At 66.2% G+C, this 56,095-nt stretch carries 52 protein-coding genes and 1 pseudogene (1 of these 53 cut by a window edge); 26 read left to right on the forward strand and 27 right to left on the reverse strand.

Annotation, left to right across the window (positions count from 1 at the left end; all coding sequences use genetic code 11):
- Positions 1–126: 126 nt before the first annotated feature.
- Positions 127–504 carry a hypothetical protein gene (locus OMP44_RS22560; protein WP_017640656.1) on the reverse strand — a complete coding sequence of 126 codons (378 nt, stop codon included), beginning with the start codon at positions 502–504 and terminating at the stop codon, positions 127–129.
- Between the two features lie 270 nt (positions 505–774).
- Between OMP44_RS22560 and OMP44_RS22565 the strand changes: the two genes are divergently transcribed.
- The 8 genes from OMP44_RS22565 (at position 775) to copD (ending at position 9,037) form a co-directional block, all read left to right on the forward strand.
- Complete coding sequence (locus OMP44_RS22565; RefSeq protein WP_273861861.1) at positions 775–1,572, forward strand: outer membrane protein OmpK; 798 nt, start codon at positions 775–777, stop codon at positions 1,570–1,572.
- Positions 1,573–1,641: 69 nt separating this feature from the next.
- Positions 1,642–3,018, forward strand: coding sequence for a uracil-xanthine permease family protein (locus OMP44_RS22570; RefSeq protein WP_280311395.1), 1,377 nt, complete (start codon positions 1,642–1,644; stop codon positions 3,016–3,018).
- A gap of 70 nt (positions 3,019–3,088) precedes the next feature.
- The gene (locus tag OMP44_RS22575; protein WP_187980146.1) at positions 3,089–3,745 is read left to right on the forward strand and encodes a TetR/AcrR family transcriptional regulator; all 657 of its coding nucleotides are present in this window, start codon (positions 3,089–3,091) and stop codon (positions 3,743–3,745) included.
- Entirely contained in the window at positions 3,742–4,326 is a 585-nt protein-coding gene (locus tag OMP44_RS22580) for an IMPACT family protein (RefSeq protein WP_273861859.1), read from the forward strand. The genes OMP44_RS22575 and OMP44_RS22580 overlap by 4 nt, the downstream gene beginning before the upstream one ends.
- A gap of 195 nt (positions 4,327–4,521) precedes the next feature.
- Positions 4,522–5,733: an ammonium transporter gene (locus OMP44_RS22585; protein WP_280311437.1), complete on the forward strand. Its 1,212-nt coding sequence runs from the start codon at positions 4,522–4,524 to the stop codon at positions 5,731–5,733.
- A gap of 209 nt (positions 5,734–5,942) precedes the next feature.
- The gene (locus OMP44_RS22590; protein WP_280311396.1) at positions 5,943–7,733 is read left to right on the forward strand and encodes a SulP family inorganic anion transporter; all 1,791 of its coding nucleotides are present in this window, start codon (positions 5,943–5,945) and stop codon (positions 7,731–7,733) included.
- Positions 7,734–7,766: 33 nt separating this feature from the next.
- Positions 7,767–8,138 (forward strand): copper homeostasis periplasmic binding protein CopC, encoded by a 372-nt coding sequence (gene copC / locus OMP44_RS22595; protein ID WP_133862510.1) that lies wholly within the window; start codon positions 7,767–7,769, stop codon positions 8,136–8,138.
- A 2-nt stretch (positions 8,139–8,140) separates the two neighbouring features.
- Positions 8,141–9,037 carry a copper homeostasis membrane protein CopD gene (copD, locus tag OMP44_RS22600; RefSeq protein ID WP_280311397.1) on the forward strand — a complete coding sequence of 299 codons (897 nt, stop codon included), beginning with the start codon at positions 8,141–8,143 and terminating at the stop codon, positions 9,035–9,037.
- A gap of 33 nt (positions 9,038–9,070) precedes the next feature.
- Here copD and OMP44_RS22605 read toward each other — a convergent pair whose 3' ends face one another.
- The 4 genes from OMP44_RS22605 to OMP44_RS22620 form a co-directional block, all read right to left on the reverse strand.
- The gene (locus OMP44_RS22605; protein ID WP_187980150.1) at positions 9,071–9,676 is read right to left on the reverse strand and encodes an outer membrane protein; all 606 of its coding nucleotides are present in this window, start codon (positions 9,674–9,676) and stop codon (positions 9,071–9,073) included.
- A gap of 169 nt (positions 9,677–9,845) precedes the next feature.
- Positions 9,846–10,856, reverse strand: a complete 1,011-nt coding sequence (locus tag OMP44_RS22610) for a class 1 fructose-bisphosphatase (protein ID WP_058792208.1) — start codon at positions 10,854–10,856, stop codon at positions 9,846–9,848.
- 164 nt (positions 10,857–11,020) lie between these two features.
- Complete coding sequence (gene glgX, locus OMP44_RS22615) at positions 11,021–13,117, reverse strand: glycogen debranching protein GlgX (protein ID WP_280311398.1); 2,097 nt, start codon at positions 13,115–13,117, stop codon at positions 11,021–11,023.
- A gap of 262 nt (positions 13,118–13,379) precedes the next feature.
- Entirely contained in the window at positions 13,380–15,821 is a 2,442-nt protein-coding gene (locus tag OMP44_RS22620; RefSeq protein WP_133862515.1) for a glycogen/starch/alpha-glucan phosphorylase, read from the reverse strand.
- A gap of 316 nt (positions 15,822–16,137) precedes the next feature.
- Here OMP44_RS22620 and OMP44_RS22625 point away from each other — a divergent pair.
- A pseudogene (locus OMP44_RS22625) lies at positions 16,138–16,885 on the forward strand (SDR family oxidoreductase).
- 3 nt (positions 16,886–16,888) lie between these two features.
- On the opposite strand, the gene OMP44_RS22630 reads toward OMP44_RS22625, so the two are convergent.
- The 4 genes from OMP44_RS22630 to ptsP all read right to left on the reverse strand — a co-directional run bounded on the left by OMP44_RS22630 (position 16,889) and on the right by ptsP (position 23,919).
- On the reverse strand, positions 16,889–18,244 hold the full coding sequence (locus tag OMP44_RS22630) for a chloride channel protein (protein ID WP_280311399.1): 1,356 nt from the start codon (positions 18,242–18,244) through the stop codon (positions 16,889–16,891).
- A gap of 73 nt (positions 18,245–18,317) precedes the next feature.
- A complete protein-coding gene (locus tag OMP44_RS22635; protein ID WP_187980153.1) occupies positions 18,318–20,075 on the reverse strand; it encodes a PTS fructose-like transporter subunit IIB in 1,758 nt (585 codons plus the stop codon).
- On the reverse strand, positions 20,072–21,040 hold the full coding sequence (pfkB, locus tag OMP44_RS22640) for a 1-phosphofructokinase (RefSeq protein WP_280311400.1): 969 nt from the start codon (positions 21,038–21,040) through the stop codon (positions 20,072–20,074). The genes OMP44_RS22635 and pfkB overlap by 4 nt, the downstream gene beginning before the upstream one ends.
- Positions 21,037–23,919, reverse strand: a complete 2,883-nt coding sequence (gene ptsP / locus OMP44_RS22645; protein WP_280311401.1) for a phosphoenolpyruvate--protein phosphotransferase — start codon at positions 23,917–23,919, stop codon at positions 21,037–21,039. Before ptsP ends, pfkB begins: the two co-directional genes overlap by 4 nt.
- A gap of 281 nt (positions 23,920–24,200) precedes the next feature.
- Between ptsP and cra the strand changes: the two genes are divergently transcribed.
- Together cra and OMP44_RS22655 are read left to right on the forward strand one after the other, a co-directional pair.
- Complete coding sequence (gene cra / locus OMP44_RS22650; protein WP_280311402.1) at positions 24,201–25,193, forward strand: catabolite repressor/activator; 993 nt, start codon at positions 24,201–24,203, stop codon at positions 25,191–25,193.
- Positions 25,190–25,987: a TatD family hydrolase gene (locus OMP44_RS22655; protein WP_280311403.1), complete on the forward strand. Its 798-nt coding sequence runs from the start codon at positions 25,190–25,192 to the stop codon at positions 25,985–25,987. Before cra ends, OMP44_RS22655 begins: the two co-directional genes overlap by 4 nt.
- Here the strand turns inward: OMP44_RS22655 and ampD are convergent.
- Both ampD and OMP44_RS22665 read right to left on the reverse strand, forming a co-directional pair.
- Positions 25,984–26,544, reverse strand: a complete 561-nt coding sequence (ampD, locus tag OMP44_RS22660; protein ID WP_280311404.1) for a 1,6-anhydro-N-acetylmuramyl-L-alanine amidase AmpD — start codon at positions 26,542–26,544, stop codon at positions 25,984–25,986. The two genes, OMP44_RS22655 and ampD, sit on opposite strands and share 4 nt — an antisense overlap.
- Positions 26,544–27,020: an FAD/FMN-containing dehydrogenase gene (locus tag OMP44_RS22665; protein WP_133862524.1), complete on the reverse strand. Its 477-nt coding sequence runs from the start codon at positions 27,018–27,020 to the stop codon at positions 26,544–26,546. Before OMP44_RS22665 ends, ampD begins: the two co-directional genes overlap by 1 nt.
- Positions 27,021–27,103: 83 nt before the next feature.
- On the opposite strand from OMP44_RS22665, the gene OMP44_RS22670 reads away from it, so the two are divergent.
- Complete coding sequence (locus OMP44_RS22670; RefSeq protein ID WP_187980158.1) at positions 27,104–27,583, forward strand: MOSC domain-containing protein; 480 nt, start codon at positions 27,104–27,106, stop codon at positions 27,581–27,583.
- A 257-nt stretch (positions 27,584–27,840) separates the two neighbouring features.
- The gene (locus OMP44_RS22675; RefSeq protein ID WP_187980159.1) at positions 27,841–29,133 is read left to right on the forward strand and encodes an NAD(P)/FAD-dependent oxidoreductase; all 1,293 of its coding nucleotides are present in this window, start codon (positions 27,841–27,843) and stop codon (positions 29,131–29,133) included.
- 67 nt (positions 29,134–29,200) lie between these two features.
- Here the strand turns inward: OMP44_RS22675 and OMP44_RS22680 are convergent, their stop codons facing one another.
- Entirely contained in the window at positions 29,201–31,387 is a 2,187-nt protein-coding gene (locus tag OMP44_RS22680; protein ID WP_187980160.1) for a DUF1631 domain-containing protein, read from the reverse strand.
- Between the two features lie 285 nt (positions 31,388–31,672).
- On the opposite strand from OMP44_RS22680, the gene nadC reads away from it, so the two are divergent.
- Both nadC and OMP44_RS22690 read left to right on the forward strand, forming a co-directional pair.
- The gene (nadC, locus tag OMP44_RS22685; protein WP_273861850.1) at positions 31,673–32,521 is read left to right on the forward strand and encodes a carboxylating nicotinate-nucleotide diphosphorylase; all 849 of its coding nucleotides are present in this window, start codon (positions 31,673–31,675) and stop codon (positions 32,519–32,521) included.
- A gap of 118 nt (positions 32,522–32,639) precedes the next feature.
- Entirely contained in the window at positions 32,640–32,861 is a 222-nt protein-coding gene (locus OMP44_RS22690) for a hypothetical protein (RefSeq protein WP_133862529.1), read from the forward strand.
- On the opposite strand, the gene OMP44_RS22695 is transcribed toward OMP44_RS22690, so the two are convergent.
- Together OMP44_RS22695 and purU are read right to left on the reverse strand one after the other, a co-directional pair.
- Positions 32,849–33,100, reverse strand: coding sequence for a hypothetical protein (locus tag OMP44_RS22695; protein WP_187981396.1), 252 nt, complete (start codon positions 33,098–33,100; stop codon positions 32,849–32,851). The two genes, OMP44_RS22690 and OMP44_RS22695, sit on opposite strands and share 13 nt — an antisense overlap.
- Positions 33,072–33,923, reverse strand: a complete 852-nt coding sequence (gene purU, locus OMP44_RS22700) for a formyltetrahydrofolate deformylase (protein WP_133862531.1) — start codon at positions 33,921–33,923, stop codon at positions 33,072–33,074. Before purU ends, OMP44_RS22695 begins: the two co-directional genes overlap by 29 nt.
- A 300-nt stretch (positions 33,924–34,223) precedes the next feature.
- On the opposite strand from purU, the gene mvaT reads away from it, so the two are divergent.
- Positions 34,224–34,607, forward strand: coding sequence for a histone-like nucleoid-structuring protein MvaT (gene mvaT / locus OMP44_RS22705; protein WP_273861849.1), 384 nt, complete (start codon positions 34,224–34,226; stop codon positions 34,605–34,607).
- A 243-nt stretch (positions 34,608–34,850) separates the two neighbouring features.
- Here the strand turns inward: mvaT and sbcB are convergent, their stop codons facing one another.
- Positions 34,851–36,296 (reverse strand): exodeoxyribonuclease I, encoded by a 1,446-nt coding sequence (gene sbcB, locus OMP44_RS22710; protein WP_280311405.1) that lies wholly within the window; start codon positions 36,294–36,296, stop codon positions 34,851–34,853.
- A 108-nt stretch (positions 36,297–36,404) separates the two neighbouring features.
- On the opposite strand from sbcB, the gene OMP44_RS22715 reads away from it, so the two are divergent.
- Genes OMP44_RS22715 through OMP44_RS22725 form a run of 3 tightly spaced genes read left to right on the forward strand, consistent with a single transcriptional unit; the run spans position 36,405 to position 39,390 of the window.
- Entirely contained in the window at positions 36,405–37,607 is a 1,203-nt protein-coding gene (locus OMP44_RS22715) for a DUF4350 domain-containing protein (RefSeq protein WP_280311406.1), read from the forward strand.
- The gene (locus OMP44_RS22720) at positions 37,604–38,599 is read left to right on the forward strand and encodes an AAA family ATPase (protein ID WP_133862534.1); all 996 of its coding nucleotides are present in this window, start codon (positions 37,604–37,606) and stop codon (positions 38,597–38,599) included. Before OMP44_RS22715 ends, OMP44_RS22720 begins: the two co-directional genes overlap by 4 nt.
- The gene (locus OMP44_RS22725) at positions 38,596–39,390 is read left to right on the forward strand and encodes a hypothetical protein (protein WP_280311407.1); all 795 of its coding nucleotides are present in this window, start codon (positions 38,596–38,598) and stop codon (positions 39,388–39,390) included. The genes OMP44_RS22720 and OMP44_RS22725 overlap by 4 nt, the downstream gene beginning before the upstream one ends.
- Here the strand turns inward: OMP44_RS22725 and OMP44_RS22730 are convergent.
- A complete protein-coding gene (locus tag OMP44_RS22730) occupies positions 39,375–39,737 on the reverse strand; it encodes a PilZ domain-containing protein (RefSeq protein WP_007162035.1) in 363 nt (120 codons plus the stop codon). The two genes, OMP44_RS22725 and OMP44_RS22730, sit on opposite strands and share 16 nt — an antisense overlap.
- 57 nt (positions 39,738–39,794) lie before the next feature.
- On the reverse strand, positions 39,795–40,181 hold the full coding sequence (locus tag OMP44_RS22735; protein ID WP_133862536.1) for a tetratricopeptide repeat protein: 387 nt from the start codon (positions 40,179–40,181) through the stop codon (positions 39,795–39,797).
- A gap of 196 nt (positions 40,182–40,377) precedes the next feature.
- Here OMP44_RS22735 and pyk point away from each other — a divergent pair, with 196 nt between their 5' ends.
- Positions 40,378–41,829, forward strand: coding sequence for a pyruvate kinase (pyk, locus tag OMP44_RS22740; RefSeq protein ID WP_133862537.1), 1,452 nt, complete (start codon positions 40,378–40,380; stop codon positions 41,827–41,829).
- Between the two features lie 98 nt (positions 41,830–41,927).
- Here the strand turns inward: pyk and OMP44_RS22745 are convergent, their stop codons facing one another.
- Positions 41,928–42,098: a hypothetical protein gene (locus tag OMP44_RS22745; RefSeq protein WP_166655937.1), complete on the reverse strand. Its 171-nt coding sequence runs from the start codon at positions 42,096–42,098 to the stop codon at positions 41,928–41,930.
- A gap of 124 nt (positions 42,099–42,222) precedes the next feature.
- Between OMP44_RS22745 and OMP44_RS22750 the strand changes: the two genes are divergently transcribed.
- Positions 42,223–44,838: a DEAD/DEAH box helicase gene (locus OMP44_RS22750; RefSeq protein WP_280311408.1), complete on the forward strand. Its 2,616-nt coding sequence runs from the start codon at positions 42,223–42,225 to the stop codon at positions 44,836–44,838.
- A gap of 79 nt (positions 44,839–44,917) precedes the next feature.
- On the opposite strand, the gene OMP44_RS22755 is transcribed toward OMP44_RS22750, so the two are convergent.
- Positions 44,918–45,391, reverse strand: a complete 474-nt coding sequence (locus OMP44_RS22755) for a phosphate-starvation-inducible protein PsiE (protein WP_280311409.1) — start codon at positions 45,389–45,391, stop codon at positions 44,918–44,920.
- Positions 45,392–45,598: 207 nt separating this feature from the next.
- On the opposite strand from OMP44_RS22755, the gene OMP44_RS22760 reads away from it, so the two are divergent.
- Positions 45,599–46,405: a SirB1 family protein gene (locus OMP44_RS22760; RefSeq protein ID WP_133862540.1), complete on the forward strand. Its 807-nt coding sequence runs from the start codon at positions 45,599–45,601 to the stop codon at positions 46,403–46,405.
- Here OMP44_RS22760 and OMP44_RS22765 read toward each other — a convergent pair.
- The 3 genes from OMP44_RS22765 to OMP44_RS22775 all read right to left on the reverse strand — a co-directional run bounded on the left by OMP44_RS22765 (position 46,402) and on the right by OMP44_RS22775 (position 48,029).
- A complete protein-coding gene (locus OMP44_RS22765; RefSeq protein ID WP_133862541.1) occupies positions 46,402–47,091 on the reverse strand; it encodes an LrgB family protein in 690 nt (229 codons plus the stop codon). The two genes, OMP44_RS22760 and OMP44_RS22765, sit on opposite strands and share 4 nt — an antisense overlap.
- Entirely contained in the window at positions 47,084–47,467 is a 384-nt protein-coding gene (locus tag OMP44_RS22770; RefSeq protein ID WP_166655938.1) for a CidA/LrgA family protein, read from the reverse strand. Before OMP44_RS22770 ends, OMP44_RS22765 begins: the two co-directional genes overlap by 8 nt.
- Positions 47,468–47,579: 112 nt before the next feature.
- Complete coding sequence (locus OMP44_RS22775) at positions 47,580–48,029, reverse strand: flavodoxin (protein ID WP_273861842.1); 450 nt, start codon at positions 48,027–48,029, stop codon at positions 47,580–47,582.
- A gap of 221 nt (positions 48,030–48,250) precedes the next feature.
- Here OMP44_RS22775 and OMP44_RS22780 point away from each other — a divergent pair, with 221 nt between their 5' ends.
- The 4 genes from OMP44_RS22780 to OMP44_RS22795 all read left to right on the forward strand — a co-directional run bounded on the left by OMP44_RS22780 (position 48,251) and on the right by OMP44_RS22795 (position 50,250).
- Positions 48,251–48,811 carry a putative antibiotic biosynthesis monooxygenase gene (locus tag OMP44_RS22780; protein ID WP_187980171.1) on the forward strand — a complete coding sequence of 187 codons (561 nt, stop codon included), beginning with the start codon at positions 48,251–48,253 and terminating at the stop codon, positions 48,809–48,811.
- A gap of 96 nt (positions 48,812–48,907) precedes the next feature.
- Complete coding sequence (gene folM / locus OMP44_RS22785; RefSeq protein ID WP_280311410.1) at positions 48,908–49,606, forward strand: dihydromonapterin reductase; 699 nt, start codon at positions 48,908–48,910, stop codon at positions 49,604–49,606.
- Between the two features lie 15 nt (positions 49,607–49,621).
- Entirely contained in the window at positions 49,622–49,915 is a 294-nt protein-coding gene (locus OMP44_RS22790; RefSeq protein ID WP_280311411.1) for a DUF1244 domain-containing protein, read from the forward strand.
- Positions 49,912–50,250 carry a HopJ type III effector protein gene (locus OMP44_RS22795; protein ID WP_273861839.1) on the forward strand — a complete coding sequence of 113 codons (339 nt, stop codon included), beginning with the start codon at positions 49,912–49,914 and terminating at the stop codon, positions 50,248–50,250. Before OMP44_RS22790 ends, OMP44_RS22795 begins: the two co-directional genes overlap by 4 nt.
- A gap of 57 nt (positions 50,251–50,307) precedes the next feature.
- On the opposite strand, the gene lpxC is transcribed toward OMP44_RS22795, so the two are convergent.
- The 5 genes from lpxC to murC all read right to left on the reverse strand — a co-directional run.
- Positions 50,308–51,222 carry a UDP-3-O-acyl-N-acetylglucosamine deacetylase gene (lpxC, locus tag OMP44_RS22800; RefSeq protein WP_017640702.1) on the reverse strand — a complete coding sequence of 305 codons (915 nt, stop codon included), beginning with the start codon at positions 51,220–51,222 and terminating at the stop codon, positions 50,308–50,310.
- A 109-nt stretch (positions 51,223–51,331) separates the two neighbouring features.
- Complete coding sequence (gene ftsZ / locus OMP44_RS22805) at positions 51,332–52,513, reverse strand: cell division protein FtsZ (RefSeq protein WP_133862548.1); 1,182 nt, start codon at positions 52,511–52,513, stop codon at positions 51,332–51,334.
- A 53-nt stretch (positions 52,514–52,566) separates the two neighbouring features.
- A complete protein-coding gene (gene ftsA, locus OMP44_RS22810) occupies positions 52,567–53,811 on the reverse strand; it encodes a cell division protein FtsA (RefSeq protein WP_017640704.1) in 1,245 nt (414 codons plus the stop codon).
- A gap of 16 nt (positions 53,812–53,827) precedes the next feature.
- Positions 53,828–54,682 (reverse strand): cell division protein FtsQ/DivIB, encoded by an 855-nt coding sequence (locus OMP44_RS22815; RefSeq protein WP_133862549.1) that lies wholly within the window; start codon positions 54,680–54,682, stop codon positions 53,828–53,830.
- Between the two features lie 65 nt (positions 54,683–54,747).
- Positions 54,748–56,095, reverse strand: partial view of a UDP-N-acetylmuramate--L-alanine ligase gene (murC, locus tag OMP44_RS22820; RefSeq protein ID WP_252977276.1) — the 3' portion only. It continues 68 nt past the right edge of the window; 1,348 of the gene's 1,416 nt are visible here — the last part of the coding sequence; its start codon lies off the right edge, out of view; its stop codon occupies positions 54,748–54,750.

Here is a 56,095-nt window from a genome sequence, read left to right on the forward strand (position 1 = left end):
TCCGTGGACCCCTCGCCCGGCTCAGACCTAAGTGCTTGATTTTCAAGCCGCTTCAGCGTCTGCGCCGGAAGTGGGGCGCATTATAGGGGAGTTTCAGGACAGGTCAACAGGTTATTTCAAGAAACTTCAATAAAGCGGGATGGGCGCCAGGCGATAACCCGCTTCGGTCGCGATGATCCGGTACTGCTTGATCTCGCCAGGAGTCAGCAGAATGGACTGGGAGATGCTGCTCGCCATGGGTGCTGCGCAACCACCCGGACCGGAAGAGGTAAGACTCACGGCGATTTCGCCAGGCGGCAGATTGAAGGAAGCACTCTGGCCCGCCATGAGGGTACCGGCCAGTCGCCCCTGGATCACCAGACCTATATCGCATCCTGATCCGGAATAGGCATCGCCCCGGGTGATCATGAGGATGCCCGGCTGCCCCGTCCCGCCCTGGGGGACCTGAGCCGAGGCGAAAGAGCTGCAGAGCAAGGCCGTCAGCACACCGATAAGCAACTTCATGACTATCTCCTGCGGGGTCGACAAGCACCTTAGCACTGCGCAGGCCCCCGTGTGCTGTTTCGCAGCAGAGCCGCGTCAGGCGTCGCTTCAGGGCACGAAAACTGAGCAAGTGGTCAGGTTTGGTGCCCCGCCAAATAGCTGAAATTTCCCGGAAGCCTTATACAAGGCGTTGAAAAATAACTATTTTTCTCCGCCCGTTTGGGTTTGGCGTCGATCTTGCTGAGCACGGCGGACGCAACACACAACGAAAAAGCACTTCCAGGAGCCTACATGCGCAAGACCCTAACCACCGCGCTGCTGACCACCAGCCTGCTCGCAGCCGGTGTCGCCAACGCCGCAGACAGTCCACTGCTGTGGCATGGTGAAAGCCTCACCTATCTATATGGCAAGGATTTCCGGGTCGATCCCCGTATCCAGCAGACCGTCACCTTCGAGCATGCCAGCAGCTGGACGTGGGGCGATCTCTTCCTCTTCGTCGACAGCATCTGGTTCAACGGCGCGACCAATGCCAGCGACGGCCATCAGGGCTTCTACGGCGAACTCAGTCCAAGACTGTCCTTTGGCAAGCTGTCCGGCCGGGATCTTTCCTTTGGCCCGATCACCGATGTGCTGCTCGCCACCACACTGGAATACGACCAGAACGATGGCGAGGGCGCCGGCCGTGATCAGCGCAACTACTTGGTCGGTCCGGGTTTCGACCTCAAGGTGCCGGGCTTCGACTACTTCCAGCTGAACCTTTACTACCGCAAGCCGGATGGCGGCAATGCGCCCTCGGGTGCCTGGCAGCTCACGCCGGTATGGGCCTATACCCTGCCCCTGGGCAATTCGGATCTGCTCATCGATGGCTACCTGGACTGGGTGATGAACAACAAGGGTAGCTACCACGCCAACCTGCACTTCAATCCACAGGTCAAGTACGACCTGGGCAAGGCCATGGGTTATGAGGCCAAGCACCTTTATGTGGGTACCGAGTACGACTACTGGTCGGACAAGTACGGCATCAAGGACAGCGAGGGATTCCGTACCGACCAGAGCGTTTTCAGCTTCCTGGTGAAGTATCAGTTCTAGTCCGGCCAGACCCACTTTCGGTGCTGTAGCCGCCTTCCCGGCCCGCCGCACCACTGCGAGGTAATCACCATGCCCAGTCCCGTACACGATGATCTGCTCTATGGCCTGGACGAACGTCCCGCCCCGCTCGCTGCCTTTTGCGCTGCCCTGCAGCATGTCCTGGCGAGCTTCGTGGGGATCGTTACTCCACCGCTGATCATTGCCGGGGCCCTGGGTCTGCACGAGCACCTGCCCTATCTGATCAGCATGGGGCTGATGGTGTCGGGCGTCGGCACCTTTCTGCAGGCCCGCGGTGCCGGTGGACTGGGGGCGGGCATGATCTGCCTGCAGGGCACCAGTTTCTCCTTTCTGTCCGCGGTGCTGGCAGCCGGGATGCTGGTCAAGCAACGCGGCGGGACGCCGGAGGACATCCTGGCGATGATCTTTGGCGTCTGCTTCTTTGGCGCCTTCGTCCAGATCGGCCTGAGTCGCTGCCTGGGCCTGTTGCGCCGAGTGATCACACCGCTGGTGACCGGCATCGTCATCACCCTGATCGGCATCAGCCTGATCAGGGTGGGCATCACCGATCTCGGCGGGGGCGCAAAGGCCGCCAACTTCGGCGCACCGATCAACCTGGCTCTCGGCGGCATGGTCCTGGTGGTCATCATTGGCCTGAATCTGTCACGGCGACCCTGGGTGCGGCTGTCGGCGGTGATGATCGGATTGCTGGTGGGCTCTCTGGTCGCCTGGAGCTGTGGCCTGCTGAAACCCCAGGCGCTGCCGGATCTGCCCCTGATCAGCGTCCCCCTCCCCTTTCGTTTCGGCTTCGCCTTCGACTGGTCGGCCTTTTTGCCGGTCGCGCTGATCTATCTGATCAGCACCCTGGAGACCACGGGCGACCTGACCGCCAATTGCCTGATCTCGCGGCAACCCATCGAAGGCCCCGGCTATCTGCGACGGTTGCGGGGCGGGGTCCTGGGTGACGGCGTCGCCTGCCTGCTCGCGGCCACCTTCAATACCTTTCCCAGCACCACCTTCGCGCAGAACAACGGGGTGATCCAGCTGACCGGCGTGGCCAGCCGCCATGTCGGCTACTGGATAGGCGCCATCCTGCTGGTGCTGGGCCTGTTTCCCATCCTGGGCGCCGTTCTGCAGCAGATTCCCAAGCCGGTGCTGGGCGGTGCGACCCTGGTGCTGTTCGGCAGTGTCGCCGCGGCTGGAATACGGCTGCTGGCGCAGTGCACGCTGGATCGCCGCAGCCTGCTGATCATCGCCACTTCCCTTGGCGTGGGTCTCGGCGTCGCCAGCCAGCCGACACTGCTGGATCAGTTGCCGCCACTGGTGAAGAGTCTGTTCGATACCGCGATCACCAGCGGCGGCATCACCGCCATCCTGCTCAACCTGCTGCTGCCCGAAGAGCGCAGCGCAGCGCTGACGGAATGCCGCTCGCCGGCGCCACACCCATAAAAGAGCCCTTGTGTCCGGGACCGGGGGTACGCTATTGATGCCTGCCGCGCCTTTGGATCCTATCGTTGTCATGACCCTTCTCGTACCCGCCCATCACGCCGGCCAGGACAAGCCGGCCGGACGCATCCGGCAGAAGAATGAGGAGTCGATCCTGAGCGCGGCGGAGGAAGAATTCGCCCGCCATGGCTTCAAGGGCACCAGCATGAACACCATCGCCCAGCGCGTCGGGTTGCCCAAGGCCAATCTCCACTACTACTTCAACAACAAGCTCGGCCTCTATATGGCGGTGCTGGGCAACATCCTCGAACTCTGGGACAGCACCTTCAACCACCTGACCGTGGAAGACGACCCCGCCGAGGCCCTCAGCCGCTACATCCGCGCCAAGCTGGAATTCTCGCGGCGCCAGCCGCTGGCCTCGCGGATCTTCGCCATGGAGATCATCGGTGGTGGTCACTGCCTGTATGAATACTTCGATCAGGACTACCAGACCTGGTTTCGCAGCCGGGCGGCGGTGTTCGAGGCCTGGATCGCGGCCGGCAAGATGGATCCGGTGGATCCGGTCCACCTGATCTTTCTGCTGTGGAGCAGTACCCAGCACTATGCCGACTTCGCCAGCCAGATCTGCCAGGTGACGGGACGCAGCCGCCTGACGCGGCAGGATTTCGACGAAGCGGCGCGGACCCTGACCCATGTCATCCTCAAGGGACTGGGCCTCCAGGCGCCATGACCTTCACCCTGATCCGGGATGCCGCCTTTGAAGAAGAGGTGCGCAAAAGTCGTTTTCTGGCCCTCGCCGCGCCCGTTTCCACGGTGGAAGCGGCCATGACCTTTATCGAGCGCGTGAGCGTACCGACCGCGACCCACAACTGCTGGGCGTGGAAGCTTGGCAACCAATACCGCTTCAATGACGACGGCGAGCCCGGCGGCACCGCGGGCCGGCCCATCCTCGCTGCCATCGAGGGGCAGGATTGCGACCAGGTGGTGGTGGTGGTCATCCGCTGGTACGGCGGCATCAAGCTGGGTACCGGCGGACTGGTGCGTGCCTATGGCGGTTGCGCTGCGCGCTGCCTGCAGCAGGCGGACAGGCAGCCGCTGGTGGTGCGGCAGGACTACGGCTTCGCCTGTACCTATGCGGAGTGGCCGCTGATCAAGGCGCGCCTGGCCGCCCTGGCGGTGGTGCTGCTCGAAGAGGACTACCAGGCGCTGGAGATCGCCCTGCGGATCGCCGTAGAACCGCAGCGTCGCGACGAGGTGGCGACCTTGCTGACCAATCTGAGCAGTGGTCGGATCGTTCTACGCTCGCTTTAGCGGCACGACCTTTGCTGTCTAGTGGTGCATGCCTTTCCGACTTGCACCGCCCTGGCGCATTCCTGTGCTCTACCCGGGTTGTGTCTTGTCTGGCGGCAAGACTGAACCTGCCAAGAGCTGCAGCCCGCCCCAAAAGCGCGCATCAAGCAGCCGTCAGGCATGTTTTTGGTGCAACCCTTTCAGATGACTGCCCTGATGAACGAATTGCCTTCTACCGTGGCGACCCTGGTCCACAGTGCCAATACCCTCTTTCTCCTGCTCGGCGCCGTGATGGTGCTGGCCATGCACGCCGGCTTCGCCTTTCTCGAAGCCGGCACCGTGCGGCACAAGAACCAGGTGAATGCCCTGTCCAAGATCCTCGCCGACTTCGCCATTTCCACCCTGGTGTACTTCTTCGTCGGCTACTGGATCGCCTATGGCGTGACCTTTTTCGCGCCGGCCCAGGTGCTGACCGCCGACAGCGGCTACGGACTGGTGAAGTTCTTTTTCCTGGCGACCTTCGCCGCGGCCATTCCGGCGATCATCTCCGGCGGTATCGCCGAGCGGGCGCGCTTCGTGCCGCAGCTGTGCGCTACGGCGCTAATCGTGGCCTTCGTCTATCCCTGTTTCGAAGGCCTGATGTGGAACAACAACCTGGGGCTGCAGGACAGCTTCGAAGCGCTGTTCGGGGCGCGCTTTCACGACTTCGCCGGCTCGGTGGTGGTGCACGCGGTGGGTGGCTGGCTGGCCCTGGCGGCGGTGATGCTGCTGGGGCCGCGTCAGGGTCGCTATCGCGAAGGCCGGTTGGTGGCCTTTCCGCCGTCGAACATTCCCTTCCTGGCGCTGGGCTCCTGGATCCTGATCGTCGGCTGGTTCGGCTTCAACGTCATGAGCGCCCAGAGCCTGGCGGGTGTCAGCGGACTGGTGGCGCTGAATTCGCTGATGGCCATGGTCGGCGGGACAGCGGCTGCCCTGCTGCTCGGGCGCAACGATCCCGGCTTCCTGCACAACGGTCCCCTGGCGGGACTGGTCGCCGTCTGCGCCGGCTCCGACCTGATGCATCCCATCGCCGCGCTGACTACAGGCCTGGTGGCGGGCGCCCTGTTCGTCTGGGCCTTTACCGCGGTGCAGACGCGCTGGAAGCTGGACGATGTGCTGGGCGTCTGGCCATTGCACGGCCTCTGCGGCGCCTGGGGTGGCATCGCCTGCGGTCTGTTCGGCCAGACGGCGCTGGGTGGCCTGGGCGGGGTAAGCCTGCTGGCGCAGCTGGCCGGCACGGCCCTGGGTATCGCGATCGCCCTGCTCGGTGGACTGGCCGTCTACGGGCTGCTCAAGGCCGTGCTGGGCTTGCGGCTGAGTCAGGAAGAGGAATACCAGGGCGCCGATCTGTCGATCCATCGCATCGCCGCCAACAGCCACGATGGCTAGTGGCCCAGGTTACCCACAGCCAGCGTGTACAGTAATGTGGATAACCCGTGCATGAAGTCACGAGAACGCCACGGAGACCGGTCTGGCGGCGACTGGTGAAGAAATGAACACGTGCGGTGTCGTGGCGGCAACCGTGGATGGCGGGCAGCCGGTAGCCGGCCAGTAACAGTAATCGGTAGAGTGGGCGATCCTTTTTCCAGGAGTGCCCCATGCCCGCCCTCTCGACCCTGCTGCCCTGGCTCCGCGAGGTGGACCGCACCACCCTGAAGGCGGACCTGGGTGCGGGTCTGCTGGGCGCGGTCCTGGCGCTGCCCCAGGGCGTGGCCTTCGCCACCCTGGCCGGACTGCCTCCGCAATATGGCGTCTATGGCGCCGTGGTGCCCTGCATCGTCGCCGCCCTGGCGGGTTCCAGTCGCCATGTGGTGACCGGTCCGACCAATGCCAACTCCCTGGCCCTGCTGGCAGCGCTGTCGCCGCTGGCGCTGGCGGGCTCCGGCCCCTACATCGACCTGGCCCTGGCGGTGACCCTGCTGGTCGGTCTGTTGCAACTGACGGTGGGCGCCCTGCGCCTGGGCGCCGTGGCCAACTTCATCTCGCCTTCGGTGCTGCTCGGCTTCATGAGTGGTGCGGCCGTGCTGATCGGGCTTTATTCGCTCAAGGACCTGTTCGGGTTGTCGCCGCCACTGGGCACCTCGGCCTTCGGCGTCCTCGGCTATGTGCTCGCCCATCCGCTGGCGATCCACTGGCCGTCGCTGGTCATCGGTGTGGTGACCCTGCTCGCCACCCTGCTGCTGCGCCGGCTGCGCCCGCGCTGGCCGACCATGCTGCTGGGCCTGCTGGCCGGTTGCCTGAGCGCCTGGATCCTGGAGCGCAGCGTGCCGGGCGCGGCCCAGGGGATCGCCACGGTCGGACGGATCCCCTCGGCGCTGCCGCCCTTCCATCTGCCCGACGTCACCCTGCAGGACCTGGGCAATCTCTCCGGGATCGCCGTGGCCCTGACGCTGGTGGCCCTGGGGCAGTCGCTGTCGATCGCCAAGGCGGTGGCCCAGCGCTCCGGGCAGCGGCTGGACGTCAATCGCGAATTCCGCGGCCAGGGCCTGGCCAATCTGGTCGGCGGCTGCTTCTCGGCCTATGTCTCCTGCGGCTCGCTGAATCGCTCCATGCCCAATTTCGAAGCCGGGGCCCGTACGCCGCTGGCGGCAGTGTTCGCCGCCCTGCTGGTGGTGGCGCTGGTAGCCTTCGGGGGTGCCCTGATCGCCGCCATTCCACTGGCGGCCATCGCCGCCACCCTGCTGCTGGTGGCGCGCGGCCTGCTGGACCTGGGGCGCTGGCGCGAGGTGCTGAGGGTCAGCCGCACCGAGGCCCTGGTGGCCGGGGTGACCTTCCTGGCGACCCTGACCATTCCCCTGGACCGCGCCGTGCTGCTAGGCACGCTGGTGTCCCTGGTGGCCTATCTCTATCGCACCTCGCACCCCGCCATCCGCCCGCTGGTGCCGGATCCCCGTACCCCCGAGCGTCGCTTCACCCCATTGGACGAACTGGGCCAGCCGGCGCAGGAGTGTCCGCAACTCAAGCTGGTGCGGGTGGAAGGCTCGGTGTTCTTTGGCGCCGTACCCCATGTCGGCGATCAGCTGGATGGCTTTCGCCGTGCCCAGCCTGGCCAGAAGCACGCCCTGTTCATGACCAAGAGCATGAATTTCATCGACCTGGCGGGTAACGACCTGTGGCGGCGGGAGTGGCGCGAGCGCCGGGCCCAGGGCGGTGATCTCTATTTCCATCGTCCCCGCACGCCGGTCCTGCAGCTGTTCGCCAAGACCGGGTTTCTCAAGGAGCTGGGCGATGGCCACGTCTTCTCGTCCAAGGATCAGGCCCTGCGCAGCATCTATCCGCGGCTGGACCCGGAGGTCTGCCGCACCTGCACCGCGCGCATCTTCGTCGAATGCGCGGCGCGCGCGGCGGAGCAGGCGCCAGGCGCGGACGCCACCCGGACGGACTGCTAAGCTGGCGGTTTCCTTCTGCCGCCGGAGATTTCCATGACCGCTGCCCTGCGTCTCGCTCGCCGCCTCGCCCTGACCGCCCTGCTGTTGCCCGGCCTGGCACTGGCCCATGGTCATCTCAAAAGCGCCGAGCCCGCCCCCGACAGCACCAGCGCGGCACCGAAGCAATTGAGTCTGAGCTTTTCCGAAGGGATCGAGGCGTCTCTCAGTCAGGTGCTGTTGCAACGTCAGGATGGCCAGGCCAGCACGGCGATCACTACCGGCAAGGTCATTTCCGGGCGCGACGAGCGCACCCTGGACGTGCCGCTGGATGCGCCGCTGGAACCGGGTCGCTACCAGGTGAAGTGGCGCGTACTGGCCAAGGACGGGCACAAGACCCAGGGCGATTACCGCTTCACCGTCCAGTAAGGATGGACGGCGGACTGGCGACGCCCGATGCCTGGCGCCCCGTCGCCCGTACCCTGCTGCTGCTGCCGCTGCTGCTGACCTGGGGCTATCTGGCCCTGGCGCTCTGCTTGGGTCGCCCCGGCTTGCGGCTCTGGCTACTGGCACGCGCCCGCCTCTCGGCCCGCCTGCTGGGCGCGCTGCTGCTGCTCGGGATATCGAGCCAGTTGCCGCTGCAGGCCGCGCTGGTGGGCGAGGGCTGGACGGATGCCTTCAACCTGCCGCTGTGGCAGCTGTATCTGGCCACCGAGGCCGGCCATGGCTGGCGCTGGCAATTGCCACTGGGTCTGCTGCTGGCGTTGTGGCTGCTGGTGGGACCCGGGATTCACGGCAGTCGGTGGCTATGGGGATTCAGCGGCCTGCTGCTGGCCAGTCTGGCCCTGGGTGGCCATGCCGCCGCGACGGCGGCCGGGTTAGGCCTGGCGCACCAGCTGAACCAGGCCCTGCATCTGCTCACCACGGGGCTCTGGCTGGGCAGTCTGCCCGGGGTGCTGCTGTGCCTGGGGCAGCCGCCCCCGGACCTGAGGGATGACGTCCAGCACTTGCTGCGCGGCTACTCGCTGCCCGGGCAGATCTGCGTGGCGCTGGCCTTGCTCAGCGGCGCGCTCAACAGCCTGCTGATCCTGGGGCCGGACGGCCTGCTGCGGCTGACGCCCTACTCCGCTCTGCTGCTGGCCAAGGTACTGGTGGTGGCGACGATGGTCGTCCTGGCCCTGGCCAATCGTTATCTGCTGGTGCCGCGATTGGGACAGGGGCCGCAGGCATGGCAGCTGCTGCGCCAGGCCACGGCCATGGAGATCGCCCTGGGGGTGGTCGCCGTCGCGCTGGTGGCGGTCTTCGCGGGGCTGGATCCCTTCAGCTGAAAGTCGGGGCGCCCGCTGGCGCCCCGGCACGCCTCAGAAATAGACGTTCATGCCCAGGTAGATTTCCTTGCTGCTGTCGAGCTGGCTCGAGCCGAGCTTGGCGCCGTCCTGGTCGATATCGGGCTTGGCATTGCTGCGCAGGTAGCGATAGCCGGCTTCCAGGGAGGTGCGCTCGTTGACCTGCTGCAGGATGCCGGCCTGGACCCCGGCCACATAGCCGAGGTCGCTGTCGTGGCCGAAACTGGAACCATCCTGGGTGACCCGGGCGACGCCCAGGGTCCCGCCACCGAACAGCTTGGTATTGCTGCCCAGGGGATAGAAGGCATCGTAGCTGCCGGTCAGGTCCTGCTGCTTGAGCCCGAGGCCAGCGCTGCTGCCGCTGGCCTGGTCGAGGGTGGCATAGTAGCGACCGGTGTCGTTCTGCTGACCGAGGCGCAGCCCCCAGGTGTTGCTGCCATCGATGGCACCATCGGTATCGGGGCTGTTCAGGTTGCGGTCGAGGGCGTGGCTGTTGCTGAAGTTGTCGTAGCTCTTGCCATAGGTGAGGCCGGCGAAGTTCTGGGTATCGGCGGCAAAGACCTGATGACTGGCCAGGGCCAGCAGGCCGAAGAGGACGACACGGGATTTCAGGGCGTTCATGGTGAAAAGCTCCTCACACGATGCGAATACAGCCCGACCGGCTGCGCGGCCATCTTCGGCGGCGGCGGATTAGCGGCGGATTAAGGGGACTGAATCGGAGCTGAACGCTGAGGCACGACGCGAGGAGTGAACCGGACCGCCCGTTGCAGGCGGTCCGGCTTGAAGGCGATCAACGCTGACGGTGGTACTCGGTCACGCGTTGCACTTCTTCCTTGGAGCCCAGGAACACCGCTACCCGCTGGTGCAGGCCATCGGGCTGGACGTCGAGGATGCGCTGGTGACCGTTGGTGGCGGCACCACCGGCCTGCTCGACCAGCATGGACATGGGGTTGGCCTCGTACATCAGGCGCAGCTTGCCGGGCTTCTCGGGTTCACGGGCATCGCGGGGGTACATGAAGATGCCGCCGCGGGTAAGGATGCGATGGACGTCGGCCACCATGGAGGCGATCCAGCGCATGTTGTAGTTCTTGCCCAGGGGGCCTTCCTTGCCGGCCAGCAGCTCGTCCACGTAGCGCTTGACCGGGGCTTCCCAGTGACGCTGGTTGGACATGTTGATGGCGAATTCGGCGGTGGACTCGGGAATGGTGATGTCTTCGTGGGTCAGGACGAAGCTGCCCAGCTCGCGATCCAGGGTGAAGCCCTTGACGCCGTCGCCCAGGGTCAGCACCAGCATGGTCTGGGGACCGTAGATGGCGTAGCCGGCAGCGACCTGCTCGGTACCCTTTTGCATGAAGGCTTCTTCGGTCACATCACCGGTGGTGCTGCTGACGAAGTCCTTGCGCAGGATGGAGAAGATGGTGCCGACGGAAACGTTGACGTCGATGTTGGACGAGCCGTCCAGCGGGTCGAACATCAGCAGGTAGGCGCCCTTGGGGTAGTGACCGGGGATCTGGTGAACCTGGTCCATTTCCTCGGAGGCCATGCCGGCCAGGGTGCCGCCCCACTCGTTGGCTTCCAGCAGGATCTCGTTGGACAGCACGTCCAGCTTCTTCTGCACCTCGCCCTGGACGTTCTCGGTGCCCATGCTGCCGAGCACGCCACCCAGCGCCCCCTTGGACACCTCGTAGCTGATGCGCTTGCACGCCCGGGCCACGACTTCGATGAGGAAGCGCAGGTCGGCCGGGGTCTTGTGGCTGCGGGTCTGCTCGATGAGGTAACGACTGAGGGATATCCGGGACATCGCGGTGCTCCTTGTAATGATGGGCGCGAGTGTAGCGCCAAAGCTCAAGCTCCGTCTCAAGCAGAGCGGACCGACAGGCCGGGTCTGCCAGCCAGTGCCGATTTGCTGCTTCCTCGACCAGGTGAGAAAGCGATCAGCGCTGACGGCCGACCGGGAACGGGCGCCTAGGGCGCGTCCGGGGTCTCCACGGCCAGCAGTACGCCTCGGCCAACACGGAGGTTTTCGGCGCTGGGATAGACTGCCGAGCCGGGTTCCAGTTCAGGCCGGCGACTGTCCAGCTGTATCACCCAGTGATGTCCGTCACGTGACTGGGGCAGACGCAGCTCGATCTCCTCCCGACGTGGCTGGAAGGCCAGCCAGATTCGCGCCGCCTCGGGCTGATCCTCGCCATCGAGGGATTCCAAGGTGAGCGCAAGCGGCAAGCGGCCCCCGGCTTGCCAGCGACCGTCATCCATCGACACGCCATCGGCATCGAGCCATTCGATCCTCACCCAACCACGGGAATCGGGGCGGCCCAGCAGCCGCTGTGCCTGCAAGGCCGGCAATTCCTGGCGTAGCGCCATGAGGCGACCGACGAAGGCGCTCTGCCGTTGCCCGGCGGGGCTGCCGGCCTGCCGCCAATCCAGCCAGGACAGTTCGTTGTCCTGCACATAGGCGTTGTTGTTGCCCTGCTGGGTGCGACCGAATTCGTCGCCGGCGGTCAGCATGGGTTCGCCACCGGCGAGGATCAGGGTCGCCAGCAGGGCGCGCTGGTCGGCGGCGCGGGCCTCCTGGATGGCCGGATCGGCGCTCGGGCCTTCGACGCCGTTGTTCCAGCTCTTGTTGTCGGTGGTGCCGTCGCGATTGCCCTCGCCGTTGGCTTCATTGTGCTTCTTGGCGTAGCTGACCAGGTCGGCGAGGGTGAAGCCGTCGTGGGCGGTGATGAAGTTGACGCTGGTGCGCAGCAGGCGATCGCCCGCGCCGAAGAGATCGGCGCTACCGGCCAGGCGGGTGGCCAGGGCGCCACGCAGCCCCTCGTCACCGCGCCAGAAGCGGCGGACGTCGTCGCGGAAGGCGTCGTTCCATTCCTGCCAGGGCGCGCGGAAGGCGCCGACCTGATGACCGCCGGGACCGATGTCCCAGGGCTCGGCCACCAGCCGCACCTGGCGCAGGAGCGGATCCTGGGCCAGGGCCTGGAGCAGCGGTGCGTCACGATCAAAGCCGCTTTCCAGGCGACCCAGCGCCGGTGCCAGGTCGAAGCGGAAGCCGTCGACGCCGGCGGTGGTGACCCAGTGCCGGAGGCTGTCCAGGGTCAGGCGCAGCGCTGGCGGGCTGTACAGGGCCAGGCAGTTGCCGCAGCCCATGTCGTTGATATAACGCGCCGGATCGTCCGGCTGCAGGCGGTAGTAGCCGGCATTGTCCAGGCCGCGCAGATTGAAGGTGGGGCCGAGTTCATCGCCTTCGCCGGTATGGTTGAAGACCACGTCGAGCAGCACCTCGAAGCCGGCGGCCTGCAGGGTGGCTACCGTCTCGCGCAATTCGTCCAGGGCCTCGTGCCCGGCCAGGCGCGGATCGACGGCGGCCATGAGCACCGGGTTGTAGCCCCAGTAGTTGGCCAGGCCCAGGGCCGGCAGATGGCGGTCGTCGGCCCAGGCGGCGATGGGCAGTAGCTCCAGGGTGGTGACGCCGAGGCGCTGCCAGTGCTCGATCAGCGCGGGATGCCGCAGCGCTGCCAGGGTGCCGCGCTGGCGGGCCGGGACCTTCGGATGCAGCCGGGTCTGGCCGCGGACGTGCAATTCGTAGATCAGCCCGGCATCGCGTCGCTTGGGCGCGGGCGTCAGGGCGTCGAGCGAAGGCAGGACGATGGCCTTGGGAACATGGGCGCTGCTGTCGCGCTCGTCCGGGCGGCTGGGGTCTTCGGGATGAAAGCCATAGGTGCTGGGGTGCAGCTGGAAGGGCCGGTCCACCGCCAGGGCCCAGGGGTCCACCAGCAGTTTGTTGGCATTGAATCTGAGACCGTCCCGGGGACGATAGGCGCCTCGGGCGCGCAACCCATATCTCAGCCCCGGCTTGGCGCCGGGCAGAAAACCGTGCCAGACGCCGCCCTCGTGCTCGCGAAAGGCCAGGCGCTGGGTCTCGGCCTCGCCCTTGGCGTCATAGAGGCAGAGTTCGACCGCTTCGGCGGCCGGCGACCAGACGGCGAAGTTGATCCCGCCGTCGACGAGGGTGGCACCGTAATGGGCAGGATTGCCCGCTTCGAGGCGGGTAGAGGTGCGGGGCATGGGGACTCCGGTGACGGGCTTGCGGGGCGGATACTGCAAGGATGTAGACGTCGTGGAAGGCAGGGGTTCTCAGTCGGGGAGTGGCTGATCGTGGCCATGGCCAGCCGCCGTAGGCTGGGTTGAGCGTAGCGAAGCCCAGCACATCCTGCCTGGGCGCCGGCTCTGTCGTGGCCCTTATCGCGGCCATGGGCCGCTCCTACGGATGGCCTGTAGGAGCGGCCGCAGCGGCGGACCGCCATGGCCGCGATAGACCCTATAACGACTACAGCGCCTTCCAGATCTCCGTGGCGTATTCGCGGATGGTGCGGTCGGAGGAGAACCAGCCCATGCTGGAGGTGTTGATCACCGCCGATTGCCACCATTTGTCCGGCTGCTGCCAGCGCATTTCAACCTGGCGCTGGGCGTCCCAGTAGGCATCGAAGTCGGCGCAGACCAGGAAGCGGTCGTGCCAGGTAAGCACGTCGAGCAGGCTGTTGTAGCGAGCCGGATCCTCGGGGGAGAACTGGCCACCGCGCAGACCCGCCAGGACCTGGGCCAGGCGTGGCGAATTCTCGATGATGTCCGAGGAGATGCCGCCGCTGCGCTGGCGCTCCTCCACCTCGGCCGCCTTGAGGCCGAAGATGAACATGTGCTCCTCACCGATCAGCTCGCACATCTCCACATTGGCGCCGTCCAGGGTGCCGATGGTGAGGGCGCCATTGAGGCCGAACTTCATGTTGCTGGTGCCCGAGGCTTCCATGCCGGCGGTGGAGATCTGCTCGGACAGGTCCGCCGCCGGAATGATGACCTCGGCCAGGCTGACGTTGTAGTTGGGCAGGAAGACAACCTTGAGCAGGTCGCGGGTCAGGGGATCGTTGTTGACCACCTTGGCCACATCATTGGCCAGCTTGATGATCAGCTTGGCCTGGTGATAGCTGGCGGCGGCCTTGCCGGCGAAGATCTTGACCCGCGGCGTCCAGTCGCCGTTGGGGTTGTCGCGGATGGCCTGATACAGCGCGATGGTCTGCAGCAGGTTCATCAGCTGCCGCTTGTACTCGTGGATGCGCTTGATCTGGACGTCGAACAGCGCGGCGGGGTCGAGATCGATCTCCATCCGCTGTTTCACCAGGCTGGTGAAGGTGTCCTTGTTGCGTTGACGCTGCAGGGCGAAGCGCTCGCGGAAGTTGCTGTCGTTGGCATAGGGCTTGAGCTGCGGCAGGGTCTTTTCCGGATCGTGCAGCACGCCCTGGCCCAGGGTATCCACCAGCAGGTCGGTGAGCGCCGGATTGGCCTGGTGCAACCAGCGGCGGAAGGTGATGCCGTTGGTCTTGTTGTTGATGCGATCCGGATAGAGTCGGTGCAGCGAGCGGAAGACCGTCTTGCGCATCAGGTCGGTGTGCAGTCCCGACACGCCATTGGTGCTGTGCGAGCCGAGGAAGGCCAGGTTGCCCATGCGCACCCGGCGACCCTGGCTTTCGTCGATCAGGGAGACATAGGAGATCATGGCGCCATCGGTCTCGCCGCGGGCGCGCAGGGAGTCGAGGAACTGCGCATTGATCAGGTAGATGATCTGCATGTGCCGCGGCAGCAGGCGCTCCATCAGCTGCACCGGCCAGGTCTCCAGCGCCTCGGGCAGCAGGGTGTGGTTGGTGTAGCTGAGGGTGCCGACGGTGGTGCTCCAGGCGGCGTCCCAGGGAATGCCGTGGACGTCCACCAGCAGCCGCATCAGCTCGGCCACGGCAATGGCCGGGTGGGTGTCGTTGAGCTGGATGGACACGTGCTCGGGCAGGCTGAGCAAGTCGTTGTGCTGCTTGAGATGACGGCGGGTCAGGTCGGCCAGCGAGGCGGCGACGAAGAAGTACTCCTGGCGCAGGCGCAGTTCCTGGCCGGCTTCGCTGCTGTCGGCCGGATAGAGCACCCGCGAGATGCTCTCGGCGCGCGCCTCGTTGGCCACGGCGCCGACATGGTCGCCGGCGTTGAAGGTTTCCAGGTGGAGGATCTCCAGCGGTCGGGCGCGCCAGAGTCTCAGGGTGTTGGCGCCCTCCCCGCCCCAGCCGATCACCGGGGTGTCATAGGCCACCGCACGGATGCGTTCGCCGGGCGTCCACACCTGGCGGCGCGGATCGCCTTCGCCGTAGGGCGCGACGTGACCGCCGAAACCGATCTCGTACACCACCTCGGCCCGTTCGAACTCCCAGGGGTTGCCGAAATCCAGCCAGTTCTCCGGCTGCTCCAGCTGGAAGCCATCGGCGATCACCTGGCGGAACAAACCATGCTCGTAACGGATGCCATAGCCATGGCTGGCGATGCCCAGGGTGGCCATGCTTTCCATGAAGCAGGCGGCCAGCCGGCCGAGACCGCCGTTACCCAGGGCGGCGTCCGGCTCCAGCCCGCGGATGCGCTCCAGGTCGACGCCGAGGTCGGCCAGGGCACGGCGGGTCTCTTCGAGGATGCCGAGGTTGGACAGGCTGTCGATCAGCAAGCGACCGATGAGGAATTCCAGTGAAAGGTAGTAGACCCGCTTCTGGCCGGTGCGATAGGCGTCGCGCGTGCGACTCATCCAGCGGTCGACGATGTAGTCACGGGCGGCCAGGGCGGTGGCCTGGAACCAGTCGTGGTCGAGGGCGTTGTCGGGGTCCTTGCCGACGGCGTAGGTGAGCTTGGAGAGGATGTTGGTACGGAGCGCGGAAACTTCGTTGGGCGAGATGAAGCGGGGTCTTGTCATCAGGATTGACCTCTGCAAGCGCTTGAGCTTTGTCTGAAAAGTACCTGCGCATCGGTGATGCTGCGTTGAAAATCAACTCAGAATGCTCATTTACCGCTCGTAAACTGCGCTTCCTCGCTGATTTTTGCCTTGTCTCACCTTCACTCGGTGACCTTTCAGACAAGCCTGGGAATCAGATCGCGAAGTGGCCGCGGATAATGCGGCGCGTGCCGTTCACCCTACTTTTAGGCGAAACGTCGGGCACGTCCAAGCTTTTTTCGACACATCAGACGGTTAGCCGTCTCCCCTCTCCGCTCTCTAGCCCGAGGTTTTCATCATGCGCAAGACCCTGCTCATCACCGGTGCAAGTCGCGGTATCGGCCGCGCCACGGCCCTTGGCGCCGCTCGCCGCGGCTGGAACGTCGCCTTCAACTATCGCCAGGACGAGGCCGCGGCCCGGGCCACCCTGGCCGAGATCGAGGGTCTGGGCGTGGAAGGCCTGGCACTGCGCGGCGACGTGGCCGACGAGGCCCAGGTGCTGGCGCTGTTCGAGCGCACGCTGGCGCGCTTCGGCGGGCTGGACGGCTTCGTCAACAATGCCGGGATCGTCGACCATTCCCAGCCATTGGTGGACATGAGCGCCGAGCGCCTGCGACGGATGTTCGAGGTCAACGTCTATGGCGCCTTTCTCTGCGCGCGCGAAGCGGCCCGTCACCTGTCGCGGGAACGCGGCGGCCGCGGGGGGGGCCATCGTCAATGTCTCCTCCATCGCCGCCCGCCTGGGCTCGCCCAACGAATACGTCGACTACGCCGCCAGCAAGGCGGCGCTGGATACCCTGACCCTCGGCCTGGCCAAGGAACTCGGGCCGCATGGGGTGCGGGTCAATGCGGTGCGGCCGGGCGTGACCCTTACCGACATCCATGCCAGCGGCGGCCAGCCGGGACGCGCCGAGCGCCTTGGGCTGAGCACCCCGCTAGGGCGTGCGGGCGAGGCCGAGGAGATCGCTGCCGGCATCCTGTGGCTGCTGTCGGACGAGGCTTCCTACACCACCGGGGCGCTACTGGACATCGGTGGCGGCCGCTAGGCCCTAGTCGCGCCGGGGCGTGAGGGCATTGAGCACCTGCTGCGACAGCGCATGGTAGAGCGGCACCGGCATCAGCCAGCCGGAGACGGCGGCGGCCAGCAGACAGGCCGCCAGCACCGGCAGCGCCATGTCCGGGCTGTGGGCCAGCTCCAGGGTGATGACGGTGGCGGTCAGCGGGGTACGGGTGACGCCGGCAAGGTAGGCGGCCAGGCCCAACAGGGCGCATTGCGGCAGGCTGATGCCCGGCAGCCAGTCGACCAGCCAGGGGCCGAGCGCGGCCCCCACCGCCAGGGAAGGCGAGAACAGGCCACCTGGCACCCCGGCCAGGTAGGAGACGACATTGGCGAGGAATTTCCACAGCAGGAAGTCGCCCCCGGTCACCGGCTCGCCGGCCAGGATGGCATGGGTCTCGGCATAGCCGGTGCCGAACACATGCTGGCCGGAAAGCAACCCCAGCGCCGCCAGCACCAGTCCGCAGCCGGCGGCGAAAGCCACCGGACGTCGCCCGCGCAGGGCGTTCAGGCGCCCCAGCCAGCCCCGGTCGGTGGGCAGCACCAGGCGGCCGTAGCAACCGCCCAGCAGTCCGCCGACGACGCCGATCACTGCCACGCCGATCCAGCCCAGGCCCCAGGTCAGGTGCAGATCCAGGGCGCCGAGATAGCTGTAGGGGCCGACGATGCCCAGGGTGACGATGCCGCCGAGCAGCACGGCGGTCAGCACCAGGCCGCTGAAGCGCTGCTCGAAGGTGTGGGTCAGTTCCTCGATGGCGAAGACCACCCCGCCCAGGGGCGTGTTGAAGGCGGCGGCGATCCCGGCGGCACCGCCGGCGAGGATGAGTCCGGACAGGGTGCGGCGGCCATGCAGGCCGAGGCGCTTGCCGAAGCCATAGAGCAGCGCGGCGCCCACGTGTACCGTAGGTCCTTCGCGGCCCACCGAGCCGCCCACCAGCAGGGCGCCGGCGGTGAGCAGCAGCTTGGCCAGGGCGATGGGTGGCGCCAGCAGCCGGGCACGCAGATCCGCTTCGGGTCTTTCGAGGGTGGCGATGACCTGGGGAATGCCACTGCCACGGGCATCGCGCAACACGCCTTGCGTCAACCAGACCAGTCCGGCGAAGCCGAGCGGCGTCACCAGCCAGGGCCAGATCGCACTGTGCCGTAGCATTTTCTGGAAGAGGCCGAAGGAGGCATCGGCCAGCCAGGCGAAGGCCAGACCGGCCAGCCCTACCAGCACCGCGCCGACCCAGAAGGCGATGCGCTGGCGCCACTCGCGCAGCCGACGGCGCCGGCGATGGCGCAGCAGATGCAGCCGACGCCGGGCGGCGACTTCGGGATCGGTATCGGGAAAGACGGGATCGGACATGGAGAAGAGGACACCAGGAAGCGAGAGCCTCCCAGTGTAACCTCTTGTTACAGCGGTATCGTCAGGGTCCGGATCAGGCCGCGGGGACCAGCTCGGTGGCGGCTTCGTTGCGCTTGAGCACCGCGTAGATGACCCCGGTCACCAGACTGCCGGCGGCGATGGCGCCCAGGTACAGCCAGGCGTGGCTGATGGCGTTGGGGATCAGCAGCACGAAGAGGCCACCGTGGGGCGCCATCAGCTTGCAGTTGAACAGCATCACCAGGGCGCCGGTCAGGGCGCCGCCGATGACGCTGGCCGGGATCACCCGCAGCGGATCCTTGGCGGCGAAGGGAATCGCCCCCTCGGAGATGAAGCACAGCCCCAGCACCGAGGCCGCCTTGCCGGCCTCGCGCTCGCTCTGGGCGAACTTGTGCCGCGCCAGCAGGGTGGCGATGCCCATGCCGATGGGCGGCACCATGCCGGCCGCCATGGTGGCGGCCATGGGTCCGTAGGTCTTGGACGCCAGCAGGCCGACGGTGAAGGCGTAGGCGGCCTTGTTGATCGGGCCGCCAAAGTCGATGCACATCATGGCGCCGAGGATCAGGCCGAGCAGCACGGCATTGCTGGTGCCGAGATTGTTGAGGAAGTCGGTGAGTCGACTGAGGGCGCCGGCCACCGGAGTGCCGACCAGATAGATCATCACCAGGCCGACGATGAGGCTGGCGAACAGCGGGATGATCAGGATCGGCTTGAGCGCCTCGACGCTGGCCGGCAGCTTGACGTGCTGGGCGATGGCCTTGGCCACGTAGCCCGCCAGGAAGCCGGCGATGATGCCGCCGATGAAGCCGCTGCCCAGACTGGCGGCCAGCCAGCCACCGATCATGCCGGGCGCGAGACCCGGACGGTCGGCGATGGAATAGGCGATGTAGCCGGCCAGCACCGGGACCATCAGCTTGAACGCCGATTCGCCGCCGATCTGCATCAGGGCCGCGGCCAGGGTGCCCTGCTCCTTGAAGGCCTCGATGCCGAAGACGAAGGACAGGGCGATCAGCAGACCGCCCGCCACCACCATCGGCAGCATGTAGGACACCCCGGTGAGCAGGTGCTTGTAGACGCCCGCGCCTTCCTTCTTGGCGGGTTTGGCGCCCTCGCCCGCCGCTGGCACGGCGCTACCGGCCAAGGTTTCGCCCTCGGCCAGCGCCTTTTTGATCGTCGCCTCGGGTTGCTTGAGGGCGACGCCGGTGCCGCAGCGATAGACGCGCTTGCCGGCGAAGCGCTCAACATTGACCTCGATGTCGGTGGCCAGCAGCACCACGTCGGCATCGCGAATGGCCTCGGCCGGCAGCGGATTGCGCGCCCCTACCGAGCCCTGGGTTTCCAGGTGCAGGCGATAACCGAGCTTCTTGGCCGCGTTCTGCAGGGCCTCGGCCGCCATGAAGGTGTGAGCGACACCGGTCGGGCAGGCGGTGATGGCCACCAGCCGTGGCGTCTCGCTGGCACTGGCCGGTACGCTTGGCGCAGCGCCGCTGGCCGCCGGGGCCTGTTCCAGCACCTTGGCTTCGCTGGCGGCGCGCTGCAGGAAGGCATCGACGTCGCGCAGGGCTTCGGCCGGAGCGGCGCGGTAGACACGCTTGCCGACGAAGCGGGACAGGTCGACCGCTCCGGTATGGACCACCACCACCAGTTCGGCGCGCGCCACCTGGTCGTCGGTCAGCAGGGTGGCCTCGGGGCCGTCGTGGATCTCGACGCTGGTGGTCCAGCCACGGCGCTGGGCGGCGGCGTCCAGCAGGCGCGCGCTGAGCACGCTGGTGACCATGCCGGTCGGGCAGGTCGTGACGATGGCGATGTTCATGGGTTTACCCCTGATTCTTGTTCTAGCGGAAAGTCGGGAAGGACGCGTACCCGCACCTGGTCTTCGAAGGTGGCGAGTTGCGCGGAATCGTTGATGCCGAAGCCGATCTGGGTGACCGCCAGGGCCGCGATGGCGGTGGCCGTAGTCAGGGTGCGTTCCGGCGACTGGCCGGTGAGCAGACCGTGCAGCATGCCGGCCAGCAGGGAATCCCCCGCCCCGACGGTGCTCACCACGGTGACCCTAGGCGGCTGCGCCTCCAGGGTCTGCTGACCGTACCAGCGCACGCCGTCGGCGCCCTGGGAGATCACCAGATGCTCGATGCCGAGGGCGCGCAGTTGCTCGACCAGCAGCGTCTGCTCGGTGGCGGTCTCGGCGGGTGCACCACAGGCTTCGGCCAATTCTTCGGTATTGGGCTTGATCAGCCAGGGACCGGCGGCCAGGGCGGCGCGCAGGGCGGCGCCACTGGTGTCCAGGGCCACCGGCAGGCCCAGCGACTTGAGCCGACCGACCAGCGCGGCCAGCCACTCGGGGGTCACCCCGCGCGGCAGGCTGCCGGCCACCACCACGGCGTCGTGGCCAGGGGCCAGGCGATCGAGGGTTTCGAGCAATTCCTGCTGGGCGGCGGCGGACACCTCCGGGCCGGGTCCGTTGATGTCGGTGATGCGCCCAGCGGCCTCGGCCAGCTTGAGATTGCTGCGGGTTTCGCCGGCGACCCGGACGAAGGCATCGGTGAAGCCGCGGCGGGCGAACAGGGCCTCGAAGGCGGTGGCGTTGTCAGCACCGAGAAAGCCGCTCACCGTCAGGTCGTGGCCGAGATCGGCCAGCACCTGGGCGACGTTGATGCCCTTGCCGGCGGCATGGACGATCACCGCCTCGCTGCGATTCACCGCGCCGGGCTTGAGCTCCGGCAACTGGACGGTGAGGTCCAGCGCCGGATTAAGGGTCAGGGTGAGGATACGGCTCATCGCAGGGCCTCCACGCTCTGCCGCACTTCCGCGGCAGTGGCCAGTTCCAGGGCGCGGGCGGCGCAGGACTGCACCAGGCGCAGCTCCAGTTCGCGCACCCGGGCCTTGACCAGCGGCACGCTGCGGGCCGAGACCGACAGCTCGTCCACGCCCAGGCCGACCAGTACCGGCACCGCCAGGGGATCGGCCGCCAGCTCGCCGCAGACGCCCACCCACTTGCCGTGGGCATGGGCGGCGCGCACCGTCATGTCGATCAGGCGCAGCACGCTGGGGTGCAGGCCATCGGCCTCGCCGGACAGCAGCGGGTGGCCGCGGTCGATGGCCAGGGTGTATTGCGTCAGGTCATTGGTACCGACGCTGAAGAAGTCCACTTCCGGAGCCAGCACCGGCGCCAGCAGCGCGGCCGAGGGCACCTCGATCATGATGCCGACCTGCAGGTCGGTGGTGGGGATCTCCAGGCGCAGGCGGTCGAGGATGTCACGCGCCTGGCGCCATTCCTCGACCCGGCCGATCATGGGGAACATGATCCGCAGCGGCCGGCCGTCGGCGGCCTTGAGCAGGGCACGCAGCTGGGTCTCCAGCAATTCCGGACGGCGCAGGGTCAGGCGGATGCCGCGGATGCCGAGGAAGGGGTTCTCTTCCGGTGGCAGCGGCAGATAGGGCAGCGGCTTGTCGCCACCGACGTCCAGGGTGCGCACCACCAGCGGCTTGCCGGCCAGGCCATCGAGGGCGCGGCGGTATTCCGCTTCCTGGGTGGCCTCATCGGGCGCGCTGTCGTGGCTCATGAACACCAGTTCGGTTCGCAGCAGGCCGACGGCTTCGGCGCCCTGCTCCACCGCGGCGGCGGCCTGGGCGGTATCGCCCAGGTTCACGGCGATCTCGACGTGGTGGCCGTCACGGGTGGTGGCGCTTTCGAAACGGCGCGCTTCGGCGGCGCGGCGGCGCTCGGCCTGGACCTCGCGCTCACGCTGCACGGCGTCGATGCGACGGGCATCCGGGGCGATTTCCAGGGTGCCCTTGTCGCCATCCAGCAGCAGCACGCTGCGCGGTGCCAGGTCCAGCACGCGGCGACCGGCGCCGACGATGGCCGGAATGCCCAGGGCGCGGGCGACGATGGCGCTGTGGGAGCTGGCGCCGCCACGGGCGGTGAGGATGCCGCAGACGCGCTCGCGGTCCAGCCGCGCCACATCGCCCGGGCCGACCTCGTCCATCACCAGCACATAGGGTTCTTCAGGCTCGCGGGCGGATTCGACGCCGCACAGCTGGGCCAGTACCCGCCGACCGACGTCGCGCAGGTCGGCGGCGCGCTCGGCGAGCAGTTTGTCCTGCAGGGCTTCCTGCTGACTGGCGGCTTCCTCGATCTGGGCGTCCCAGGCGGCCGCAGCGCTGGCGTTGGCCTTGAGGCGGGCGGCGATGCCCTGCTGCAGATCCGGGTCTTCCAGCATCTCCAGGTGGGTCAGGAAGATCTCGCGCAGAGCGCTGGCCTCGCTGCGCGCAATCAGCGCCTCGATATCCGCGCGTACCGCGGCCAGGGCCGCATCCAGGCGCTGGCGTTCGGCGGCGGCGCCTGCGCCGGTAGCAGGATAGTCGAAGTGCTGGGGTGCCACCACATGCGCCGGGCCCACGGCCAGGCCGGGGGCGGCGGCCACGGCCTGGGCGCGATCGCCCGGGGCCAGCGGCAGTTGTTCGGACGGGTCCACCAGGCTGATGGCGGTGACCCGGGCGGCCCCGGCCGGGGCTGGTGCGCTGGCGGTGACCGGTTCCACTTCCTCACCGAGACCGGCCTGCACAGCGCCGATCAGATCGTTGAGCGCGGCCTCGGCCGGGGTGCCAGGCTCGACGAGGAATTCCAGGGTCTGGCCGCGACGGGCCCCCAGCGCCAGCAGCCGCGACAGGCTCTTGGCCGAGACCGGGGCACCGTTGTCGACGCGCACGCGGATCTCGCCGTCATAGGCCTTGGCCAGCCGCGCCAGCTCCTTGGCCGGACGGGCATGCAGGCCATGGGCGTTGGCCAGCACCACCTGGCCACTGGGCCAGTCCGGGGCGACTTCGCCGCCCAGGGCTTCGAGCACGGCGCGGCGGGAGGTGGCCTGGGCCAGCTCCTGGCCACGGCCGGCGACGAGCAGATCGCAGAGGCGTTCGAGCAGGGCACGATGGCCCTCGCCCAGGCTGGCCAGGCAGAACAGGCCGCGCACCGGCTGCTCCTGCACCTGCAGGGTCTGCAGCGGAGTGACGAAGGCCAGGCCGGGGCGTTTCACCGCGGTCTCGCTATTCAGCCACCAGAGGCCGTCGCCCAGCGGCAGCGGCTGGCTGGCCTGCAGGGCACCGGCGAAGCCGGCCCCCACGCATTCCATGTGCTTGAGCATGCGCGCACCCTGCCAGGCCAGGTCTTCCAGGTCCTCGGCATCGATGGCCAGTTGCACCAGTTCTTCGTCCAGCGCCAGCGCCTGGGGTGCGCCCTGCAGCAGGTCGAGGATCTGCTGGGGTTCGCGGGCCTCGCGCAGGGCCTGCTGCAGGTCGCTTTCACCCAGGGCCCGGGTGAGCAGCTGCAGGATGCGCAGGTGTTCGTCGGATTTGGCGGCGATGGCGATGGCCAGGTAGGTCAGCTGACCATCACCCCAGTCCACCCCGTGCGGGAATTGCATCATCCGCACGCCGGTGACGAACACCTGGTCGCGGGTCTGAGGCGTACCATGGGGAATGGCGATACCCTGGCCGAGGTAGGTGGAGCCCTGGGCCTCGCGGGCCTTGAGCCCTTCGAGATAACCCGGGGCGACCAGACTGTCGGTCACCAGGGACTCGGCGAGCATGGCCAGGGCAGTCGCCTTGTCCGGCGCCTGCTGGGCCATGCGGATATGCTGGGCATTGAGTTCGAACATGGAAGGATACCTCCGGCGCCGCGCGCCTGATCCTGGCGCCGTGCCTTTCTTGTAATAGATGCTTGCCGGCTCGCTCAGCCCTGCAATCGCGTCGGGAGCGGCGTGGCAGGGCCCTTGGCAGATTCGTGCCAGCCCTCGGACAACAGAAAGCTGAAACGTTTCACCCAATGGGACTGGAACGTTACTCGATAATCGCCGATCCTTGAAGCACAACACACAATAAAGACCGTCTCGCCAGCGCCGTACAGCGCCAGGCCATTCAGGTCCCATGAGGAACAGGCGTGAAACTCAGCGACATCGCCCAATTGGCCGGCGTATCCCTCACCACCGCCAGCTACGTCATCAACGGCAAGGCGGCGCAAAGACGCATCAGCGCGGCGACCGTGGCGCGGGTCATGGCCGTGGTCGAAGCCCACGGCTACCAGCCCGACCAGCGCGCCGCAGGCCTGCGCCGTGGTGCCACCCACACCCTGGGCTTCCTGCTGCCCGACCTGGAGAACCCCAGCTATGCGCGCCTGGCCAAGCAGCTGGAACGCCGGGCACGGGCGCGTGGCTATCAGCTGCTGATCGCCTGCACCGACGACAATCCCGACAGCGAACGCCAGCTGATCGCGCTGTTTCGCGCGCGCCGCTGCGACGGCCTGTTCACCGCCAGCAGCCTGGCCGAGGACGACGCCCCGTACCGCCAGCTGCAGGAACACAACATCCCGATCATCGCCATCGATCGCCAGCTCGATCCGGCGCAATTCTGCTCGGTGGTCAGCGACGACCACACCGCCGGCCGGCAACTGGCGGCCACGCTGCTGACACCGAACACCCACAGCATCGCGCTGATCGGCGCCCGTCCCGACCTGGCCATCAGCCGCGCCCGCGCCGCCGGCTTCGCCGCGGCCCTCGCCGACCACCCGGCGCGCCACCGGGAGCGGCATGCACCCCACTACAGCCGGGAAGGCGGTCGCGCCCAGGCGCTGGCCATGATCGAAGAACTCGGCCACTGGCCCGAGGCGCTGCTGACCACCTCCTACGTCCTGCTGCAAGGCGTGCTGGATGTGCTGCGCGATCATCCACTGGCCGCAGGCGACACCCTGCGCCTGGCCACCTTCGGCGATACCCAGTTGCTGGACTATCTGCCGTTCAAGGTCAACGCCATCTCCCAGCAGCACGAGGTCATCACCGAGCGGGCCCTGGAGCTGATGCTGGACGCCCTGGAAAACGATCACTACCTGCCCGGTGTGCAGGCCATCCCGAGGGTGCTCAAACGCCGCCTGCCATGAGCCTGCTGATCGATACCCACAACCATCTGGACTACCCGGACTTCGACGCCGCGCGACCGGGCCTGCTGGCCGAATGCGCGCGACTCGGGGTGATCCGCCAGGTGCTGATCGGCGTCGAGCGCAGCCAGTGGCCGCAACTTTGGCGGGTTGCCACGGAAAACACCGGCCTCCATGCGGCGCCCGGCCTGCATCCGCTGTACCTGCAGCGCCATCAGGAGGCCGATATCGAGGCGCTCCGGACCTTCTGCCTGGAACGCCGGAGCGATCCCCGCCTCTGCGCCCTGGGCGAGATCGGTCTGGACTATTTCATCGAGACGCCGGACAAGACGCGCCAGGCCTGGTTCTTCGAACAGCAGGTGCGCCTGGCCATGGAGCTGGACCTGCCGGTACTGCTGCACGTGCGCCGCGCCCATGCCGATGTGGTCAGGATCCTGAAGCGTCTCAAGCCACCCCGAGCCGGCATCGCCCACGCCTTTTCCGGCAGCTATGAAGAAGCTCGCGAATACCTGCGCCTGGGCTTCAAGATCGGGCTGGGCGGCGCGCCCACCTGGCCGCAGGCGAAAAGACTGCAGCGGGTACTGCCACAGTTGCCGCTGGAGGGCATCGTGCTGGAGACCGATGCGCCCGACATGCCACCCGCCATGCATCCGGACGTGCGCAACAGCCCTACCCACCTGCCGGCCATCTGCGCCGCCCTGGCGCCGCTGTGGCAGGTTTCGGCCGAGACACTCGCGGCGACCACTACGCGTAATGCCTGCGCGGTGTTCGGCTGGGACGCGGACCAGCTGGCCTAGACGTCGCCGTCCTGCAACTCGGCGTGCAGACGCTGCCAGTCGAACGCCGGTCCCGGATCGGTCTTGCGGCCCGGGGCGATAGCGCTGTGGCCCTGGATGCGCTCGGCGCTGATCGCCGGATAGGCGCGCTGCAGCGCCCGCGTCAGCCGCCCCAGGGCAAGATACTGGGCGTCGGTGTAGGCCAGGTCGTCCGTGCCTTCCAGTTCGATGCCCAGGGAGAAGTCGTTGCAGTTCTCGCGCCCGTCGAAGCAGGAGATACCGGCATGCCAGGCGCGCTGCTCGCAGGAGACGAACTGGGTCACCGCCCCGTCGCGCTCGATGAGAAAGTGCGCCGCCACCTTCAGTTCGGCGATCTCCGCGAAGAAGGGATGGGCCGAATGATCCAGGCAATTCTGGAAGAACGCCTGGACGCAGCCGGTGCCGAATTGCCCGGGCGGCAGGCTGATGTTGTGGATCACCAGCAGGGACACCACCGTCCCTGCCGGGCGTTCGTTGTGGTTGGGCGAAGGACAGCGGCGCGCCTCGCGATACCAGCCCTCGACGAACGCCCGCTCCATCAGCGGGCCTTGGCCTTGAGCGCGTCGCGCAGCGCGGTGGCGTCGCTGAATTCGCGCTGGCTGACGAAGCGGCCATGATCGAGGGTCACCCAGAGCACCTTGTCGGCAGCGCCCGGAAAGCGCGGCACGATCCGCGATTCGCGATCGAGCAGGATTCGGTAGCCGTACTTGCGCATGGCCGGTACGGCGAACATCCGCGTGATGGCCGCCGGCATGCTGCTGATATCGGCGATGTAGGCCACCCGGCTGCCGTCGATATAGTTCGCCGGCTGCTCGCGCATGGCTTCCTTGACCAGGCCGGAGCCGCTCATGCTGCGCGCCACCAGCAGGACCTGCAGCTGGTCGTCGAAGGTATAGGGCTGGTCACGCTGATCGAGCAGGGTGAAGGGCGCCACCCGCTCGCCGGGTTCGAGTGCCAGGGCGGTCAGGGGCAGCAGCAGACACGACAGCAACAACGCCAGAACTCCAGCGCGCATGGCATCCTCTCTTGAAAGGTCTATCGAGGCCGCTATCCTGCCCTACCGCTCGAATTGGCACCACCATCGCGTCAAGGAGCCCCATGATCCCGCTCAAAGAACTGCTCGCCCAGGTCCCCCAGTCCGGCGAGGTGCGCTGGATCGGCGTGCGACCCGCCTCCCGTGCGCCCATGGTCGAGATCGAGGCCGTGGAAGCCCGGCGTGACGCGGGCCTGACCGGCGATCACGCCCGCCCTACCCCGCGCAACCAGCGCCAGGTCACCCTCATCCAGTGGGAACACCTGCCGGTGGTGGCCGCGCTGATCGGCAAGACGGTCGCACCCGCCGATCTGCGCCGCAATCTGGCCATCGCCGGGATCAATCTGTTCAGCCTGAAGAACCGGCGCTTTCGCATCGGCCAGGCGATCCTGGAGACCACGGGCTGGTGCCAGCCCTGCGCGCGCCTGGAAGAACGCCTGGGCCCGGGGACCTTCCAGGCCGTGCGCGGCCATGGCGGCCTCACGACCCGGGTGCTGGAAAGCGGCATCATCCGCCTGGGCGATCGGGTGGAGGTCCTGGATTGACCCCAGTTTCTCCAGGGTCGAATGGCCGGGTCAGCCCGGTTAAACTAGCGCTACCTCTCGTCGCCGCAGACATCCTTGCCAGAGCAGATGCACGCCGCCTCCCTTGAAAGTCACGACTTTTCGCCCATCTTCTCTGCTAGATGGCGCGACTATCGCGCGTTGCGACGACCCCCAGATATCTACCGACCCGGGACTGCGCCCGCTTGCGGCGACGCGCCCGGTCCGGCCCCCGCTTTCCTTCTCCATGAGTGCTCTCCATGACCCATCGCATCGTTATCGTCGGCGGCGGCGCCGGCGGCCTGGAACTGGCTACCCGCCTGGGACGCAGCCTCGGCAAGCGCGACCAGGCGCAGATCGTGCTGATCGACGCCAACGCTACCCACCTGTGGAAACCGCTACTGCACGAGGTGGCCGCCGGCTCGCTCAATTCCACCGAGGACGAACTCAGCTATGTCGCCCAGGCCAAGTGGAACCACTTCGAATTCCAGTTCGGACGCATGACCGGCCTGGATCGCGAGCGCCGCAAGGTGCAGCTGGCCGCGATCGAGGACGACGGCGCCGTCCTGGTTCCGGAACGGGAGATCGGCTACGACTCCCTGGTGCTGGCCATCGGCAGTACCACCAACGACTTCGGTACGCCAGGCGCTGCGGAAAACTGCATCTTCCTCGACACCCGAGCCCAGGCCGAACGCTTCCACCGCAAGCTGCTGACCCACTACCTGCGCGCCCACGTCAGCGAGCAGCCGGGTGAATACATCGAGGTGGCCATTGTCGGCGCCGGTGCTACCGGCGTGGAATTGGCGGCCGAATTGCGCAACGCCGCCGAAGAGTTGCAAGCCTACGGCATGGACCGCATCCGTCCCGAAGACCTGCGCATCACCCTCGTCGAGGCCGGTCCACGCATCCTGCCGGCGCTGCCCGAGCGGATCGCCGGCCAGGCGCACCGCACCCTGGAGAAACTCGGCGTACGGGTGCTGACCGGTTCGGCGGTCAAGGAAGTCCGCGCCGACGGCCTGCAGACCGCAGGCGAATTCGTTCCGGCCAGTCTCAAGGTCTGGGCCGCCGGTATCCGCGCCCCGGCCTTTCTCAAGGACCTGGCGGGCCTCGAGACCAATCGCATCAACCAGCTGGTGGTCAACTCGACGCTGCAGACCACCCGCGACCCGAACGTCTTCGCCCTCGGCGACTGCGCGGCCTGCCCCCTGACCCCCGGCGACACCCGTACCGTGCCACCGCGCGCCCAGTCCGCCCACCAGCAGGCCTCGCTGCTGGTCAAGACCTTCAAGGCGCGCCTGGAAGGCAAGCCGCTGCCCGACTATGTCTACAAGGACTACGGCTCGCTGATCTCGCTGTCGCGCTTCAGCGCGGTGGGCAATCTCATGGGCGGCGCCCTCGGCAGCCTGACCCTGGAAGGCTGGCTGGCGCGGACCTTCTATGTGTCGCTCTACCGGATGCACCAAGTCGCCCTCTATGGCCCGCTGCGTGCCCTGGCGCTGTTTGCCGGCGATCACCTGAGACGCAAGACCGAGCCGCGCCTGAAGCTGCACTAGGCCCCTGGTCTGGGCATAAAAAAAGCCGTCCTCAGGGACGGCTTTTTTTATGCCTTGCGCAAAGCACTCAGGACAGCGACTGACCGCGCAGATTGCCGATCACCGAAGTCATGGCCCGGTCGAACAGCAGGGCATCGTCCAGCAGCCGTACCCGACCCTCCTGGTAATCCAGCGCCAGTTCCTCGCGGGTCCGGTCCAGCACCTTCATGCCGGTCCGATTGACGAACACCAGGCGGCCCATGGGGCGGATGACCGCGGCCAGCTTGCAGCGCAGCTTCTGCTCGACATCCTGGATTTCCAACCAGGCGCCTACCGAGAGGACATCCACCCACTCCAGGGAGTCGCTGGTCAGTCCGGTGATCCGCTCAGCCGCGCGCGGCAGCTCGAAGGGCTCGTCGACAGGCACCGACGCCGGCACCACGACCGCCGTATCCGCCGCCGCATCCGCCAGTTCGGGACGGGTCTGCTGAAAGGTCTGGACGTGCAGGGACTCGAGCTCGGTGAAGAATTCGGAGGTGGAAAAGGGATCGAAGGCCGCGCTGGCCAGGCCTTCCCGCAGTGCCTTGAGCAGGCCGGGCACCATTTCCAGCAGGCGCTGGCGCGATGCGACGTCGTGGTGCGGCTGGATGCTCCAGATCAGATCATCCATGGTCTTGAGGGCTGCGCGCCATTCGCTGGAATCATAGCCCTGCTTCAGGCAGGTCAGCAGCAGCACCTGGCTCCAGGCCTCGCGCAGGACACGTTGCACGGCAGCGGGCAACGGGTGCTCCTGCAGGCGCTGGCTGAGCACGTGCTCGACCTGCAAGCGAGCGATCTCGGCGCGCGCCCGGCCTTCCTCGGCATCACGGGTGCGCTGTTCGAGCAGCTCACTGCGCCGCTGCTCGTCGCTGACATAGGCCATGAAGTCGGCCAGCAGCTCGGCGAAGATCTCCGGATCGTCGACGAAGTCGGACAGCAGGCGCTGCACGATCTGCTCGATCTTCTGATACAGGCCGTCGCGCTGCAGGTCGCTCTGCTCGCCCCAGCCCAGGGAAGCGGCGGCGATCTCGTTGAGCAGTCGCCGGGCCGGATGGCTGCCACGGCTGAAAAAGGTCTTGTCGAGGACCGCGACCTTCAGCATGGGAATCTGCAGGCGAGCGATCAGTGCCTTGAGCGAATCCGGCAGGGTGAGGTCGTCGAGAATGAATTCGAACAGCATCGCCACCAGGTTGATGACGTCTTCGTCGACCTGCCCCACCACGCGCTTTCGACCCGAGCGCTCGCTGATGCGGCCCAGGGCCACACCCAGTTGCGCCTTGAGGTCGTAGCCATCCAGGGACTGACTGGATATCTGCTGCTGCAGGTGGGACAGCAGACGCATGAGGTCATAGCTGGTGATGACCTGGCCATCACCGGTCGCGGCGCCTTCATCTGCGGTCATGGCGCCACCCAGGGCCGCACTGGTCGGCGTCCGCAGCTGGGCCAGCAGGCCCTGCAGGGTGCCGAAGAGTTCCTGACCGTCGTCTTCGCTGTTGACGTGGGCCGGGGTGCGTCCGCTGTAGCCCTTGGCCGAGCGGCTCGGCACCTGCTGGGGAATGGCCTTGAGCTGGGGCAGTACGCCCGCCTCGACCAGCTGACGATTGGATTCCGCATACAGCTGACCCAGCCCGTTGAGCACGAAGCGCTCGAACAGCTTGTAGATGATCAGCTTGACCTTGATGTCGGTGTCGAGATCACGACAGGCTTCGACGAAGGCCTCGCACAGGCGGCGCGGCCCCAGCGGATGAGTCGAATCGTCCAGCTTGCTCGACAGCTGGGTATTGAACCTGATGGTCAGGTGGCTGATGGCCATGGCGTTGTTGCTGAGGGCCTTGGCCACCATGGTGTCCACGGCGACGCTCTCTTCCAGCGCATCGTTCTGCACCAGACTGAGGTCTTCGTAGGAAACGCTGTCCAGGCGCATCTCCGGCTTGCTGCCAACCAGGTTGTTCAGCGCCGCGAAGCGCTCGAAATACTGCTGGAGAAAGCTGCGCTCGATGCTCTTGCGCCGGAGGCGCAGATCACGCATCGCTTCGAAGTAGAGACTCTGTTCCTGGTTGCTGCCGGCCCGATCGGCCATCTCAAACAGCGCATCGTCGGCGTTGTCGAACAGCTGCTGCAAGGACGCATTGAGTCGCTGAGCGGCGCGATCCCTGACCGGTAAAAGCACTGCGGGCAATCGGGAAGAAGATTCCCCGAGCGCCTTGAAATGAACTACGTTTACGTCGTTCTGCACCACCGCCTCCCACAACCGTTCTTGCGTTCGGCTGAATCGCGTTCCACTACAGGAGCATTGAACAACGTTGGCCGCCCTGGCCGCGAGGTGAAACGTTGTCGATGTGCCATTATTTGCTTTGCCAAGGCATCGACCAATCGACATCTGCACAGTACATGACAGGGTTCACAAGGCACCTGTCAGTCAGCGCCTGCCCTTCAAATAATTCGACGTTGTCTATCTCAGATCGTCAACCTCCCCTAAAGTTGCCCGCTCGCCTCCCGCAGCCCTTCTCGGAGTTTTTTCATGTCCAGCGCTACCCCTGCCGATCTCGCCCAGGTCATCACTGACAATGTCGCCGCCGCACTGCGCGAAGACGTCGGCAGTGGCGACCTCACGGCCGGTCTGATCCCCGCTCATCAGCACGCCCGGGCGCGGATCATCACCCGCGAAGCCGCGGTGGTGTCAGGCACGGCCTGGGTCGACGAGGTGTTCCGGGTGCTGGATCCCGCAGTGGAAGTCCGCTGGCAGGTGACCGATGGCGAGCGGGTCGCAGCGGACCAGGTGCTGTTCGAACTCGCGGGTCCCGCGCGCGCCCTGCTCACCGGCGAGCGCAGCGCGCTGAATTTCCTGCAACTGCTGTCCGGCACCGCCACCCGCTGCCGCCACTATGCCGACCTGGTGCAGGACACCGCCGTAAGGCTGCTGGATACCCGCAAGACCCTGCCCGGCCTGCGCCGTGCCCAGAAATACGCGGTCACCTGCGGCGGCTGCTACAACCATAGAATCGGGCTGTTCGACGCCTTCCTGATCAAGGAAAACCACATCACCGCCTGCGGCGGCATCGCCCAGGCCGTGGCCGCCGCCCGGCAACTGGCGCCGGGGCGTCCGGTGGAAGTCGAGGTGGAAGATCTGCGGGAGCTGGAACAGGCCCTGAGCGCCGGCGCGGACATCGTCATGCTGGACGAGCTGAGTCTGGCCGACATGCGCACGGCGGTGGCCCTGACCGCGGGCCGGGCCAAGCTGGAAGCCTCGGGCGGCGTCAACCAGGACACCCTGCTCGACATCGCCCAGACCGGTGTCGACTACATCTCCATCGGCACCCTGACCAAGGACGTCAAGGCCGTCGACCTGTCCATGCGCATCCTGAACTGAGCGGGATAGGCAAAGTGCCGCGCGGCGGCTAGACTCCGCAGCCGCGCCTCTTGCGCACCGGCTTCGAGCGGTCCTGACGACCGCTCGCCTCTCGCGACACTCGAACAAGATCGAACCCGTGACCAAAGATCAACTTCGCGCTGAACTGGAACGCCAGGCCCAGCGCTATCAGGATGTCTACGGTGGCGAAATCGTCACCTACGCCGCGCAACCCAAACCCGACCGCAAGCCCTGGAAGAAACGGCCGACCGTGCAGGACGAGGTGTTCGCCTCGGAAGTGCGCAAGATCGCCGATCTCAAGGCCAAAGCCAGCGACGAGTCCATCACTCAGGACACCTGAGGCGAGTCTTCAGCCGCGCTGTCCGGAGCGTCCGCCACGCCGTCTTCGTCGCCTTGCCGTGCCTGCAGTTGCCGCCAGAGCGCCGCGGCGGCAGTGAAGTCGGCGCCGCCGTCGAGAGTCATCGCCTGCAGGTCGTAGCGGGCCAGGCAACCTTCGCCCAGACGGGGTGGCTGCTCCGCGGTACCGGGAGCAGCCGCCGGGGAGTCGCTGTCAGTCGAAGATGACGGTCTTGTTGCCATGGACCATGACCCGCTCTTGCAGGTGGTATCTCAGACCGCGGGACAGCACCATCTTCTCGACGTCCTTGCCCAGCCGCACCATGTCCTCGACATTGTCCCGGTGGCTGACGCGCTCCACGTCCTGCTCGATGATCGGACCGGCATCCAGCTCTTCGGTCACGTAGTGGCAGGTGGCGCCGATCAGCTTGACGCCGCGCAGCGACGCCTGGTGATAGGGCTTGGCGCCGACGAAGGACGGCAGGAAGCTGTGGTGGATGTTGATCACCTGGTGGGCATAGCGCGCGCAGAGATCCGGCGGCAGGATCTGCATGTAGCGCGCCAGGACCACGGTATCGGCCTGGTGCAGATCGATCAGCCGCGATACCTCGTCGAAAGCCGGCTGCTTGTTGGCAGGATCGACCGGCACGTGGAAGAAGGGAATGCCGTGCCACTCGACCATGCTGCGCAGGGTGTCGTGGTTGGAGATGACGCAGGGGATCTCGCAGTCCAGCTCGCCGCTGTGCCAGCGGTGCAGCAGGTCGGCCAGGCAGTGGGATTCGCGACTGGCCATGAGCACCACGCGCTTGCGCTGGGCCGAATCGGTGATCCGCCACTGCATGGAGAATTCCCGCGCGATGGGCGCGAAGGCCTGACTGAAGCCGGCCAGATCGAAGGGCAGTGAATCCGCGCGGATCTCATGGCGCATGAAGAACCAGCCACTCTCCGTATCCGAGTGATGACTCGCTTCGGTAATCCAGCCGTTATAGGTCGCCAGGAAGTTGCTGACCTTGGCCACGATACCTACCCCGTCCGGACAGGCGATCACCAGACGAAACGTTTGCATAGCACAACCTCGAACGAAAAGGGGCTGCATTCTAGGCGCAGTCGCCTGCAGCGTCGAGCGGCGCAAGGTGCCACGGCGCGCGCCTGTACGGCGTGGGTAAAGACTTTGCAAAGGACAAGTAAGGACCGACAAGTTCCACTGCCGCCCTGCTGAAAGTTGCGCGACTTTTACCAACATCATTGTTGCGACGGACGCCGCCTTAATTATCGGGCTGTCATGCGGACAGTTTACTTATTCCAATAGCCAATCTATGATCGATGCAGAATTTCATCTCTGCATCACTCAGAACAAAGGCCGTTTATGTCGCTCATCAACGAATATCGCCAGACCGAAGAAGCCATCAAGGAATTGCAGGAGCGCCTGAAGTCGCTGCAAGAGGACGACAAACTGCAGCGCGAGCTGGAGTTCGAGAAGAAACTTCGCGCACTGATGGGTGAGTATCAGAAATCCCTGCGTGACATCATCGGCATTCTCGATACCGAAGCCAAGCCCGCTCGCCAGACCCGAACTCCCAAGGCCAGCAATGGCAGTAAGCCCAAGCGCGCCCGTAAAGTTAAGCAATACAAGAATCCGCACAATGGCGAAGTGATTGAAACCAAGGGTGGCAATCACAAGACGCTGAAAGAGTGGAAAGCCAAGTGGGGTTCGGACGACGTCGAGTCCTGGGTAACCCTGCTGGATTGATCAGAAAAACGCCGGCCAGTCGGCGTTTTTTTTGCCTGCACGGCAAAGGATTGCGCAACCGGCCAACCCCAAACACCGACTGCCAGCTTCAAGACTCCGCTGACACGACCGTTCACCGCGTCTTTCATATTGCCCAAGCAACATCTTTCTCAGCTGAAGCTGCGGTCCTTGGCCGCGGCACCTTTGGCTGTGCACGTCTTTTCTGTTAGCAGACGTCTCTAACGACCTTTGTTGTTCGCGACTTCAGGCAACAGGATTATCCAACCGCTGCATCAACGCCCGAACATGGGCGGACCAGGCCTCGAGAATCGGTACCCGCTCGCTGGCCACCTCAGGCTGCAGTTGTTCGGCCAGGGTAATGAACTGCGTGCAGGTCATATGGCCTTGACCTTCTTCACCCAGCAGGCGCTGCCGGCAGAATTGTCGCCAGCGCGCCCCCTCTTCCGCGGTCAGCAACTCGGGAAAGTTGCGCGCACGATAGCGAAAGAACAGCTCCGGATGTCGCTCGTCCTGAAAAGGCCAGGGCCGGCTGCCAAGTTGCTCTGCCGGACACTGCTGAACCTGTTCGCAGAGTTGCCGTTCTTCGGCGGCAATGAAACCGTCGTACAGCCTCTCTTCGGCATCCTGTTCCTGGGTGACAAAACCGGAGGCCTCGGCATAGAGCGCCTGCACCTTGGGTTGCCAGATCGCACGCTGGTCGAGCAATTGGCGGGCGCGGCGCCAGACGGCGGCCTGATCGAATTGCAGCCGCTCCGTGTCCGCAGGGCGCAAGACGCTGAAGGGCGCCAGAATCGGACACTTGTTGATCTGTACCAGCTTCAGCGGCACCGGGAGGTCACCCTCGGCCAGCGCCTCCCGCCGGGTATAGAGGCGTTCGCGCAGGGTCTCGACATCCAGTTCCAGCAGCGGCTCCGGCGCCAGGCCGAGATCGCAGACGATCAGCGCGTTGCGATTGACCGGATGCCAGGCCAGCGGCAGCACGGGTGCGAGAAAGTGTCGCTCGGCGCTGAAGCGTCCGGAGACGTGCAACAGGGGTTCGAGCAGACGGATGCGCGCCAGCGCCGCCTTCTTCTGGCGCTGCGTCCAGAGATAGTCGTAGAGCCTTGGTTGCCGCTGCTTGACCAGACGCGCCAGGGCCAGGGTTGCGCGAACATCCGCCAGGGCGTCGTGGGCCTGGGCGTGCTCGATGCCATTGGCGACGGTCAGGCGATCCAGGCGCAGGGAGACGCGCTCAGCGTCCTGCGGCCAGTTCAGGCTTTCCGGGCGGAAGGCATAGAGCGCCCGGATCAGGCCGAGCACATCCCAGCGACTGTTGCCCTGCTGCCATTCGCGGGCATAGGGATCGTGGAAGTTGCGGTACAGGCTGTGCCGTACCATTTCGTCGTCGAATCTCAGGTTGTTGTAGCCGACCGCGCAGGTGTTGGGACGCCGCAACTCCTCGTGGAGGCGCTGGACGAAGTCGCGCTCACGCAGCCCCAGCCGCTGCAGGGTGGCCGGCAGGATACCGGTTACCAGGCAGGCCGCGGGATGGGGCAGGACATCCTCGCTCAGTTGGCAATGCAGGTTGAGCGGCGCCTCGATTTCGTTGAGCTCCAGATCGGTACGCACCCCGGCCACCTGCAGCGGTCGATCCCGCCGTGGATCGATCCCTGTGGTCTCGAAGTCGTACCAGAAGATACTTTGCGTCACACCGCCCTCCCCTAGAATCGGCGCAGTCTAGCATCGTCGTGCGCCTTGCTCCCGAGCGCCCGCACCCGCTAGGCTCTGATGCCTGTCTACCGCGTATTCTCTCTACCCATGCGTTCAGTCGATCGGCTCTCCCTTCGCTTCAGGTGCCGGGGTATCGGCGTACGCCTGGGCGCCGCCGTCTGGGCGTTGACCCTGTCCCTGGCCTGCCTCGCGCAGCAGGAGCCGCTGTCCTGCCCCCTGCCGCCGCAGTCCGACAGCGGCCCGGGCAGCCTGCGCCTGACCCATCAGGGGCTCGACAGCCGGAAGGCGCGGCAGACCGCCACCCAACTCGCCGCGACCACCCGCGGCACCGATCCCCAGGCGCTGGCCGCGGCCTACCTGCAGCATTTCGGCAGTCGGGTGCGGCACGGCCAAGCCGAGCAACTCGCCGAGCTGCCGGCCGGGGACGTCAGGTTCTGGCTGGCCGGCAATCCGCCCCTGGCGGAGACTCAGGCGCAGACGCTGCTGGACTGGGTCGAGGCGGGCGGCCATCTGGTGGCCGTCGCCGATGACAGCACTCTGGCGCTCAGCGTGACCCTGGGCGTTCGTCCCATGCCGACCCGCGAGCTGGGGGGTGCCGCCCCACCCATCATGGCGCTGCCGCTCTGGCCCAACCTGACCCAGCTCTATCTCGCCGAGGACGACGCCCCCGCCTACCTCGGCTTCGACGACAGCCGCCATCTGTTCGATGTCGGTGATCAGGCGGTGGCCTGGGCCAGCAGCGCCAGCGCCACCCATATGCTGATGCTGCCCTGGGGCGACGGCAGCGTGACGCTGCTGTCGGACACCGATCTCTGGAGCAACGCCCACCTCGCCAAGTACGACAATGCCTGGCTGCTGTGGTACCTCACCCAGGGCGAGCCGGTGACCCTGATCGCCCCGGCGCCACCGCTCCCCCTGTGGCTGGACGCCTTGCAACGCTATGGCCTGGCCCTGCTGCTCCTGACGCTGGCGGCGGGTCTCTGGCTGAGACGCCGCCAGGACCATCCGGCGCCCCGGCGTGACGCCAGACGCTGGCCCGAACTGATCGCCACCCTGCAGCGCGATATCCAGCGCGAGGTGCGCCGCCGTCGCCCCGAACTCACCGATCAGACTGTGGCCGAGCGCTGGCAATATCTGGCGCGCCTGAGCGGCCTGAGCACCCGTGTGGTGGGCGAGGCGATGCGGCCCAGCCCGGCGCGCCTCTCCACCCGCGACTTCACCCGCCGCATCACCCAGCTGCGCCTGTTGCGTTTGGCCGTGCGCGCCCCCGTTTCCGAGGACTTCCGATGACCGACAGCTCTGCTCCTGACGCCACCCCGGCGGACCCCGGCGAAAGCGGCGTCAAGGCCCGCGCCCTGGCCCGACTGCAGGCCCTGCGACAGGCGCTGCTCAAGGTGCTGCCGCAGCAGGAGGCCGCCGTGGACGGCCTGCTCGCCACCCTGCTGGCCGGCGGTCACCTGCTATTGGAAGGTCCGACCGGCTCCGGCAAGACGCTGCTGGTTCGCGCCCTGGCCGCCAGCCTGGACGCCGGCTTCGCCCGGCTGCAGTGCCATCCGGCCCTGACCCCTGCCGAGGTGGCCGGCGAAATCGTCACGGACGCCGGCAGCGACAGTGCCCGTCTGCGTCGGGGGCCCCTGTTCAACTCCCTGGTCCTGCTCGAAGAGCTGCAGCGGGCTCCGCCAGCGATCCTCAACCTGCTGGACGACGCCCTGCAGGGTCGCCAGCTGAGTCTGGGCGGCCGCCCGGTGCCCCTGCCAGCGCCCTTCATGGTGATCGCTACCCGCTCCTCGAGCAGCGATCTGCCGCTGGCGCTACGGGATCGCTTCCTGGCGCACCTGCGACTGGAGTGGCCGGCAGAGGGCCAGGAGCTCGCCGCCCTGCGCCAGGCTGTCCAGCAGGCTCACGGCGATCCCCTGGAAGCGGCGACCCTGCGCCCGCTGCTGCAGGCGCGGGATCTGCCAGCCCTGCAGCGACTGGTGGCCGGCCTGCCGGTCGCGGAGCCGGTCCTCGAGCATGCCGTGCGCCTGATCCGCCTCACCCGGGAGTGGCCGGCCTTCGAGCAGGGCGCCGGGCCGCGCGCCGGGCAGGCCTTGCTGCGTCTGGCCCAGGCACAGGCTTTCCTGCGGGGTGGCGATAGCGTGACGCCCGAGGATGTGCGCACCCTGCTGCCCGCCGTGCTGCGTCCACGCCTGCGGCTGACCCCAGAGCGCGAATTCGAGGGCGACAGCCTGGATGGCCAGATCCTCAAGCTGCTGGGACAGTGTCCGGCACCGCGCCCATGATCCAGCGCTGGCTGCCCCTGGCGCTGGGCGCCCTGGCTCTGCTCAGCCTGATCCTGGGCTGGCTGGCGCCTCTGTGCTGGCAGGCCCTGCCGGCCGCAGGGGCATCGCTGCTCCTGGGGCTGGCCCTGCTGGAGCGCCGGCACTGGCGAAAGATCCGGGCGAATCCGCTCATCGCGCAGCCAGCCAGGGCACGCCTGCGGGCGAACACGCCTGTGCAACTGCTGATCGCCAGCTCGGGACTGGTAAAGACCGACGGACGCGGAAGCCGCGAACAGGCACTGGGCTTCTGGCAGGCGCTGGCGGCCAGCGGCAATGAACTGCGGCTCTACGGCCTCGATCCCGAGCTGCGCCTGCTGGCGGCGGCCACACCCGCTCGCCCCCTGAAGCCTGATGTCCTTCCGCGGTCGGTCCCAGGCGCGACGGCTGATTTCAAGGCGGCGCTGGCGCGGCTTTGCAGCCAGGCGCGACCCGGCAGTGTCCTGGTGGTTCTGGCGCCACTGGATGAAGCCAGGGTGGCCTGGCTCGGTCGTCTGGATCTGGGCCGACGCGGCCTGCAGCTCTGGCTGGTCGATACCGCGCTGGAGGAGCTGGCAGAGCCCGACGACATCCGTACCTGGCGCGACGCCTGCCGCTATGCCGAGGCCTGGCAGACCAGGATTCAGGGCGAGCGTCTGGCCGCGCGCCTGGAGAGAAGGGGAATCCACTGGCTGCCTGCCAGCGCGACGGCGGATCTGCAGAGCCGCCTGTTGCAGCTATGGAATGCCGACGATCCGGATCAGGCCGCCGACTGAGACAGGCGGCCGAAGGTGAAATAGTGCTGCAGCACGTCGATCAGCTCGGCGAATTCCGCTGGCGGTTCGGCGACGCTGAAACCCGAGTCATAGTTGCCCGGGGTGACATCTTCGTGGCTCCACTGGCAGCGGGCGTCGAAGTCGACGAAGTGCAGCTGACCGTCCTGCCCCGGAATCTTCAGCCGGAGTTCGAAACGCGCATTCACCAGCATGGGCAGTTGGCTGATCATCAGCAACCCCTCGCGGGAGATGTTGCCGATGTAGCCCATGGGCTTGTCGGTGAAGCGGTTGAACACCTTCAGATAGTAGGGCAGTTGGTGGCGCTCGATACGACGATTCTGAGTCATGGTGCGATTCATCCTGCACACGGTAAAGCCACTTTTACCGACAACGTCCTGGAAAGCTCAGCGCTGCGGTAGTTTTCGCACCGGTTGGGGCGTCGCAACGGCCGTTCCGCCATCTAGCCCCAATTGGCGCAGGGTGTCCAGTCGGGCCTGGGCCCGAAAGGCGTATTCGCTGGCCGGAAACCGGACCTGGATGAAACGATAGGTCTGAGCGGCGTCGGCGTACAGCTGCTGCTGCTCGAGACACTGGCCACGCAGCATGGAGAATTCCGGCTGCAGCCAGGGGCGGGCGCGACCCTTGCGCTCGGCCTGGGAGATCTGCAGCAGGGCATTGGTGCAGTCGCCTTCAGCATAGGACTTGTAGGCGGCGTCGAGATAGGAATTCATCGAAACGCTGGTGCAGCCGGTCAGGCCGAACAGCAGGAACAGGCAGAGATAAGGGCGCATGGAAAGTCCTCCTGTTCGCTAGATCGGCGCCGGGGCGCGCTTCTTGAGGGCAAACGACCATTGGTGTGACGGAGCTGCGAAAAGCCGTCATGTGCTGGCCACGCGACAGCGCTACAATGAGGTGCGCTTCGTGTTCTACGTCGACTCGGCGCTGAGGCGCCGACTCATGGTTGCAATCCGCTAAAGGAAAGACTGCATGATTTATCGCCGTACCAAGATCGTCGCCACCCTCGGCCCGGCCAGCAATTCTCCGGAAGTCCTCGAGCAGCTCATCATCGCCGGCATCGACGTCGCCCGCCTGAACTTCTCGCATGGAACGCCCGACGAGCACCGGGCCCGTGGTCAGCTGGTACGGGATCTCGCCGCCAAGCACGGTCGCCATGTCGCCCTGCTCGGCGACCTCCAGGGTCCGAAGATCCGCATCGCCAAGTTCGTCAACAAGCGCATCGAACTCAAGGTCGGCGATCCCTTCCGCCTGTCCATCGCCCATCCCCGCACCGAAGGCACCGAAGAAGTGGTCGGCATCGACTACCCGGGCCTGGTCACCGACTGCCGCGTGGGTGACGAACTGCTGCTGGACGATGGCCGCGTGGTCCTGCGCGTGGAAGGCATGACCGCCACCGAATTGCATTGCACCACCCTGATCGGCGGCCCGCTGTCCGATCACAAGGGCATCAACCGGCGTGGCGGCGGTCTCACCGCCCCTGCGCTGACCGACAAGGACCGGGACGACATCAAGCTGGCCGCCTCCATGGAGGTCGACTACCTGGCCGTGTCCTTCCCGCGTGATGCCGAAGACATGCACGAAGCCCGTCGCCTGATGGAAGCCGCCGGTGGCAAGTCCTGGCTGGTGGCCAAGATCGAGCGCGCCGAAGCCGTGGCCGACGACGAAGCCCTGGACGGCCTGATCCATGCCAGTGACGCCGTGATGGTGGCCCGGGGCGACCTGGGCGTGGAAATCGGTGATGCCGAACTGGTGGGCATCCAGAAGCGCATCATTTCCCACGCCCGGCGCCTCAACAAGGCGGTGATCACCGCGACCCAGATGATGGAGTCGATGATCAGCAGCCCGATGCCGACCCGTGCGGAAGTCTCCGACGTGGCCAACGCCGTGCTGGACAACACCGACGCGGTGATGCTCTCCGCCGAGAGCGCCGCCGGCCAGTACCCGGTGGAAGCGGTCAAGGCCATGGCGCGCGTCTGCGTCGGTGCCGAGAAGCAGCCCACCAGCAAGCTGTCCAGCCACCGCCTGGGCCATACCTTCACCCGGTGGGACGAGAGTATCGCCCTGGCCTCCATCTACGTGGCCAACCACTTCCCGGGCGTGAAGGCGATCATCAGTCTGACCGACACCGGTTACACCCCGCTGATCATGTCGCGCCTGCGCTCCTCGGTGCCGATCTTCTCCTTCGCCTCCAGCCGCGCCACCCAGGCCCGCACCGCGCTGTTCCGCAACGTGCACACCATCCCCTTCGACCCGACCACCATGCCGGCGAACAAGGTGAGCCAGGCGGCGGTGGACGAGCTGCTCAAGCGCGGCATCGTCGAGCACGGTGACTGGGTCATCCTCACCAAGGGCGACAGCTACACCAAGCGTGACGGCACCAACACCATGAAGATGTACCGCGTGGGCGATCTGCTGGTCTGATCCCTGCCGCCGGTCCTTGACCGGTGCTGACGAAAAGCCCCGAACAGGCGACTGCTCGGGGCTTTTTCTTGGGCGCGGGTGGCACCTAAAGGGCAGCGCTAGAGACCCTTGAAGGCGAGGTAGGCCAGATGCAAGGCCGCCGCACCCAGCACGCCCAGGCTACAGACGATGAGGATGCCACGCTGCAGCGAGCGCAAGCGCCCCTCACGGCGGGCCGCCAGGCGCGTGGCATCGAGCAGCGCAACGTTGGCCAACGGTGATTCACGCATCGTTTCGCTCCCCCGGCCCATTAATGCACTATATTCTCATTCTCACATAGATCAAGGGAGTCCGACGAGCGTCTGCCGGACTGTGGCAGAATAGCCGGTTTGGTGCGAACAGCCTGGGTGAACGATGGCGTTACGTTTCGAACGGCTCAAGTGGCAGGACTGGAAAGGCGCCTTCACGGAGCGCAACTACGAGCGCGGTCGGCGCCTGGCACTCGACGGCCTGGTGCAGCTGCGCTCGGCGGCCAGGGGCCAGCTCTATGCCGAGTGCAGCAGCCCGGCCGGACCGGCCTATCGGCAGGCGATCAGCCTGCGCGCGGGCGAGACCGCCTGGCGGGTCGACGCCCGCTGCACCTGCCCGGTCGGCCGCAACTGCAAGCATGCCGCCGCCGCCCTCATCGAGCTCGAACGGCTGCAACGCAGCGAGGCCGACTTGCCGGCCACGCCGGTTGCCAATCCGGAGCTGCCGCAACCGGTCCTGACCCTCGGCAGCCATACCCAGATCGATTACGACCGGCACATCGGCAAGATGCGACCCACGGTGCGCCATCGCGCCGCCCTGGCCTTTGCCTATGGCCCGCGGCGACTGTTCGGCACCCCGCCGCGTACCCCGGACGCCGCCTATCCCGCACGCCAGTTGCCGGCCGAACAACGCTGGCGGCAGACGCTGCTCGATCATGGCCTGCGCCTGGCCACCCGGCGCAGCGCCGCGCTGCCCGACGACAGTGGCGAGATGTTCGAATTGCCGGACGACCCCGCCTGGCTCAGATTCGTGCAGCAGGTCATCCCCGGTCTGCGCGAAGCCGGCTGGAAGATCGAGGCCCATCCCGAATTCACCTTCGACCTGACACCGGTGGAAGGCTGGTACGGTCACCTCGAAGAGGTGCAGGATCCGACCGCCGCGAACGGCCAGTTCGATGTCGAGCTGGGTATCCGTCTGGGCCAGCGCCGCGTCAGCCTGATTCCGCTGCTGATCGACGCCCTGCGCCGCGAACCCTCCCAGTACGAGCCGGCGATGCTGGCCAAGCGCGCCGACGACGAACCCGTGTTGTTGCGCATCGATCCTCCGCGCCTCGCCGGCCCGCAGGGCCGGGTACAACGGGTCGCCGTGCCCCTGGGTCGGCTCAAGCCGATCCTGCAGATCCTCGGCGAGCTCTATGCGACCGACCGCCTCACCCAGGACCGTGCCCTGCGCCTGCCGCGCCTGGACGCCGCGCGCCTGGCCGAGCTGGACGAGCGCCTGCCGCTGGAATGGGAAGGCGGTGAACGCCTGCGCAGCTTCGCCGAGCGGCTGCGCAGCTACGCGGCCGAGCCCGTCGTCCTGCCGGACACCCTGCACGCCGAACTGCGCCCCTATCAGCGCGACGGCGTGGCCTGGCTGCAGGCGCTGCGCGAACTGGAAGTGGGCGGCATCCTGGCCGACGACATGGGCCTGGGCAAGACGCTGCAGACCCTGGCGCACATCCTCGTCGAACAGGCCGCCGGGCGCCTGACCGCACCGGCATTGATCGTCATGCCGACCAGCCTGATCCCCAACTGGCAGGACGAGATCGCCCGCTTCGCACCCGGACTGCGCGTGCTGACCCTGCAGGGCAGCGCCCGCAGCAGTCGCTTCGAGCGGATTCCGGAGCACGATGTGGTGCTCACCACCTATGCCCTGCTGCCCCGCGATGCGGAGCGCCTGGCCAACTACGATTTCCACCTGCAGGTGCTGGACGAGGCCCAGTCGATCAAGAATGCCGCCACCAAGGCCGCCCAGGCCGCACGCCACCTGCGTGCCCGCCATCGTCTCTGCCTGACCGGCACGCCGCTGGAAAACCACCTGGGCGAACTCTGGTCGCAATTCCACTTTTTGATGCCCGGCTGGCTGGGCGACGAGAAAGGCTTCAAGCAGGCCTATCGCATTCCGGTGGAGCGCGAAGGCGATGTGCAGCGCCTGGCGGCCCTCAAGGCGCGGGTGCGGCCCTTCATGCTGCGCCGCACCAAGCAGCGGGTCGCCAGCGAGTTGCCACCCAAGACCGAGATCGTCCAGCTGGTCGAGCTCAGCACGGCGCAGCGCGAGCGCTACGAAGACCTGCGGCTGCTGCTGGACGAACGCGTTCGCGCCGAGATCGCCCGTCAGGGCATCGGTCGCAGCCAGTTGCTGATCCTCGATGCCCTGCTGCGGCTGCGCCAGGTCTGCTGCGATCTGCGCCTGGTACCCCACGAAGACGCCAGCGTGGCCAAGCCCTCGGCGAAACTGGCAGCACTGAACGAGCGCCTCGACGCCCTGCTCCCCGGCGGCAGTCGGGTCCTGGTGTTCTCCCAGTTCACCAGCATGCTCGATCTGATCGCCGCCGACCTCGACCAGCGCGGCATCGAGTACGTCACCCTGACCGGCGAAACCCGGGATCGGCGCACCCCGGTGCAGCGCTTCCAGAGTGGCGAGGTGCCGGTGTTCCTGCTCAGTCTCAAGGCCGGCGGCAGCGGTCTCAACCTGACGGCGGCGGACACGGTGATCCACTTCGATCCCTGGTGGAATCCGGCTGCCGAGCAGCAGGCCAGCGACCGCGCCTACCGCATCGGTCAGGATCGTCCGGTGTTCGTCTACAAGCTGATCGCCCGCGGTACGCTGGAAGAACGTATCCAGCAGCTGCAGCAGGAAAAGGCCCGTCTGAGCGCCGGTATCCTCAGCGAGAACAGTGGCGACTGGCGCCTGACCGAAAGCGACCTGACCCAGCTGCTGGCACCACTGGACCGCTAGTGAACCAGGCAGGTGGCCTAGCCTGACGCCGCGGGGCAACCGGCGGCGTCAGGAGCAGACCGGGAAGGCCTACGCGGCGCTACTTGTCGCCCACGCCTTCACCCACCGCATCGCCCGTCGCATCCAGCGCCTTGCTGGAAGGGAATCTGTTCGAGGCGACGCGGACCGCCAGCACCGACAGCGACAGCAGAAAGATGCCGCCGCAGAGATACAGCAGCCCGACATCCGGCGGCCGATGATGAGAGACATCACCGATCAGGTAGCGGGTCAGGGCAGTGATGGCGATGTAGAGCAGAAAGCGGATGGGCAGGTGGTTGGTCTTGAAGTAGATGCCGACCATGGCACCCAGCTCCAGATAGATGAAGAGCAGCAGGATGTCATCGATGCTCGCCTGGCCCTTGTTGAACATCTCCATGAAGGCCATCACCGAGGCCCAGGCCGTGGCCGCGCCAATGGCGAACAGGCCGAAGTAGTGGAAGCCTTCCACCATCAGGTTGCCGAGGGAGTTCGCCCCGTCGTGCATGCGTTTGCGACCGCTGTCTGCCCATTTCATGGCCTGCCACCCCACTGCCGTGTCCGAATACACCCACCTGCAGACTCGTCCATGTTGAAATTCCCGTTCTCAAGGTTGCTCTGGCACCAGCCGCTCTTATAGCGAGAAGCCGGACCGCCGACCAGTGCGCAACTGTCGCAGACTGGACGGCCCGCCGCTGGCAGGCTAAAACCTGAGGAAAAGCCCGCAAGGGCTCTGGAGTCTACTGTGGAAGCGCGTCTATCCTGCCTCGCCTGCCTGGACCGGCCCGATCCCCGGCTGCTGGAAGCCGCCCTGTGGATCGCGGCCGAGCACCATGACCAGATCGATCCGCCGGCCCTGCTGCACTCGCTGGACGATCTGGCGCTGCGCCTGGTCGCCACCCTGGATGGCGATGCCAGTCAATCCGAGCGTGCCCAGGCCTTGTTACGGCAATTGTGCGATGCCGGCTTTCGCGCCGCCGAGTGGCCCCTGAATCCCACCGCAGCCCTGCTCGACGAGGTCCTGGCAAGGCGGCGCGGCCAACCGCTGTCGATCGCGCTGGTGGCCCTGGAACTGGCGCGGCGCCTGGAGATCGACCTGCAGGGCATCGGCTTTCCCGGGCACTTCCTGCTGCGCGTCCCCGGCGCGGATCACCTGCTCGAACCCTTTGGCGGACGCCGCCTGTACATGAACGACTGCCGTCAGTTGCTGGTGGATCAGTTCGGTCCCGCCGCGCAACTGCAAGCGAGCTACCTGGCGCCCCTCGGTCCGCGGCAGATGATGCAGCGCCTCTCACGCAATCTGCGTGAACTGCATCGCCAGGGCGACCAGCCACTGGCCGCGCTCAAGGATGCCCAGCGGGTCATCGAGCTGGGCGCGGTCGGGGTCATCGATCACCTGGCGCGCGCCGACCTGTACCGCCAACTCGATTGCCCCCAGGCCGAGCGCTACGACCTGCAGCACGCCTTGCTGATCAGCGAAGACGACGCCGAACGCGAGCAGGTGCGACGGCGGCTGGAGCAACTGGGCGCGCCTTCCGCCACCCTGCACTAGCCGCGCAGCAACCAGAGCACCAGTTGGGCGCCGAGCAGATTGCTCAGCCCGGCCAGCACCATGACCAGGCCGGCCACGGTGCCCTCCTCCAGACCGACCTCGTAGGCCTTGCTGGTCCCCACGCCATGGGCACCCATGCCGAACAGGGCGCCGCGGGCCAGGGCCGACTTGAGCGGCAGCAGCTTGATCAGCAGGCTGCCGAGGATGGCCCCACCCAGGCCGGTGATCATCACGAAGGCCGCGGTCAACTCGGGGACCCCCCCCACGGTGGCGGACATCGGCATGGCGAAGGGGGTGCTGATGGAGCGCGGCAGCATGGACAGCAGCACCCGGTCATCGAGCAGCAGCAGGCGGGCCAGCAGCCAGGAACTGCCGATGGCCACGCCACTGCCCACGCAGAGGCCGGCCAGCAGCGCCTGCCAGTAGCGCGCCAGCAAGCGGCGTTGCTGCCAGATCGGCACGGCGAAGGCCACCGTCGCCGGTCCCAGCAGGGTGATCAGCCAGTGGCTGTAGTGGGCGTATTCGGCATAGCTCACCTGCTGCCAGAGCGTGGCGGCATAGAGCAGCACCGTGACGAAGATGATCGGACTGACCACATACCAGCGCAGGCGCGCATAGAGCACGCGGCTCACCACGTACCCGGCCACCGTCAGCAACAGCCAGAAGAGCCCGGGCAGATCAGGCATCGCGACGTCCCCGACGGCGGAACATCCAGTCCACGGTACAGGCGGTCGCGATCATGGTCAGCACGGTGCTGAGCAGGATGGCCAGCAGGATGCGCACGCCCTCCTGCCGTAGCAGCGGGCCGTAGTCGAGCAGGCTCAGCAGCGCGGGAATGAAGAACAGCAGCATTTCGCCGAGCAGCAGGCGCACGCCGCCCTGTAACCACTCGGGCTCGACGATGCGCGCGGCCAGCAGCACCAGCAGCATGGCCAGACCTACCACACCACCCGGGACCGGCAAGGCGAAAGAGGTCGCCAGCCAGGTACCCACGGCCCACAGCGCGCCCAATCCGCACAGCTCCAGAGCCAGGCGCAGATATCTATTCACCCAGGGCTCCATCTCAAATCTTCATCAGGCGCTCAAGGATACCGAGGCTGAGGGGACGAGGACAGCAAACCGGACCAGGCGGCGGGATCAGCACGGGTAAAGCAGCTTTGCAGCCTGGGCAAGATCAGCCCAGGGCGGCGATGACCTCGGCGACCCAGCGCTCGGCATCTTCGTCCGGCGTCACCGTTTCACTGGCATCGATGCGCAGCATGGGCAGCAGTTCGCGCAGCCCCAGCTCGGCGAACAATTCCTGCATCAGCTCGCCGCCACCGCAATAGGTGTCACCATAGCTGGAATCACCCAGGGCCAGCACCGCGCCGGGCCGTCCGGACCACGGCGGCAACCGATCGCGCAGTTGGAAATACAGGGATTCCAGGTTGGCGGGCAATTCGCCCATACCGGTGGTGGAGGTAATGGCCAGCAAGGCTTCGGGTGCGAAGGCCTCCAGGCTGCCGAGATCGGCATTGGGCTGGTGCCAGACCTCATGGCCTGCCGCGGTCAACCGCGACTTCACCTGTCGGGCGATATCTTCCGCGGTGCCATAGACCGAGCCATTCAACAGTGCGACTTTCATACGGACCTCTTGCGTGGAATCCCGTCCAGTATGCCTGGCGCGGCCCGCGCTTGGCGCTCCGTCAGCAAGATGGCTCCGCTGGCAACCCCGGCTGCAGCCAGGGGTCTCAAGGCTTGTTATGCTAGCGCCGCCTGCTACCCCAGGCGTTTTCGCCACCTGTCCGCCTACCCGGCGGCATGACGGCATCCGGCCTATCCGGCCCGATCGCCCGGAGTTGGAGCATGAATCAGCCTGTTACCCTCATGGTCGCGCGGCGCGTCGCGGCCGGCCAATACGATGCCTTTCTGATCTGGCTGCGCGAAGGCGAAGCCCTGGCCACCGGGTATCCCGGCTATCTCGGTTCGGGGGTCCTGACCCCGCCTCCAGGCGACAATCTGGTACAGATCATCTTTCGCTTCGCCTGTCCCCAGACCCTCGACGCCTGGGAACACTCGGAGACGCGGCGTCTCTGGCTGGAGCGTGGCCAGGGCCTGTTCGAAGCGCCCCTGGCACGGCGTGCCCAGGGCATGGACGACTGGTTCGGCGCGGGCATCCAGCCGCCGCCGCGCTGGAAACAGAGCATCGCCGTCTGGCTGGCGTTCTTTCCCATCTCGCTGCTGTTCAATGCCGCTTTCGGCGATTACCTGGCGCATCTGCCGTTACTGCCGCGCATCCTGCTGAGCACCCTGATCCTCACCCCGGTGATGGTCTGTGTCTTCATTCCGCTGATCACCCGCGCGCTGAAGGGCTGGCTGCACAGTGCCTCGTCGCGGACCGGCGACTGGCGCGGTAGCGCCCGCTAGGCCAGCACGGATCGGCCTGCATCCTGACGCGTCGAATGCGTACAATGGCCACGGCCAGCCTCCTGGCCGCTTCGCTCATCAGGATCGGGTACCTTCATGTCCGCAACCCTTCCCCTTCTGGTCACCGGCGCCAATCGCCGCGTCGGTCTCGCCTTGACCCGCCGGCTGCTGGTGGAGGGCCAACCCGTCATCGCCGTCTATCGCGACGATCCGGGCCCCTTGCGTGACCTTGAGATCGAGGCCTATCAGGTCGATCTGGCGGAAGAGGCACAGCGCGACACCCTGCTGCAGCAACTGCATGAACGCCATCCGGCATTGCGCGGCATCGTGCACAACGCTTCGGTCTGGGCCGAAGACGGCCTGGAAAATCTGCGGCTGCTCTACCGTCTGCATCTGGAAGCGCCCTACCACCTCAATCTGGGCCTGCAGGACCTGCTGCTGGCCGCGCCGCGGGCCGACATCATCCATATCGGCGACGACAGCGCCACACGCGGCAGCCGCAATCACATCGGCTACGCCGCCACCAAGGCCGCCCTGCACAATCTGACCCTGTCCTTTGCCGAAGCCCTGGCACCCAGGGTGCGGGTCAACACCATCGCGCCGGGCCTGCTGATCTTCAAGGAAGGCGCCGACGAGGCCTATCGCCAGGCGACCCTGGACAAGGCGCTACTGGATTTCGAACCCGGCGCCGATCCCATCGTGGATACCGTGCTCTATCTGCTGTCGACCCAGTACGCCACCGGCAGTACCTTTACCGTCAACGGCGGGCGCCACCTGCGCCACGGCCGCCGCTAGCAAGAGGAATCAGTCATGACCGAACAAGACCGCCTGGAACTGGAAGCCGCTGCCTTCCGCACCCTGGTCGACCACCTGCGCAAGCGCACCGATGTGCAGAACATCGACCTGATGAATCTGTCCGGCTTCTGCCGCAACTGCCTGTCCAAGTGGTACAAGGCAGCGGCCGACGACAAGGGCCTGGAACTGAGCCTGGACGATGCCCGTGAGGTCGTCTACGGCATGCCCTATGCGGACTGGAAAGCTCGGTACCAGACCGAGGCCTCGCCAGCCCAGGCCGCGGCCTTCCAGGAGCAGCAGAGCAAATGAGCGATCTCGCCAGCTTCCGCGTCAGCCTGGGCCAGGGCAACCATGCCTTCGCCGACACCCTGGCCTTCGTCGCCGAGCACTACCACTACCAGCCCACGGCCTTTCGCAACGGCGAGGTGGACAATGCCGCAGGCCAGAACGAAGGCTCCTGCAAGACCCTGGGTCTGGCCAGACTCGAGGGCCTGAGCGATGAGGAGGCGCTGCTGGCCTTTGGCGAGCACTATCGCAGCGTGTTGCAGACGCCCGAGGGTAGCGATCACGCCAATATCCGCGCCCTTATCGCCCACGGCCTGGCCGGCGTGAGCTTCCAGGGCGAGCCCCTGACGCGTCGCTAGACCTTTTCAGCGAACAAAAAAAGCCCTGCGGATGCAGGGCTTTTTCTTGGACCGGGCTTAGACCGCAGCCGCGGGTCTCATGTAGGAAATCGGTGCCAGACCGGAGTCTTCGAAGGTCACCACTTCCCAGGCATCACGATCGGCCAGCAGCGCACGCAGCAGGCGATTGTTCATGGCATGGCCGGACTTGTAGCCGCGGAATTCGCCAATGAGGCTCTTGCCGAGCAGGTAGAGGTCGCCGATGGCGTCGAGGATCTTGTGCTTGACGAATTCGTCTTCGTAACGAAGGCCGTCTTCGTTGATCACACCCTTCTCGTCGACCACGATGGCGTTGTCGACGCTGCCACCCAGGGCCAAGTTGTGCGAACGCAGGAATTCCAGGTCACGCATGAAGCCGAAGGTACGGGCACGGCTGACTTCCTTGAGGAAGGAGGTGCTCGAGAAGTCCACCGAGGCTTTCTGGGTACGGTTGTTGACCACCGGGTGATCGAAATCTATTTCGAAGGTCACCTTGAAGCCGTCGAAGGGCACGAAGGTGGCGCGCTTGTCACCATCGACGACGCTCACTTCACGCTTGATGCGGATGAACTGCTTGGCCGCTTCCTGTTCCTGCAGACCGGCGGACTGGATCAGGAACACGAAGGGACCAGCGCTGCCGTCCATGATCGGTACTTCGACCGCGGACAGCTCGACGTAGGCGTTGTCGATCCCCAGACCGGCCATGGCCGACAGCAGGTGTTCAACGGTACCGACCTTGACGCCACTGTCACTGAACAGGTTGGTCGACATGGTGGTTTCACCCACGTTCTCGGCCCAGGCCGGGATTTCCACGACCGGATCGAGATCGGTGCGACGGAACACGATCCCCGTATCGACCGGAGCCGGCTTCAGGGTCAGGTAAACCTTTTCCCCGGAATGCAGGCCGACGCCAGTGGCGCGAATAGTGTTCTTGAGGGTGCGTTGTCTAATCATGCCAGGGCCGCTCGGTCGCAGGGTGCGAATGGTGTTCAACGAAGTCGCGATGATAGCAGATGCGAAAATCGATGCCCACTAATCACACCCTGGCTTGTGATATACCCGATCAATCAGCCTGACGACGCAGGAAGGCCGGGATGTCCAGGTAATCCAGGTCGTCGTTGGGATTGACCTTGGTCGCCGCTGCCGAGCCGCCATGATTCTGGCTGCCACGACCGGAGCGCATCGAGGTCGGGTACTTGAGGTCGTCGTAGTTGACCGGAGCGCTTTCCTGACGGGCCGCAGCCAGGGTCTGAGCGGTGTTGTCCACCACCTTGACCGGCTTCTCGATGCGCGCACCCAGGCCGGTGGCGACCACGGTGACGTGCAGCTCGTCGCGCATTTCCGGATCGATCACCGCGCCGACCTTGACGGTGGCGTGCTCGGACGCGAAGTCCTCGATGATCTCGCCGACGGCGGCGTATTCACCCAGGGACAGATCCAGGCCAGCGGTGATGTTGACCAGGATGCCGCGGGCGCCGTGCAGGTTGACGTCTTCCAGCAGCGGGTTGCGGATGGCGGCTTCGGTGGCTTCGCGCGCACGGTTCGGACCACTGGCGTGGCCGGTACCCATCATGGCCATGCCCATCTCGCCCATCACGGTCTTGACGTCGGCGAAGTCGACGTTCATCAGGCCGGGACGCTGCATGATGTCGGAGATACCGCGAACGGCGCCGGCGAGGACGTCGTCAGCCTTGGCGAAGGCGGCCAGCAGGCTGGCGTCCTTGCCCAGGATGGTCAGCAGCTTCTCGTTGGGGATGGTGATCAGCGAGTCGACGCATTCGGACAGGGAGCGAATGCCTTCGTCGGCGACCTGCATGCGCTTGCGGCCTTCGAAGGGGAACGGACGGGTGACCACGGCAACGGTCAGGATACCCATCTCCTTGGCCACTTCAGCGATGATCGGCGCGGCACCGGTACCGGTGCCACCACCCATGCCGGTGGTGATGAAGACCATGTCGGCGCCTTCGAGGACTTCGGCGATGCGCTCACGATCTTCCATGGCCGCCTGGCGGCCGATTTCCGGGTTGGTGCCCGCACCAAGACCCTTGGTGACGCCCGGGCCGAGTTGCAGCACGGTACGGGATGTGACGTTCTTCAGGGCTTGGGCGTCGGTATTTGCACAGATGAATTCGACGCCTTCGACACCGCTTTTGACCATGTGGTTGACGGCATTGCCACCGCCACCGCCCACGCCGATGACTTTGATCACGGCGCTTTGTGGAATGTTGTCTACGAGTTCGAACATGGTCCCCTCTCTTCCTTTCGGATCTTCGCCTACTGCCGCGGTTTAATTGTGAATTACAAGTTGCCCTGGACCCAACGCTTCATGCGTTCCAGGACTGTGGATTTGGTTTCGCTGCTATATCCGCCAGAAACAACCGGCAAGGGATCGGTCTGCTTTTGCAGACCATAGAGCAACAGGCCGACGCCTGTGGAATAGATCGGGTTGCTGATCACGTCAGTCAGACCCTTGACCGTCTGGGGCACCCCCAGGCGTACCGGCATATGGAAAATCTCTTCCGCCAGTTCGACCGCGCCTTCCATCTTCGCGGTACCACCGGTGAGTACGATCCCTGCGGGGATCAGATCCTCGTAACCACTGCGGCGCAGTTCCGCTTGCACCAGTGTGAATAGCTCATCGTAACGGGGCTCGACCACTTCCGCGAGGGCCTGACGCGACAATTCTCGCGGCGGACGGTCACCCACGCTGGGCACCTTGATGGTTTCGCCCGGTCCAGCCAGTTTCGCCAAGGCACAAGCATACCGAATCTTGATTTCTTCGGCATATTGCGTTGGGGTTCTCAAGGCCATGGCAATGTCATTTGTGACTTGGTCGCCAGCAATGGGTATTACCGCCGTATGGCGGATGGCGCCCTCGGTAAAGATGGCTATGTCGGTAGTGCCGCCGCCAACATCCACCAGGCAGACGCCCAGTTCCTTTTCATCGTCGGTCAGCACCGAATAGGCCGACGCCAACTGCTCGAGAATGATGTCGTCGACTTCCAGACCGCAACGACGAACACATTTCTCGATGTTCTGCGCAGCGTTGACGGCACAGGTGACGACATGGACCTTGGCTTCCAGTCGCACGCCGGACATGCCGAGGGGCTCGCGCACCCCTTCCTGGTTGTCGATCACATAGTCCTGGGCCAGGGTGTGCAGCACGCGCTGGTCGGCGGGAATGGCCACCGCCTGGGCGGCATCGAGCACCCGCTCGATGTCCGCCGGGCTCACTTCACGATCGCGGATGGCCACGATGCCGTGGGAATTCAGGCTGCGAATGTGATTGCCGGCAATGCCGACGAAGGCCGAGTGGATCCGGCAACCGGCCATCAGCTGGGCTTCTTCGATGGCCCGCTGGATGGAGGCGACGGTGGATTCGATATTGACCACCACGCCCTTCTTGAGCCCGCGCGACGGATGGGTGCCGATCCCGACGATCTCGATCTGACCATCGGAAGACACCTCGCCGACCAGAGCCACGACCTTGGAAGTGCCGATGTCGAGGCCGACGATCATCTTGCCGCTTTGCACGCTTGCCATAGTAAAAAACTTCTCCTCAATGCTTGGCCGGTTCGGTCACGGGGGTGGCGGCGACAGCGGGATCACGCCAGGCCACGGCCAGACCGTTCGGATAACGCAGATCGATCCGCGCGATATTGTCCATCTGTGCCTTGAGCACCTGATCGTACAGGCGCATGAAGCGCCGCATCTTTTCCACCAGCTGGTCGCGGCCGAACACCAGTTCCAGGCCCTGACCAGTGGTGAGGTACCAGCTGCCGCGCTCATGCATTTCCAGGCGCGACACGGTGTAACCGAGCGGCCGGAGCATCTGGCTGAACATTTGGTACTGCTGCATCACCTGCTGCTGGGCCCGCTTGGGACCGTACAACCGCGGTAGATTGTCATAGTTGGCCAGATCCTGCGGGGCAAAAGCCTCACCCTGGTTGTTCAGCAGCGCCTCGTCGCCCCAACGGGCGATGGGCATCTGCTCTTCCAAGCGGATGCTGATCTCGTCCGGCCAGACCCGGCGCACCTCGGCGTGGGCGATCCACGGCATGGTTTCCAGTTCGTGGCGCATGTCGGCCAGGTCGACCTGGAAGAAGGTGGTGCCGACAAAGGGCGCGATCCGCTGCTGCACCGCGGCCTGGCTGATGTAGGAGAGATCGCCCTTGACGCTGACCTTGGCGATCGGCCGGTCGGCATAGGGCAGCAATTTCTGGGCGCCCTCGTAGGTGCCGAAGCCCAGGCCCAGCAGCAGGAACGGCCAGAGGATGCGCTTGAGCAGGCCCAGGCTGGGGCGTGGCAGGCGTGTCGACAGCGGCTCTTCGGCGACCAGGCGACTGGCGCCCCGTTGTTCGACGTTGCGCGACCGACCGAAGCCGGGCTGGTTGTGACGTAGGGTGGCGACCAAGGTTCAGCCCTCCACGTGCGCGCCGGCAACAGCGGTTGCCGGCAAGGGGTTGTACGGATGGCGGCTCATGCCGAACTCCCGGTGGTCGCGGCAGTGGCGAACAGCGGATGGCTGAGCAGTTGCGGCGCCAGTGCGCCGATGTCGCCCGCGCCCTGGCAGAGCAGGATGTCGCCCGGGCGCAGCAGTGGCTTGACCAGCGGCGCGATGTTGCTGCCGCGCTCGACGTAGATGGGATCGAGCTGACCGCGCTGGCGGATGCTGTGGCAGAGCTGGCGGCTGTCGGCGCCGGGAATGGGTTCTTCGCCAGCCGGATAGACTTCCATCAGCAACAGCACGTTGGCATCGGCCAGCACCTGGACGAAGTCTTCGTAGAGATCGCGGGTGCGACTGAAGCGGTGCGGCTGATAGACCATCACCAGCCGGCGCTCGGGCCAGCCGCCGCGCACGGCCTTGATCACCGCGGCGACTTCACGGGGATGGTGACCGTAGTCGTCCACCAGCATGACGCTGCCACCGGCGACCGGCAGCTCGCCATAGACCTGGAAGCGCCGCCCCACCCCCTGAAAGCCGGACAGGCCATTGAGGATGGCCTCGTCGCTGACGCCTTCGTCGGTGGCGATGGCGATGGTCGCCAGGGCGTTGAGCACGTTGTGCACGCCCGGCATGTTGACCGAGACCGCCAGCGGTGCGCGGCCCTCGCGTAGCACGGTGAAATAGGTGCGCATGCCTTCCTGGCGGATATCCACGGCACGGACGTCGGCATCCTCGGCGGTACCGTAGGTGACGGTGGGCCGGGCGACCTGGGGAATGATCTCGCGCACCACCGGATCGTCGACGCAGAGCACGGCCAGGCCATAGAACGGCAGGTTGTGCAGGAAATCGACGAAGGTGCGCTTGAGCCGATTGAAGTCACCTTCGTAGGTGCTCATGTGGTCGGCGTCGATATTGGTGACCACGGCAACCATGGGCTGCAGGTGCAGAAAGCTGGCGTCGCTCTCGTCGGCCTCGGCGATCAGGTAGCGGCTGGTGCCGAGCTGGGCATTGGTACCGGCGGCATTGAGGCGGCCACCGATGACGAAGGTCGGGTCCAGGCCTTCGGCTGCGAACACCGAAGCGATCAGACTGGTGGTGGTGGTCTTGCCATGGGTACCGGCCACGGCGATGCCATGACGATAGCGCATCAGCTCGGAGAGCATCTCGGCGCGGGGCACCACGGGAATGCGCTGCTCGAGGGCGGCGGAGACTTCCGGATTGGATCTGTTGATAGCACTGGACACCACCAGCACGTCGACCTGATCCAGGTTCTCGGCGCGGTGGCCGATGTAGATGCGCGCGCCGAATTGCTGCAGGCGCGCGGTCACCGCGGATTCCTTGAGGTCCGAACCCGAGACTTCGTAGCCCAGGTTCAGCAGC

It is taken from the genome of Pseudomonas flavocrustae, from assembly GCF_029872515.1.
Taxonomy (GTDB): Bacteria; Pseudomonadota; Gammaproteobacteria; order Pseudomonadales; family Pseudomonadaceae; genus Chryseomonas; species Chryseomonas aestiva.

Coding starts and splice junctions, on each gene's coding strand:
- OMP44_RS22795 (WP_273861839.1), top strand. CDS start 49,912: ATGAGCGATCTCGCCAGCTTCCGCGTCAGCCTGGGCCAGGGCAACCAT.
- OMP44_RS22620 (WP_133862515.1), bottom strand. CDS start 15,821: ATGACAAGACCCCGCTTCATCTCGCCCAACGAAGTTTCCGCGCTCCGT.
- lpxC (WP_017640702.1), bottom strand. CDS start 51,222: ATGATTAGACAACGCACCCTCAAGAACACTATTCGCGCCACTGGCGTC.
- OMP44_RS22585 (WP_280311437.1), top strand. CDS start 4,522: ATGAACGAATTGCCTTCTACCGTGGCGACCCTGGTCCACAGTGCCAAT.
- OMP44_RS22745 (WP_166655937.1), bottom strand. CDS start 42,098: ATGCGTGAATCACCGTTGGCCAACGTTGCGCTGCTCGATGCCACGCGC.
- OMP44_RS22560 (WP_017640656.1), bottom strand. CDS start 504: ATGAAGTTGCTTATCGGTGTGCTGACGGCCTTGCTCTGCAGCTCTTTC.
- OMP44_RS22735 (WP_133862536.1), bottom strand. CDS start 40,181: ATGCGCCCTTATCTCTGCCTGTTCCTGCTGTTCGGCCTGACCGGCTGC.
- OMP44_RS22665 (WP_133862524.1), bottom strand. CDS start 27,020: ATGCGCGCTGGAGTTCTGGCGTTGTTGCTGTCGTGTCTGCTGCTGCCC.
- OMP44_RS22770 (WP_166655938.1), bottom strand. CDS start 47,467: ATGGAGCCCTGGGTGAATAGATATCTGCGCCTGGCTCTGGAGCTGTGC.
- purU (WP_133862531.1), bottom strand. CDS start 33,923: ATGCAAACGTTTCGTCTGGTGATCGCCTGTCCGGACGGGGTAGGTATC.
- OMP44_RS22670 (WP_187980158.1), top strand. CDS start 27,104: ATGATCCCGCTCAAAGAACTGCTCGCCCAGGTCCCCCAGTCCGGCGAG.
- OMP44_RS22575 (WP_187980146.1), top strand. CDS start 3,089: ATGACCCTTCTCGTACCCGCCCATCACGCCGGCCAGGACAAGCCGGCC.
- OMP44_RS22580 (WP_273861859.1), top strand. CDS start 3,742: ATGACCTTCACCCTGATCCGGGATGCCGCCTTTGAAGAAGAGGTGCGC.
- OMP44_RS22675 (WP_187980159.1), top strand. CDS start 27,841: ATGACCCATCGCATCGTTATCGTCGGCGGCGGCGCCGGCGGCCTGGAA.
- ampD (WP_280311404.1), bottom strand. CDS start 26,544: ATGGAGCGGGCGTTCGTCGAGGGCTGGTATCGCGAGGCGCGCCGCTGT.
- OMP44_RS22605 (WP_187980150.1), bottom strand. CDS start 9,676: ATGAACGCCCTGAAATCCCGTGTCGTCCTCTTCGGCCTGCTGGCCCTG.
- OMP44_RS22570 (WP_280311395.1), top strand. CDS start 1,642: ATGCCCAGTCCCGTACACGATGATCTGCTCTATGGCCTGGACGAACGT.
- OMP44_RS22790 (WP_280311411.1), top strand. CDS start 49,622: ATGACCGAACAAGACCGCCTGGAACTGGAAGCCGCTGCCTTCCGCACC.
- OMP44_RS22695 (WP_187981396.1), bottom strand. CDS start 33,100: ATGGCAACAAGACCGTCATCTTCGACTGACAGCGACTCCCCGGCGGCT.
- OMP44_RS22590 (WP_280311396.1), top strand. CDS start 5,943: ATGCCCGCCCTCTCGACCCTGCTGCCCTGGCTCCGCGAGGTGGACCGC.
- OMP44_RS22635 (WP_187980153.1), bottom strand. CDS start 20,075: ATGAACATCGCCATCGTCACGACCTGCCCGACCGGCATGGTCACCAGC.
- OMP44_RS22715 (WP_280311406.1), top strand. CDS start 36,405: ATGCGTTCAGTCGATCGGCTCTCCCTTCGCTTCAGGTGCCGGGGTATC.
- OMP44_RS22765 (WP_133862541.1), bottom strand. CDS start 47,091: ATGCCTGATCTGCCCGGGCTCTTCTGGCTGTTGCTGACGGTGGCCGGG.
- ftsZ (WP_133862548.1), bottom strand. CDS start 52,513: ATGTTCGAACTCGTAGACAACATTCCACAAAGCGCCGTGATCAAAGTC.
- ftsA (WP_017640704.1), bottom strand. CDS start 53,811: ATGGCAAGCGTGCAAAGCGGCAAGATGATCGTCGGCCTCGACATCGGC.
- OMP44_RS22780 (WP_187980171.1), top strand. CDS start 48,251: ATGAATCAGCCTGTTACCCTCATGGTCGCGCGGCGCGTCGCGGCCGGC.
- OMP44_RS22725 (WP_280311407.1), top strand. CDS start 38,596: ATGATCCAGCGCTGGCTGCCCCTGGCGCTGGGCGCCCTGGCTCTGCTC.
- OMP44_RS22565 (WP_273861861.1), top strand. CDS start 775: ATGCGCAAGACCCTAACCACCGCGCTGCTGACCACCAGCCTGCTCGCA.
- OMP44_RS22610 (WP_058792208.1), bottom strand. CDS start 10,856: ATGTCCCGGATATCCCTCAGTCGTTACCTCATCGAGCAGACCCGCAGC.
- OMP44_RS22630 (WP_280311399.1), bottom strand. CDS start 18,244: ATGTCCGATCCCGTCTTTCCCGATACCGATCCCGAAGTCGCCGCCCGG.
- glgX (WP_280311398.1), bottom strand. CDS start 13,117: ATGCCCCGCACCTCTACCCGCCTCGAAGCGGGCAATCCTGCCCATTAC.
- nadC (WP_273861850.1), top strand. CDS start 31,673: ATGTCCAGCGCTACCCCTGCCGATCTCGCCCAGGTCATCACTGACAAT.
- OMP44_RS22755 (WP_280311409.1), bottom strand. CDS start 45,391: ATGAAATGGGCAGACAGCGGTCGCAAACGCATGCACGACGGGGCGAAC.
- pyk (WP_133862537.1), top strand. CDS start 40,378: ATGATTTATCGCCGTACCAAGATCGTCGCCACCCTCGGCCCGGCCAGC.
- OMP44_RS22775 (WP_273861842.1), bottom strand. CDS start 48,029: ATGAAAGTCGCACTGTTGAATGGCTCGGTCTATGGCACCGCGGAAGAT.
- mvaT (WP_273861849.1), top strand. CDS start 34,224: ATGTCGCTCATCAACGAATATCGCCAGACCGAAGAAGCCATCAAGGAA.
- folM (WP_280311410.1), top strand. CDS start 48,908: ATGTCCGCAACCCTTCCCCTTCTGGTCACCGGCGCCAATCGCCGCGTC.
- pfkB (WP_280311400.1), bottom strand. CDS start 21,040: ATGAGCCGTATCCTCACCCTGACCCTTAATCCGGCGCTGGACCTCACC.
- ptsP (WP_280311401.1), bottom strand. CDS start 23,919: ATGTTCGAACTCAATGCCCAGCATATCCGCATGGCCCAGCAGGCGCCG.
- copD (WP_280311397.1), top strand. CDS start 8,141: ATGGACGGCGGACTGGCGACGCCCGATGCCTGGCGCCCCGTCGCCCGT.
- OMP44_RS22720 (WP_133862534.1), top strand. CDS start 37,604: ATGACCGACAGCTCTGCTCCTGACGCCACCCCGGCGGACCCCGGCGAA.
- OMP44_RS22730 (WP_007162035.1), bottom strand. CDS start 39,737: ATGACTCAGAATCGTCGTATCGAGCGCCACCAACTGCCCTACTATCTG.
- OMP44_RS22655 (WP_280311403.1), top strand. CDS start 25,190: ATGAGCCTGCTGATCGATACCCACAACCATCTGGACTACCCGGACTTC.
- OMP44_RS22750 (WP_280311408.1), top strand. CDS start 42,223: ATGGCGTTACGTTTCGAACGGCTCAAGTGGCAGGACTGGAAAGGCGCC.
- copC (WP_133862510.1), top strand. CDS start 7,767: ATGACCGCTGCCCTGCGTCTCGCTCGCCGCCTCGCCCTGACCGCCCTG.